Source organism: Methylocystis sp. SB2, assembly GCF_049817085.1.
Classification (GTDB): Bacteria; Pseudomonadota; Alphaproteobacteria; order Rhizobiales; family Beijerinckiaceae; genus Methylocystis; species Methylocystis rosea.
In genome coordinates this window covers 3,493,474-3,543,058 of sequence record NZ_CP187401.1, presented here as the reverse complement: position 1 = coordinate 3,543,058, position 49,585 = coordinate 3,493,474, and the positions used below count along the sequence as shown (strand labels likewise).

Below are 49,585 nucleotides of genomic sequence, written 5' to 3'. Positions count from 1 at the left end.
CGCCATGTAAATCCAGACGGCGATGAAGAGCAGCAGCGGCAGCCCATTGACGAGCAGAGTCGTGAGCCAACCCGGACTGTCGTTCGCGGGCTTGGCGCTGATCTGCACCTTCTTGGACTCAAGCTTCTGCACGAGGCTCGGATCGCTCGGCGCGTAGGTCGTGAAGGAGCGGTTGTCGTTAAAGTGGCCGGAAATCTCATTGCCGGACATCGTCACGTCATGGACGCGGCCTTCGTCGATCTGCACCAGCAGCTCGCTGAAGGTGATCTCGCGAGCCGGCGTGCGGGTCTGCTGATGCTGGAACAGCCCGAAAAGCAACGCGCCGACTGCGACGAACAGGACCCAAGGCAAATATTTCTTCCAATTCGCCTTCATTTTCACCTCCATGACGAGAGCCGCGGCGGACCGGGGCGTCGTCGTCAATATGTATGCATCCCCCACCGGAAGCCGAAGATGCCTCGACTAGCGCAGGATGAGATTAGAAGTAATCTAGGTCAGGATGGCGCAATAGCCAAACAGGCGTCATAATTCGCCAAAAGTTGAGCGGATGAAAAAGATTGTCATCGCCGGCCTAAATGAATGCCTGGGCTCGGCTTTCTCGGGACTGACGGATATTTTGACGCTCGCGCGGCGCGCCGTCGTTCGCGCCGCCGCGCCCACTGAAAACGCTGAAGATCCTTTCTATGTCGTTGCGGCAAGCGCGGACGGCGAGGCGATCCGCGATCGCGCGGGAGCGAGCTTCCCCGTCGCCGCGTCCTTCGAGGCCATCACCAGCTGCGACGCGATCATCGTGCCGAGTTTCTGGCCCGGCGAGGACGGAAAGCCGCCGGACATGTCGCGCTTTGGCGCGACGGCCGCCTGGCTACGGCGCCACCATGTGCGCGGGGCGCTCATCGCAGGCTGTGGAACGGGCGTTTTTCTTCTCGGTGAGGCGGGTCTCCTTGATGGCCGCCGCTGCACGACGAGCTGGCGGCATCATGAGGAGCTGAAGCAACGGTATGCCCGAATCGACGCCGCCTGGGGCGCTCGGCTGATCGAGGACCGTCGAGTGGTCACGGCCGCCGGCCCCTTGTCGTGGATCGACGTCGCTCTGCATGTCATTCGTGAGCTTTGCGGGGTCGATGCGGCGCGAATCGCGGCGGAGTTCACCCTCGGCGAGGCCGCGCCCTTCAAAGGCGCGCAGCTCGACCCGACCGTCTACAACACAACCGGGCTGAACGAAGGCGCCGGCGCCTTTTTGTCAGATGCCGAGCGAATCGTTCGGCAGTCCAACTCGTCAATGAGCGCTCAAGAGCTCGCACGGGCGCTATCGACGTCCGAGCGAACGCTGCATCGCAGGCTCAAACTGGCCTCCGGAGAGTCGCCGAAGACCTTCATCGATCGGATACGCGTCGAGACTGCGCGCATGTTGCTGGAAACCAGCGCCAAGCCCGTCAAGGAGTTGGCCTCCAGCGCCGGCTTCGCCGACGAGGCGAGTTTTCGGCGCGCGTTCCGGCGTTTCGCCGGCATGGCGCCGAGCGCCTATCGGGTGTGGGCGCGCGCCAGAAGCCAGAACAAAGGCCAGCTTTTCGCCCTGCGCAAGGAAGCGGAAATCATTCCGAAAATGCTGACGACCATATTCGACGCCTGCGTCAACGGGGTCACGCTCGCGGACCCCGACCTCGAAGATTCGCCGATCATTTACGCCAATCGACCGTTCATGCGGATCACCGGCTATGAACTCGACGAGATTATCGGACGCAACTGCCGCTTTCTTCAGGGCGACGACCGCGATCAAGAAGGAAGACTGCGGCTGCGCGAAGCGATCCGCAATCGAGAACAGGTCGAAGTCACGCTGCGCAATTATCGCAAGGATGGCGCGCTCTTTCACAACAAGCTCAACATCACGCCGCTCTTCGACGCCGACGGCCGCCTGCTGTATTTCCTCGGCGTGCAATATGACGTCAGCGATCAGGTGCAGGCCGAATTGGAAATCGGCGACCTCAAAGCGAAGCTTATGTCTTTGACGGATTAATCGTCATTGCGGCGCACAGACGCTAAAGCCGAGCCGACTAACCATTGTTTAGAGGCGGATTACTGGCCGCAAGCCGAAACAGCGCAGCGCTCTTCTAAGTGGCGTGGCAGGTGCATCGCAAAACCTTTTCCTACTTGGCATATTTCTAAGTCGGTGCGCTAATTTGTCGCGCCTGCCTCAGATGCGGCTCTTCGTTTCCTCAATGGGCAGCGAGCCACAGGACAAAGCCATGAATGCGATCTCAGCGATTCTCTCGATTTTTGCCGCGGCCGCCGCCATTACGCTTGCGATCACCGCGTTCGTGAACGCCTGACCCTCGCGGCCACAAAAGCGTCGCTCGCCGCCCTGCGGCGAGACGCCGACGTCCTGATCTTTTAAATTGCCCCTCGGAGGCTCGCCCGGAGAGAGGCCGTTTCGTTCATGACCGGCAGTCCATCTGGCGCAGACGTTCCAGATCGGCAAGATTGATCGGCGGCGCCGAGGCGTCGCCCGCAAGACTTCTGAATGGCGCGTCCATCGCCGCGCCGACTTCATAGAGCACAGCAAACATGTCGGCGCCGTCGATGGGCATCTGCGGGGCTAATGTCTCGCCGGCGCAGCCGCGATGCGACAGCAGTCGATGCATCGACCTGTCGAAAACGCCGATCACATGCGTCAGCGCCGCGGTTTGGGCGATCGCATTCAACGCGACGCCGAGCTGACCGATCGTGCGATCGATGGCGGCCTCCGTCGCGGGAGAATTTCCGGCGGCGCGGAGCGTCAAACGACTCGCTTCCCAAATCAGCGGGCTTTCGACGCGCAGACCATCCAGCGCCGCTCCCGCGAAGCCGTCGTTCAACATCGTGACGCCGGTCGTCGGCAGAACCCTCAGCGCTCCCGCGACGCCTTCCATTTCGTCGAGCGCAAGAACGTAGAGCGGATCAAGCGAATCAAAATAATCGACGACCGCCATGCGATGGACCGCAGCGGACGGCCGCCCGGCATGCGCGCGAGCAGCGCCGAGGCGCAGGTCATACATCTCATCCATCAGACGGGGAAAAAGCGCGCGCGATTCGCCAGGCAGCAGCGCGATCATCGCTCCCGCCGATTGATCGAAGAAAAGTCAGCGGGAGTGGACTCGATCGCGGAACCAAGCCGTTCAACGCCGACCCGAATCAGCCCTATGCGGCACGCCTCCTCGACGGCGTCGTCGACCGAATCGGCGTGAAGCCGCGCGCGCGCCGTTTCGAGCCAGAAGCGCGCAGCAGTTGGACCCGCGCCAAGCGCGACCCCGATCTCATGATCTCTGATCCCTTTCGCCTTGAGGCGCAGGCAAACCAGCTCCCGATCCGACAACCGCATGTCGACGTGGCGTTCTATGGCAAGTGAGTCTCGCACGCCGGCGTGAAAAATCGCGCTTATCGCCATGAGCCGGCGAATCAGGTCATGGCGCGGCGCCAGCAGGGATGAAGCGTCTTCAGGGCAGCAGACGCTAAACAGCGCATATTCGCCGCTTCGGCCGCGCAGGGGAATGGAGACGCCCTCGGCGCCGAAGTCGAGCTCCATCGCTTCGCCCAGGAGTTTACGAACTATCGGATCGTCTCGATCCAGCAGGCGCCAATCGAGCGGCATTATCCCGCCGAACCCAACCCGCAGGACGGGCTCGAGATCGATACGGCGCGCCTGGGCATAGGATTTTCGCCACGAGGCGGCATGAACGGCGGACAGCAGCGGTCGGTCGGCCAGCCCTGTCGGGATGTTGAAGGCGAGGTAAGCGACGTTCGCGAGGCCTGTCGCCCGCAGGAATTCACTGAGGAAGCTGTTGGGAATGGGAAATCTCTCGGCGCGCGTGAGCCGATCGATGAGATCGAAAACATCCTCGCAATACACGCGACGCCTGTGCCCGGAAGCAATTATCAATTCGATACAGCGTCGCCTCAGGTTAGGCAATGCGCCGCCGCCATCAGATTTGCGAAATGGGCGTGAGCCCCCTGTAAACGAAAAATGGGGCGTAGGCTCTTCTAAAATAGAGAGCCCGGCCAATCGGCCGGGCTCTCTCATATGGATCGTCAGGCTGGATCAGTATTTCGCAACAATCGGGGCAGCACCCCAGTTGAAGTGATAGTTGACGCCGGCGCGAACGATGTTGCCGTTAAAGCGGGCCCTGGTTTGCCCAGCGAAGAAGGCCTGGAACCCCGTAACGTTGTCAACCGCCGGTATGAAGAAGGCGGCGTTCACAGTGCCCAGATCGTAATAAAGATATTCGACCTTGGCGGACCAGTTCGGCATGAACATCCACTCAAGTCCGGCGCCCGCCGTCCAGCCGACGCGCGTATCGGAGAAGGCCGAGGCGCCGAAGATGGGGGGCAAGTGATTGCAACAAAGCACCGTATTCGCATTGAAAACGGAAGTGCTCGTCTGCACGCCACCATAGGCGAGACCACCGGTGCCGTAAACGAGCAGGGTCGGGGTGAACAGCCAGCCGAGGCGACCGCGCACGGTGCCTATATAATCGAGCCGCTTCGTGGAGGAAATACCTCCGACATACGCTTCTCCGGCATTCTGGGGGACGGTGACCGGCGCGAGTGTGCCAAGGGTCTTCGAGCTTCCGGAACCGGCCACACCCTGGATGTCCGCCTCGACGCCCGCGACAAGGCGACCGCCCCAAAACTGCCAGTTATAGCCAATCTGGCCGCCGCCGATGAAGCCGCCGCCGTTAATCGGCACGGTTCCGGAGGTCGTCAAAGCCATCGCCCCAAGGTAGGAGGCCTGCTGAGCGGCACCGCCGCCGTGGGGGAAATCTCCAATGGTGGCAATCGGCGCGACGCCAGTGGTCACGGAATTGCTATTCGCCCACGTTCCGCCAGCATTCAGACCGACGTAAAAGCCAGTCCACAGCGGCGGCGGCGGCAGCGGGGGCGGCGGAGGAGCCTTGTAGCTGGGAAGATCGGCCGCCAAAGCCGAGCCCGTCAGCGCGACCACAAGAGCGGCGACGGAAAGAGCTTTTTTCATCTGTGTCCTCTTTAGCTTGAGGCGGAAACCTTCGCCCGATTGCCTAGTTGAAAACCTTCAGCGATCGCTCGCCATGCAGTGCACTCAATCAGTCGAGGCCGCGCACAGTCAATCCAAAAGCCCCGTATCTGGCGGGCGTTCGGTCGGAATTCCGGCTGGTGTGGCGCCGGCGCCACAATGGCGCAGCGCTCAGAGTTTGGATCGACTGGCTCGATCTCGCCCACCGCGAAGGGCTGATCGGAGCAGCGCCTTCGGCAGGCATGAATCGTCTGGCCGGAGGTTCATGTCGCGACTCGAGTTATGGAGCGCAAAAGGAGGTGGGCACGCGCTGATAGCGTGAGGCTTCGCTCTGCTATGATCGTGATTGGAGGCGATGGCTCACGGCCATCCTGGCTCGAAGAGGCCGCTAGCGATCGGCCAACGGCGCGATCTCGGCGCGGCGCCAATCCTCTTCTGAGCCCTCCGCCGCCTGGTCCTCCAGCGCCCGCGCGGCGACCAGGTCGAGTGATCCCACGGGACAAATTCCAATCCACTCAAGCCGCTGTGCCGGCGCAAGCGACCCCAGCACGCGCGAACAGCTCTTACCGAAGTGAAGCAGAGGCAGAAGCAGGAGTTCGAGTTCCGCCGCATCCCGGTACGGCGCTGTCCGGGCGCGTGCGACAAGCGGCGTTTGGGCGTCGATGACCCGGCGAATCGCCTCAGCCATGGCCTCCTGTCGCGGCGCGCGCCACCAATCGAGGAAGAGGCGTCCTTTCTGCTCGCGCTGCCAGAGGGCGTTAACCCGAGCGCCGCAGAGACGGAGCGGAAGTCGGCGTTTCGGGTCCACTTCGATGATGAAGATGTCGGGCAGTATGTGGCGAATCGCGACGGGATCGATCTCCGCTCGATCCGGTGCCGCCCGTTCTCCCTTCAATCGCCCCCAATAGTCGTGAAGCTCCCTAGAAACCGATAATCTCATTCAACCCGCCCGACTCGTGAGCCCCCCGCCCAGGATTGGGACACACTCCCGCCTAGTGTTCCAATTTTTCCCGACTTAAGCAGCGATTGTGCCGTCGTAGCGGCAAACCCCAGGATGGAGAGCTGACCAACGGCCAGAACCCCGCACCCTGAGCGAAACCACCAAACTGAGCCTGTCGGAAGCCGTCTCCACCGACCGCTGGCGCTCGCGCAAACGGTTGTGGGTCGTCGCCCGGCGCTTCAAATCGGGACGCTCGCCGAGGCCGGTCGCGCTAGATAGCTTAATGCTGCGCGGGCTCTTGCCCAGCAAAACGGACAGGAGCGAACGTGCACGCGAGGCGAGAACAAATTTTCAATCTCCCGATAGTGACAAAGGCGCTGATCGTCGTGCTGGCGGCGACGCAGCTCGTCATTGCCTACGGTCCTTTGGAATTCTCGAACTGGCTGCTCACGACGTTCGCTTTCATCCCGGAGCGCGTGACGCTTGAAGGCGGCGCCGAATACGGCACCATGCTGACCTATTTTTTCTTGCACGGCGATTGGACGCATCTCATCGTGAATGCGTTAGCGCTTGCAGCATTCGGCACGCCGGTCGAACGTCGATTCGGTTCGGCGCGCTACCTCCTCTTTCTCGCCGCGAGCGCCTTCGCAGGCGCGTTGTTGTTTCTTGCGCTGCACCCTTACGAAATCGCGCCCGTCGTGGGCGCATCAGGCGCAATCTCAGGAACAATGGGGGCAATTGTGCGTTTCGCATTTACGCCAGGAGCGCGGCTGGCGGACAAGCGGCCCAGTCCCCGGACGCCATACGACGAGGAATCGCATTCCACTTCGCTGTCGCAACTGCATTTGAACCGACAGGCGATGTTTTTCCTTCTCGCATGGCTAGCGGTGAACGTGCTTCTTGGCGTCTTTCCGCAGGCGGTCGGCGTATCGAACGCGATCGCTTGGGAAGCGCACGTCGGAGGGTTTTTGTTCGGCCTGCTCTTTTTCAGCTTCTTTGATCGCGCAGGTCGGCATGCCCTGAGTTCGCAGTAACGCCTTCGGTTGGCGCGGGAGGCCGGTCGAGAGCGAAAAGGAGGGCCAGATGACGATCTCGAACATACTCGCAGAGAAAGGACGAGAGGTGGTGACTGCGAGCGCCGACACGACGCTGCAGGAGGCGGCCCAGCTTATGATGCGCTATCGAATCGGCGCGCTTGTGATTCTGGACGACAGCGGCCGACTGGCCGGACTGATCGCCGAACGCGACATTGTTTCGGCGGTGGCGCTGGACGGGCCAGAGGCGCTGACGCAGCGCATATCTGCGTATATGCAGCCCAGCCCCCAGCCGGCGAGAGAAGATGACGCCGTCGAGAACACGATGCGGGTGATGACCATTGAACGGCGCCGGCATATCCCCGTGATCCGGGAAACGCGCCTCGTGGGCCTCGTGTCGATCGGCGACGTGGTCAAATACCGCATTCGCGTCATCGAGGAAGAGCACCGATCGATGCGCGAATACATCGCGCAAGCCTAAGGACTGGGCGGGGCCGACAGCGGGATGTGGGCGAAGATATTCGGCAGCGCGCGCTTCGTCGCCTCGCGCCCCACATGGATGAGTTGCTCCGCCTTGTGAAAGTCGAACATGCCGACCTCCTCCAGTCGCGCCGTAATCGTGGCGTCTGGCGGGTCGCCGGCCAACCGCGAACGCAGGATGCGATCCTGGATGATGTTGAAGGCGTCGATCATCGCGGTGGCGACGTTCGGCGCATCGCCCGGCTGACGATCGAAATAGCGGGGCAGGAATCGATCGACGAAGGAGGCGTCGGCTTTCTGTCCGAACGGACCGGCCTCTGCGGCGCGATGCAGCGCGCCGGGATCGTCGCGGATGACGCGCGCGCGATACATCGTGTCGGCGGTGACGTTTACGGCGATCACATATTCCGCGCCGAGCGCGCGGCACACGGTGACCGGCACGGGATTGACCAGCGCGCCATCAAAAAGCCAGCGATCGCCAATGCGCACCGGCTCAAAAACGCCCGGCAACGCATAAGACGCGCGGATGGCGAGCGACACGGAGCCATGCTGCAGCCACACCTCATGGCCCGTCCCAACCTGAGTCGCGACCGCGGCGAAGGGTATGGCCAGGTCCTCGATCTCCAGGCCTTCGAGTTCCTTTTCCAAGGCGGACCGCAACCGTTCGCCGGTGATGAGGCTCGCGCCGGAAAATGAGAGATCCATCAGCGTGAAGACGCGCCGCTTGGTCAGGGTGCGGGCAAAGGCCTCGATCTGATCAAGCTTGCCGGCGGCGTAGCATCCGGCGACGACGGCGCCGATCGACGTGCCTGCGATGACATCGGGCTTGATGTCATTGGCGGCGAGTTCGCGCAGCACGCCGATGTGCGACCAGCCGCGCGCCGCGCCCGCGCCGAGCGCCAGCCCGATCGTCGGCTGACCGCGCCTTTGCCGTTTGGCCTCGGTATCGGCCTTGCGTACGAGGGTCGTCGGAGGAGCTTGTGGTTCGTCCGTCATCGCGCCAGCCGCCTCGGCATCGACAAGTTGAGGGTTGCGTGAGCGTAGCGATAACATACGGGCCTTCCCGCGCCGCTGTCTCCGTCATGGTAAGCGGCACAAGATATATTTGGAGACCAGCCTGCGCTTCGAAAGGTGGGCTTCAGGTTAACTTTCCGCCAAAAAAACGAGCGCCTACGCGCCATCGGCGGAGAAAACCAGTGCGCCCTCATCGCCGAGCGCCCGATAAAAGCAGGACTTTCTCCCCGTATGGCACGCCTTGCCGTCGCCGCCGACTTCGACCTCGAGCAGCACGGCGTCCTGATCGCAGTCGACGCGCAGCGACAGCACCTTTTGCGTCTGCCCCGACGTCTCGCCTTTGCGCCAGAGCGAGCGCCGCGACCGCGACCAATAATGGGCGAGACCCGTCTCGATCGTCTTCTCGAGCGCGAGTTCGTTCATATAGGCGACCATCAGCACTTCATGCGTCGCCGCCTCCGTGGTGACGCAGACGATGAGGCCGTTCGCGTCGAATTTCGGCGCGAAAACGCTCCCCTCCTCCACCTCTTTGGAAGCCTGCGACATCACCGCGCTCCGCGCAGCAGCGTGTAGAAATGCGCCTGCTCAGCCGGATCCTCGCGGAACACGCCAGAAAACTGCATGGTGACCGTGGACGATCCCTGCTTCATCACGCCGCGCATCGACATGCACATGTGTTCCGCCTCTACCATCACGGCGACACCGCGCGGCGCGAGCGCTTCGTCGATCGCCGCCGCGATCTGCGCCGTCATCGCCTCCTGGGTCTGGAGGCGGCGGGCAAAAATCTCGACAAGCCGGGCAAGCTTCGATAGGCCCACCACCCCGCCCGCCGGATAATAGGCGATGTGCGTCTTGCCTACGAAGGGCACGACGTGGTGCTCGCAATGCGAGGTGAAGGGAATGTCGCGAACGAGCACGAGATCGTCGTAGCCTTCGACCTCCTCGAAGACTTTCGACAGGACCTCGTCGGCGCTCTCTCGATAGCCGCTGAAGAACTCTTCATAGGCTTTGACGACGCGACGCGGGGTGTCTTGCAGCCCCTCGCGGTCCGGATTGTCTCCCGCCCAGCGCAACAGGGTGCGTACGGCGGCTTCTGCTTCATCACGGGAGGGGCGTTCGACGGTTTTAACCGTCTCGAGCGAAGAAAAGGGACAGGTCTTAACCACGTCATCCATGTGGCGCCTCCATATGCTTCAGCGCGCGCCTCTGAAAGGCGCAACGGCAGCGAATGCCTCGCGCGAGCGAGGCGGTCCCTCAAATCGTCGCCCTCTCCAGATGGTTCGAGATCACGCGAGAATTCGAGACTGACGAGGGCGGTTGAAGGCCCCGGCGCGACCCGCCGCTTTCGCGAGGGCGCGCAAAATCCTATATAGAGATTTACCGAGGCGATGGTAAGGCCTTGGCTTGAAACGCGCGGCGGCGATGCTCGACAACATTTACAATCAACGCATTCTGGAACTTGCCGGAAACATTCCGCGCATCGGCCGGCTGCCGCGCCCGGACGCGACCGCCTCGGCCTATTCCAAACTCTGCGGCTCGACGATCACCGTCGATCTGAGGCTGGAAAACGGGAAAGTGGCCGACTATGCGCATGAGCTGAAGGCCTGCGCGCTGGGCCAGGCGTCGGCCTCGATCATGGCGCGCAACGTGGTCGGCTCCACGCCGAAGGAGCTGCGCGAGGCGCGCGAGGCGCTGCGCAGAATGCTCAAGGAGAACGGTCCGCCGCCGACCGGCAAATGGGCCGACCTCGCGGTGCTGGAGCCGGTGCGCGACTACAAGGCCCGCCACGGCTCGACCATGCTGGCGTTTGACGCCGTAGCCGACGCCGTCGCAAAGGCGGAGGCTTGATCGCGAGCCGACGAAGGCGGACAAGCGCTTATTCTGACGCCAACCGCTCAATTGCTGTCTTTCGCCAAGACAAGGGTCGTCTCAGTTGATCTCACAAGATGCGGAACGGACGACCGACGGCCTGGGCGCCCTCGGCTGGTGGCGCGCGACGCCCCTCTATCTGCGAATCTTGGGGGCCGTGGCGCTGGGGCTTGTCGTCGGCGTCACGCTTGGCGATCAGGCGGCACTGCTAGAAATTCCCGCCAAACTCGTCCTGCGGCTCCTGGGGGCGCTTGCCCCTCCGCTGATCCTGCTGGCGATCATGCAGGCGCTGATGCGCGCGCATCTTGGCGGACGCCAGGCGCTCCGGCTGGTGACGCTGCTGTTGACCAACACGCTGGTGGCGATCGGCATCGGCCTCCTCGTCGCTAATGTCCTTCAGCCCGGTTCATGGTGGAGCCCCGCGCCGGCGCATGCGCCCGCCAAGGCCGCAGCCGGCGCCGATCCCCTCGCGCAATTCCTGGACAGCGTGCCCAAGAGCATCGGCGGACCGTTTTCAGACAATGGCACGGTGATGGGCGTCATCTTCATTGCGGTGGCGCTCGGCGTCGCGCTGAGAAGCCTGCGGCATCATGAGGTGCGCACCGTCGAAGACCTCGTTCACGTGGCGCTGACCAGCCTCATTACGATTCTGCACTGGATCATCGACCTGGTGCCGCTGGCCGTGTTCGGCATCGTCGCCAGCATCATCGGCGTAAAGGGATTTGGCGACTTCCTCGCTTTGGGAGGCTTCGTCGTCGCCGTGCTCGCGGCGCTGACGTTGCAAGCCGGCTACTACCTCGTTCGCGTGCGACTGGGTTCATGGGTGCGCCCATTCGAACTGCTGCGGGGCGTGCGCGATGCGCTGGTGATGGCGTTTTCGACCGGCAGCTCCACGGCCACGATGCCGGTGACCTATGCGCGCCTGCGCGAAAACGTCGGGCTGCGCGAGGAGTCGGCCAGCATGGGCGCGCTCGTGGGCGCAAACTTCAATAATGACGGCACGGCGCTCTATGAAGCCATGTCGGCGTTGTTCGTCGCGCAATTGCTCGGCATGCATTTGACGCTCAGCCAGCAGTTCATCGTCGTGTTGACGTCGGTCGTCGCATCCGTCGGCGCAGCCGGCATTCCAGAGGCGGGACTGGTCACGATGACCATGGTCTTCAAGGCCGTCGCGCTGCCCACCGACTACATCGCCATGCTGTTTACCGTCGACTGGCTGTTGGACCGCTGCCGGACAGCCATCAACGTCATGGGCGACGTCACGGTCAGCTGTCTGCTGGATGGCAAAACGCGCGAGCAGCCGGAGACGCGACCGCCCTGAGGCGTCCGAGCCGCCGCAAGAAACGCTGCAAGAGTCTCGCCCCAGCGCCGCTTTCCGCCTACGCTCGCCGCATGACCCCTGCCCCGATTCGCATCCTCGGCATCGATCCCGGCCTGCGCAACACCGGCTGGGGCGTCATCGAGGCGCAGGGCTCGCGGCTCTCCTTCATCGCCTGCGGGCGCGTGCGCTCCGACGCAAGCCTCAACATGGGCGAGCGGCTTTCGCAGCTGCATTTGGGCCTGATGGGCGTCATCGCCGATCATGCGCCACATGAAGCGGCGATCGAGGAGACTTTCGTCAATCGCGATCCGCAGTCGGCCTTGAAGCTCGGACAGGCGCGCGGCGTGGCGCTGACCGCACCCGCGCTCGCCGGCCTCGTCATCGCCGAATACGCCGCCAATCTCGTCAAGAAGACCGTCGTCGGCGCCGGCCACGCCGACAAGACGCAGGTGCAGATGATGGTGCGGGTGTTGCTGCCGGCGAGCGGAGCGACGAGCGCCGACGCCGCCGACGCTTTGGCGGTGGCGATCTGCCACGCCCAGCATCGCGGCGCGAGACTGCGGATTTCGGCATGATCGGCAAGCTCAAAGGCCTCATCGACAGCTATGGCGAGGATTTCGTCATCCTCGACGTCAATGGCGTCGGCTATGTGGTGCATTGTTCGACGCGCACGCTGCAGAAGCTGCCGCGCGTCGGCGAAGCCGCCGCGCTCGCCATCGAAACGCAGGTGCGTGAAGATTCAATCCGCCTCTTCGGCTTCGCGACCGAGTCTGAGCGCGACTGGTTCCGGTTGCTGCAGACCGTGCAGGGCGTCGGCGCCAAAGTGGCGCTGGCGATCCTGTCGATTCTGCCCGCGAACGATCTCGCCTCCGCCATCGCCATGCAGGACAAGGCGAGCGTCTCCCGCGCGCCGGGCGTCGGCCCGAAGCTCGCCGCGCGCATCGTCGCGGAGCTGAAGGACAAGGCGCCCGCCTTCGGCGCAATTGACCCTGCCCTGGCGCGGCTCTCGGGCGAGGAGCCGGAAGGCGCGCCGTCGGCCGCGCGCGATGCAATTTCCGCTCTCGTCAATCTCGGTTATGGGCGCCCGCAGGCGGCTGCCGCGGTGGCCGAAAGCCTCAAGCAGCTTGGCGAAGCCGCCGAGGCGAGCGCGCTGATTCGCCAGGGCCTGCGGGAACTCGCGCGCTGAGCGCGCGATCAGGCGGCGATCACGTCGCGGTAGATTTCAGCGAGCGGAACGCCGACCCCGACCGCCGGCAATTCCAAAGTCGCGACGAGCCCATCAAAGATCCGCACGCCCCCCCACTCATCTGCGACACGGTCGAAAGTCTCGATATGGGCGCGATCGCGCTCAACCAGCACATAATGCTTCAGGCTCGGCAGCAGTTGATAGACCGCCCATTTCTCGAATCGATCTCGAGCCTTGCTCCCTTCCGACATCACTTCGATGAGCACCGTCGGATCGGACAGATACGCGGCTCCTGGCTCAAGCGCGCTACAATGGACGATCACGTCCGGCAGCGTTGAAGACTCTGTCGGGCGGCTACGCAGCCGAAACGACTCGACCAAGGTCCGGCAGGGCGAACCCGACGCACGCAAGCGCTCGCGGATGCCATTCGCCAAATTCTGGATGATGTAGTTGTGCTCCCAGCGCGCGCCGACCATCATGCGCACGACGCGGCCGCCGATCAGCTCCCACTTCTCATCGGCGGGCTTGTCGGGCAAAAGTTCCTCGAAATCGTCGAGGGACATATACTCATATTGCGAGGACGGGCGATTCACGGCGCGGCTCCGTTTGCCGCATCTTAGCACAGCGCCTGCGCCAGCGCATGGGAGCCGCCCGTTTGACCACCCCCGCGCGCCTTGTCAGCCCCGAGCAGCGCGACGACGACGCCGACGCGTCGCTGCGACCGCTGTCGCTTTCGGACTTTACGGGTCAGGAGGCGGCGCGCGCCAATCTCAAGGTCTTCATCGAGGCCGCCAAGACGCGCGGCGACGCGCTCGATCATGTGCTGCTCGTCGGCCCGCCTGGACTGGGCAAGACCACGCTGGCGCAGATCGTCGCGCGCGAGCTTGGCGTCAATTTTCGCTCCACCTCCGGCCCCGTCATCGCCAAGGCCGGCGACCTCGCGGCGCTGCTCACCAACCTCGAGCCGCGCGATGTGCTGTTCATCGACGAAATTCACCGGCTCAATCCGGCGGTGGAGGAAATCCTTTATCCGGCCATGGAGGATTTCCAGCTCGACCTGATCATCGGCGAGGGCCCGGCGGCGCGTTCGGTGAAGATCGACCTTGCGAAGTTCACCCTCGTCGGCGCCACGACGCGCGCCGGCCTCCTGACGACGCCGCTGCGTGACCGCTTCGGCATTCCTGTTCGATTAAATTTCTATACGGCGGAAGAATTGGAGCTGATCGTCAAGCGCGGCGCGCGCGTGCTGGGGATCGGCGTCGACGCCTCGGGCGCGAAGGAAATCGCCCGCCGCTCGCGCGGCACGCCGCGCATCGCCGGCCGCCTTCTGCGACGCGTGCGCGACTTCGCCGTGGTGGATGGCGTGGGATCAATCACCCGCAAACTCGCCGATCATGCTCTGTCGCTCCTCGAGGTCGATTCAATCGGCCTTGACGTGATGGATCGTCGCTATCTCAATCTGGTGGCCGTCAATTTCGGCGGCGGCCCGGTCGGCATCGAGACGATCGCGGCGGCGCTGTCGGAGCCGCGCGACGCGATCGAGGACATTATCGAGCCGTTTCTATTGCAGCAGGGCTTCTTGCAGCGCACGCCGCGCGGGCGCTTGCTGACGCCGCACGCTTTCCGTCACCTTGGCCTCGCCGAGCCGGCGCGCCCTGCTGCGCAGTTCGGATTGTTCGGGGAAGGCGAAGACTAACCGGCGATCACGCGGTGAGCACGAAATAAATCATTGCGCCAAATAAGAGAACGGCGGCGATCTCGCCGGCATGCTCCAGCGCCTTGAGCGCGCGGCTTACGAGCTTCGAGTTCATAGTGCACCCTCCAGAGGAACGTACATGGCGTCTCAAGCTGCGCTTTCCAGCTCCTTACGAGGAGTCAACTCGATCGAGCCGATATCCAAATTAGCCTACGAGCGGACCGCCGGCCTTGATCCAAGCGTCGAGGCCGCCCTGAATGTGGCGAGCGGACGTTAGTCCCGCTTCCTGGGCGGCCTCGACCGCCATCGCCGAACGCTCGCCGAAGGCACAATAAAAAACGATGCGCTTGCCGGTGGCGACCGCCAATTCATGCAGCAGGCCGCCGTCCCGGATATGCTCGTCGAGTTCGTCATAGGGCATATGGAGCGAACCGGGGATAACGCCATGAACTTCGCGCTCGCGCGACTCGCGCAGATCGACGAGAGCTGTTGACGGCTGACCGAGAACGTCGAGCGCGTCTTGCGGCGTCAACGACCAGCCCCGCCGCGCGATGTCCTCCTGATGCAATCCGATGTGAACGTTCGCCGGCACCGCGACATCCATCATTTTCGGATTGGGCAAATGCAGACTGTCCATCAGCGCGACATATTCATCGATGGATTTGACCTGCAAGCGCGGATTGAACGCCCGCTCCTCGCCAATCGTGCTGACTGTATCGCCCTTGTAGTCATGCGCCGGATAGACAAACGTCGAGTCGGGAAGGTTCAACAGCTTGCCGAAAAGCGACTCGTACTGCGCCCGCGCGTCGCCGTTCTGAAAGTCAGTGCGGCCCGTGCCGCGAATCAACAGCGTGTCGCCGGTGAACACTCGGTCGGCCATCATAAAGCTGTATGAATCGTCCGTGTGTCCGGGCGTGTAGAGAACATCGAGCTCGACGCCCGGAATTCGGATGCGCTCGCCTTCGCGAACGCGCATCGACACCACGTCGGCGTTGCTGCGCTCGCCCATCACCGTGATGCAGTGCGTGCGGTCGCGCAGCGCGCCCGATCCGGTGATGTGATCGGCGTGGGTGTGCGTGTCCAAAGACTTGACCAGCCGTACGTCGAGCTCGCGCATCAGCTGGAGATAGCGATCAACCTTGTCGAGCACCGGATCAATGATCAGCGCCTCCCCGCCGCGATGGCCGGCGAGGAGATAGCTGTAGGTGCTGGAGACGCTATCGAACAGTTGCCTGAAGATCATCGCGCGCTTTCCTGCGCCTGCCCCGCGTCATTTCGGTTGCGGGACAATGCGAAGATAGGGCCGCGGCGCATTCCAGCCCTCAGGATAGATCTTCTTGGCCTCCTCGTCGGAGACTGAACCGGCGATGATGACGTCATCGCCGGGCCGCCAGTTGACGGGCGTCGCGACCTTGTGTGTCGAGGTCAATTGCAGCGAGTCGATGATTCGGAGCACTTCATCGAAGTTGCGGCCAGTCGTCATCGGATAGACCATGATGAGCTTGATCTTCTTGTCGGGACCGATGACGAAAATATTGCGCACTGTCTGGTTGTCGGCCGGCGTCCTGACGCTGGCGTCGCCGCCCGCGCTTGCGGGCAACATTCCATAGAGCTTGGAGATGCGCAGGTCCGGGTCGCCGATCATCGGATAAGTCGGCTTCGCGCCCTGAGTTTCCTCGATGTCCAGGGCCCATTTGGCGTGATTGTCGACCGGATCGACGCTCAACCCGATGATCTTGACGTTACGTCGCTTAAATTCGGGCTCGAGTTTGGCCATGTAGCCAAGTTCGGTCGTGCAGACCGGCGTGAAGTCCTTGGGATGCGAGAATAGAATGCACCAGGAGTCGCCAATCCAATCATGAAACTTGATATGTCCTTGCGTCGTGTCGGCTTCGAAATCCGGCGCGGTGTCGCCAATCTGGAAAGACATGTGGAAGCTCCTCGGTTATGGTTGCGACGCGCCTTGGAGCGCGAGCGACGCTCTTCGCCGCCTGAGAGCGTATGCCTATAAATGCGATTGTTTCGCTCAGTATCAAGAACAGCCGCGTTCAAGCCAATCCCATGAAACTCCAACCTATCCGCCAGCCGAACGCAGAATGACGACGATCGCGCCACAGTCCCTGTCCATTCGCGTCTATTACGAAGACACGGACTTTTCCGGACTCGTCTATCACGCCTCCTATTTGCGATTCATGGAGCGGGCGCGCACCGAAATGTTGCGTTCCCTCGGGCTCGATCAAAAGGCGCTGCTCGAAGGCGCAGCCGGCGCGCCGATTTTTTTCGTTGTCCGGTCGATGGACGTCGACTTTCAAAAGCCCGCGACGATGGACGACCTGCTGACCGTCGAAACCGACACTCTTGAGCTCGGCGGCGCCTCGCTCACGCTTGAGCAGCGGGTTTTGCGGCAGGCGGAACTGCTTGTCCGCGCCAAAGTCCGGATTGTGTGCGTCGAAGCCGGCCGCGCCCGCCGACTGCCGCCCGAGGTGCGCGCGAAATTTGAATGTCTTCTGCCAAATTCAGAGTAGAATGCCGTCGCCATCTGGACGCCGCCTTTTGCGGCCTAAAATGGCGGCGAGATGGGAATCAACGAACCCGCTGCGCGCCTGCGGCCCCGGACCGAGCCTTCGGACCCGGCGGAGACCGGCGTTCTGATCGTCGACCTCGCCGCCCTCGCCGATAATTGGCGCACAATGGCGCGGCTGGCCGGCGGCGCGGAATGCGGGGCGGTGGTGAAGGCCGACGCCTATGGATTGGGGCTCGCGCCCGCGATGCGCGCGCTGCTGTCGGCCGGCTGCCGAACCTTTTTCGTCGCCAATGTCGTCGAAGGCGAAGCGGCCCGGGCCGTCGCCAACGACGCGACGATCTATGTGCTGGACGGGCTCGTGCCCGGCGCCGCGCCGCGCCTCGTCGCCGCCGATCTTATCCCGGCCTTGGGTTCGCTCGGCGAAATCGACGAGTGGGCGGCGACGGGACGCAAGCCCAAAGCCGCCATCCATTTTGACACGGGGATGAATCGCTTCGGAATTCCGATCAGCGAGGCGGCGCAGGCGGCCGAGCGCGCGCGCCACATCGCGCCTACGCTGGTGATGAGCCATTTTGTCAGTTCTCAAATGCGCGAGGCCGCCTGCAACGCCCGGCAAATCGAGGCGTTTCTGGACGCCCGGGCGCGCTTCGCCGACATTCCCGCCTCGATGGCGAATTCCTCGGCCGTGTTCCTGCCGCAGCGCCCGCATTTCGATCTCGTTCGTCCCGGTTACGCGCTCTTTGGCGGCAACCCCACGCCTTACGCCGAATGCCCGGTGCGGCCGGTCGCGCGACTCAGCGCGCGCATTCTCTCAACGCGCGAGATCGAGCCCGGCGCCTGCGTCGGCTATGACGCGCTATGGTCGGCGCCAAAGCGCACGCGCATCGCCACGATCGGCGTCGGCTATGCGGACGGCGTGCCGGTCGGGGCTGCCTCTTGCACGGAAAAGCCCACGGGCGAAGCGCTCGTCGGCGGAGTCCGCTGCCCCTTTATCGGCCGCGTATCGATGGATTATGTCGTGCTGGACGTTTCCGAGGCGCCGCGCGAGGCCGCGCAGCGCGGCGAATGGGTGGAGCTGCTGGGCGACGGCATTTGCCTCGAGGACGCCGCGGCGCGCGCCGGCACGATCGGCTACGAGATTCTCACGCGGCTCGGCGCGCGATTCTCGCGGCGCTATCTGGGGGCTTAGCTCGGCGTCACGCCATCGCGAACCACGGCGCGAGCACCGGATATCCCTCGCCTGCGAGGAGCGACACCGTCTCATGCAGCGGCAGGCCGACGACGGCCGTATAGGATCCGACGATCTTCACCAGAAACACGCCGGCGCGTCCCTGAATGGCGTAGCCGCCCGCCTTGCCGCGCCACTCGCCGGTTGAGAGATAGGCTTCGATCTCGGTCGAGCCGAGGCGCTTGAACCGCAGCCGCGCCTCGACGAGACGCCTGCGCTCCAAGCCGCGCGGCGTGATCAGGCTCACCGCCGAAAAGACCCGGTGCTGGCGCCCCGAGAGCAGCTGCAGGCACTCCTCGGCCTCCTCCCGCGTCTCCGCCTTGGGCAGAATTCGCCGGCCGACGGCGACGACCGTGTCGGCGGCGATGAGAAAAGACTCCCTCAGCTCGGGCTGCGTCGCGCGCAGCTTTACCGCGGCGGCCGCCTTCTCGCTGGCGATTCGTGTGGCGTAGGCGCGCGGCGATTCCCCGCGGTGCGGCGTCTCATCGATGTCGGCCGGCAGCAGGGCGTCAGCGTCGAGCCCCGCCTGCTGCAACAGCGCCAGGCGCCTCGGCGAAGCTGATGCGAGAACGAGCTTGGGACGGGCGATTGGGGGATTGGCTGTCAAGAATGTCGCTCCGCCAAAAGAAAATTACCGGAAACGATATGTTATACGCCCTTTGGTCAAATCATAAGGGGTCATCTCGACAAGCACCTTGTCGCCAGTCAATACGCGGATGCGGTTCTTGCGCATTTTGCCGGCGGTATGGGCGATGATTTCGTGGTCGTTTTCGAGCTTGACGCGAAACATCGCGCTCGGCAGCAGTTCGGTGACGACGCCGGGAAATTCGAGCAGTTCTTCCTTGGCCATGTGGTTCCTTGTAAGGCGCTTCCCGCGGCGAGTGTGGCCGCGCGGCTTAGATAGCGCGTGAAATGCGAAAAACCCGCTGCCCCGGCCGGGGAGCGGACTCGGCGCGGACCCTAATCGAGAACGAAGGATTTGTGAACCAGGGAGTTAAGGGGCCCTCAACGCCCCTTCTCAGGTTTGACGGCCGCGAAGGGATCAAGAATTATTGCCCCGAGTCCCTCAACGTCTCGAACATTGCGCGTCACAAGCGTCAGATCATTCGCTTTGGCCGTGGCCGCAAGCAAGGAGTCCACAACAGGGGCGGTCCGAAGAGCGCTCATTCGCCCCCACTCCCCCGCAACGTCAGAGTCGACCGGCAGAATACGTCCGACGAAAGCGCGTTCGACATCAACCAACCAACGGTCAAGAGCGTCGGCGCCCCTCACGTCCCTTCGCCGCAGCCTTTCCGCCCCCCGGCGGATTTCGCCAAGCGTCAGCACGCTCAGATATAGCTGCTCGTCCTTTACCGAGGCGAACCAAGACGCGACACGCGCATCGCATCGCGCACCTTTGCGAAACTCGGAAATCACATTGGTGTCGATCAGAAAATTCAAAAGGCGACGTCCCGGCCGAGATCGCGCGGGCGTTCTAGGTCAACGCCTTCAAGCGGCGCTGCGGCGAGAAGCGCCTTGAGCGAGCCCGGAGCTGGGGAGGGCACGACATCGCGGAGAACAGCGCGTACTTCCGCTTCACGGAGAGGATCGGCGAGCGCGGCGGCGACGCCGCGAACAAGCGCGACATCCTCCTTGCGCGCCTGAACCTCGACACGCACGAGGCCCTTTCGCTTCATCCGCTGTCGATAGATTTGGACACTGGACTTTAGCGGCTTTGGCATCCTGGACATTCTTCCGGAAGAGTTACCGGAAATTTTGCGCGCAAGCAAGTATCTGGACCGGTTTCATGGCTTCCTTCTCCGATTACGGGAGAAGGTGAAACGGCGTCACTTCGGCTTGCCCTTTACCGTGCGCGTGCCGGGCTTGCCGCCCGAAGAGCGTGGCGAAACGCGCGGCGGCGGCGTGAGCCGACCCAGAGGCCGCGCTTCCCCGCCGCCGAAATTATGCGGCCCCATGTCGGCGTCGGTCGGCTTATGCGCGCGGGTCGCGAGCTTTTCCTCTTCGTCGCGGCGTATCGCGCCGCGCCCTCCCCGACCAAAGGAGGCGCGGAATTGCGGGCTCGCCTCGGCGAGCAATTCGGCGCGTTGCAGCCGCTGGATTTCATCGCGCATGCGCGCCGCCTCCTCGAAGGCGAGATCGGCCGCCGCCGCCTTCATGCGCTTTTCGAGATCGGCGATCGTGGCCGCGAGATTATGCCCCGGCGCGATGTCATAACCCGTGTCGATGGTCACATGATCCTGCTCGGCGACCGAGCCGAGAATGTCGGCGATGCCGCGCTTGATCGACGCTGGCGTGATGTTGTTCTCGCGGTTATAGGCCTCCTGCTTCGCCCGTCGGCGGTCGGTCTCGTCCATCGCGCGCTTCATCGAGCCGGTGATCTGATCGGCATAGAGAATGACGCGGCCGTCGACATTGCGCGCGGCGCGGCCGATCGTCTGCACGAGCGAGGTCTCGGAGCGCAGAAACCCTTCCTTGTCGGCGTCGAGAATGGCGACGAGGCCGCATTCGGGAATGTCGAGACCCTCGCGCAACAGATTGATGCCGACAAGCACGTCGAAGGCGCCGAGCCGCAGATCGCGAATGATCTCGATGCGCTCGATCGTGTCGATGTCGGAATGCATGTAGCGCACGCGCACGCCGTTCTCATGCAGATATTCAGTCAGATCTTCCGCCATGCGCTTGGTGAGCACGGTCACAAGCGAGCGATAGCCGATCTGCGCGGTCGCCCGCGCTTCATCGAGAAGATCGTCGACCTGGGCGCGCGCCGGGCGCACCTCGACAATCGGGTCGATCAATCCCGTCGGGCGAATCACCTGTTCGACGAAGACGCCGCCTGTCTGATTGAGCTCCCAGTTTCCCGGCGTCGCCGAGACCGAAACGGTCTGCGGCCGCATCGCGTCCCATTCCTCGAAACGCAGCGGACGATTGTCCATGCAGGACGGCAGACGGAATCCATATTCCGCGAGCGTCGCCTTACGGCGGAAGTCGCCCTTATACATCGCGCCGATCTGCGGAATGCTGACATGGCTCTCGTCGGCGAAGACCAGCGCATTGTCCGGGAGATATTCGAATAGCGTCGGCGGCGGCTCTCCGGGCCTGCGGCCGGTGAGATAGCGCGAATAATTCTCGACGCCGGCGCAGGAGCCCGTCGCCTCCATCATCTCGAGATCGAAGCGCGTGCGTTGCTCGAGCCGCTGCGCCTCCAGGAGACGCCCCGAACGGTGCAATTCATCGAGCCGCGCGCGCAATTCCTCCTTGATCGCCTTGATCGACTGCAGCAGCGTCGGCCGCGGCGTCACATAATGCGAATTGGCGTAGACTTTGACGAATTCGAGATCGACCGTCTTCTTGCCGGTCAGCGGATCGAATTCGGAGATCGACTCCACCTCATCGCCAAAGAAGCTGATGCGCCAGGCGCGGTCCTCATAATGGGCCGGGAAGATGTCGACGGTGTCGCCGCGCACGCGAAACGTTCCGCGGGTGAAATCAGCGCCGATGCGGCGGTAGTGCAGCGCGACGAGATCGGTGACGAGTTGCCGCTGCTCCAGCTTCTCGCCGAGAGTCACCGAGAAGGTCATCGCCGTGTAGGTTTCGACCGATCCGATGCCGTAGATGCAGGAGACCGACGCCACGATGATGACGTCGTCGCGCTCGAGCAGCGCGCGCGTCGCGGCGTGGCGCATACGGTCGATCTGCTCGTTCACCGAGGATTCTTTTTCGATATAGGTGTCCGAGCGCGGCACATAGGCCTCGGGCTGATAGTAGTCGTAATAAGAGACGAAATATTCGACGGCGTTATTGGGAAAGAAGCTCTTGAACTCGCCGTAAAGCTGCGCCGCGAGCGTCTTGTTGGGCGCGAGAATGAGCGCCGGGCGCTGCACGCGTTCGATCACGCTCGCCATGGTGAAGGTCTTGCCCGATCCGGTGACGCCGAGCAGCACCTGATCGCGTTCCAGCGCCGCGATGCCCTTGACCAGCTCCTCGATCGCCGCCGGCTGATCGCCCTTCGGCGTGTATTCGGAGACGAGGTCGAACCTTACGCCGCCTTCGGACTTGGCCGGCCGCTCGGGCCGATGCGGCGTCCAGGGCTTTTGGTCGCGAATGTTCGGATCGCCAAGGCGCAGCAGTTGCGCAAGACTGTCGGCGGTGGCTTCCACGCCGCCCCCGGCCTGAAACCCCTCGCCGAGCCCGTATTTCTCGATGTCCTCCTCGTCGAGACCGTGGATGGAAGAGGCGTCATAGGGCGCCTGCGGCGCCTCGCCGAACCCGGGCGCGAGCGCGGGATTAAGGAGTTGCACGAGATGCGGCGCGAGCGGCGCGACCTCCGGCTTCGCCGCCTTGGCGCGCGTCGGCCGCGCAGGATCTCTGGGCTTTCCGGGAGGTTTCGCCATGGCCGCAATATGGGGGAGACGGCGGCGGGATGGAAGCGCCCAAAGGAGCGGTTACGCCACTCCCCCGATCAATGACGACGATCTCCGCAAGCGAAAGCTCGGTTTGGCGCGAGCGCGATCCTCGCCAAGGAGGGCCACTCCTTAGGAGGAGACGCCGCGTATATGAGCACACTCACACTGCCGTTTCCTGTTGGCCAGCGCCGTGGCCGCGCTATCTGCCTCCATAGGGGGCCGCCATGCGTAGAAATCGATCGAGAATGAACAATCTTTTTTCCGACACGCTCAAGATGGGCTTCGTCGCCAATCAGGTCATCGGCTTGCGGCTGATGAAGATCGCGACGGGCGGCGCGCATGGCAAACGCGAAAGCGATTTGATGGTGAGCGAAAAGCTCGAAGCCGCGGCCGAGGCCAGCCTCGCAGCCGCGATGAGCATGGCGACAGGACAACCGCATCGCGCCGCCGAACGCGCGCTCGCCGTCTACACGAAGCGGGTCAATGGCAATCTAACGCGACTGTCGAAGCGCTGACGGAGACGGCTTGCCCTCGCCGAACCGCGTCCGGGGCGTCGCGCGCTTGCGCCGCCACATCGCCAGCGCGGAGCCAGCCCCCACAAGCGAGAGCACGCCGAACGCGGCGGACCATTCAGTCCCCTCGCCCACCGAGAAATCATACTGCCCAATATATTCCTTGGCGCCATCGTCGCTGGTCGCCCTGACGAGAGCGACATAGCTTCCGTCGCTGACGAAATTATGCGTGAAGCTTGTCGTGCCCTTGTCCGCCAAATATTTCTGCGGCGGCAAAACGGCGACGGTGTTGGCGTCGAGATCGTCGCGCCAATCGGCCTGACCGACATTGCGCAGCACGCGGATTTCGATGTTCATGTCGCGCAGCTCGACCTGCCGCGCATCGAGAATGATTATCGTCGGACCGAGCGTCGGCACATGCCGGCAGAAAATCTCGTCGGTCTGATTTTCTTGAAAAGCGCTGAACATCATTTGCGTCGGTCCGACGCTCATCACGCAATGGCGCGGATGTTCCGCCCTGATCTGCGCCTGAGCGATGTTGACGCATACGCAGGCGAGAAGCGCGGCGAGCAGAAGTCTTCCCGACATCGGACCCTCCGGTCATGGCGCGCGAGACGTTCGGCTCGACGCCGTCGACTTGCCGCCAAAAAAGCATCCAAGGCCGCCGCCCCCGATGAATGCGCCAAGCTTTGAAGCTGCCGCCAATCTGGGCTTCGACAAAGAAGCGATCTTGCCAAAGAGCGGCCAGAATTCGCCATCCGAGGCTCGCGTCGCCTATTCCGCCTCCTCCAATTCCTCCCGCTCCGCCTCCAGCAATTTGGCGCGCGCCTCGGCGGCTTCGCGCTGACGGTTCCACATGCCGGCATAATGGCCGCCGAGCGCCAGCAGCGCCTTATGCGTGCCGCGTTCGACGATTCGGCCATGATCGAGAAACAGGATTTCGTCGGCGTCGACGATGGTCGACAGACGATGGGCGATGACGAGCGTCGTGCGGCCGCGCGCGACCCGCCTCAATGCCTCCTGAATTTCATGTTCCGTCAAGCTGTCGAGCGCCGACGTCGCTTCATCTAGGATGAGGATCGGCGGACCTTTGAGAATCGTGCGCGCAATCGCGACGCGCTGCTTTTCGCCGCCGGAAAGCTTCAGGCCGCGCTCGCCGACCTGCGCGCCATAGGCCTCCGGCACGCTCTCGATGAAGCGGTCGATCTGGGCGAGCCGGGCCGCCTCGCGAACCTCTTCGTCGCTTGCGTCCCATCTTCCATAGCGGATGTTGTAGCCGATCGAATCGTTAAACAGCACGGTGTCCTGGGGCACCATGCCGATCGCCGCCCGCAGGCTTTCCTGCGTGACGTCTAGAATATTCTGCCCGTCGATCGTGATGCGGCCGCCTTGCGGCTCGTAGAAACGATACATCAGGCGCGAGATCGTCGATTTTCCCGCGCCGGACGGCCCGACGATCGCGATGGTTTGTCCGGGCTCGGCTTCAAAGCTCACGCCCTTGAGGATCGGCCGGTTCGGCTCGTAGTGGAACACGACATTATCGAAAACGATCCGCCCTTCGCGCACGAGGAGCGGCGTCGCGCCCGGCTTGTCCAAGATCTCGGGGCTCTGCGCCAGGATCGAAAACATCGTTTCGATGTCGATGATCGCCTGCCGCACCTCGCGATAGAAGGTGCCCATGAAATTCAAGGGCTGCGCCAGCTGCCCCATCATCAGGTTGATCAGGACGAAATCGCCCACCGTGTTGCGGCCGGCCTCGATGCCATAGACGCACATCACCATCATGGTGGTGAGGCCGATGATGAAGATCACCGTCTGGCCGGCGTTGAGCACCGCAAGCGAGACATAGGACTGCGTGCTCGCCTGCTCGTAATGGATCATCGATTTGTCGTAACGCTCAGCCTCGCGCCGTTCCGCGCCGAAATATTTGACCGTTTCATAGTTCAGCAGGCTGTCGATCGCCTTCTGATTGGCGTCGGTGTCGCTGTCGTTCATCCTGCGCCGAATGGCGATCCGCCAGTTTGTCGCGAGCGTCGTATAGAGAAAATATCCCGCAAGAGTCGCGACCAGGACAAGCCCATAGCGCCAGCCGAACTGGTAGAGAAAAATGCCCAGGACCAGCGCCATCTCCAGCACTGTCGGGGCGCCCGTCGACATGATGAGGCGCGACAGCGTTTCGATGCCGTTGCGCCCGCGCTCCAGAACGCGCGTCAGTCCGCCGGTCTTTCTGCCGATATGAAATCGCAGCGACAGCTCATGCATATGCACGAAGAGATCTGTCGCCAGGCGACGCACGGCGTGCATCGCCACCGCCGCGAAGATGCCGTCGCGCAACTGCATCAGCACAACCGAAGCGATGCGGATCGCGCCCATCATCAAAGTAAAAAAGACCGCCGCGGCTGCGAGCTTCCCCGCCACGCCTGGGCCACCCTCCGCAAGCGCGTCCGTCGCCCATTTGAAAGCGTATGGCGTCGCCGCGTTAAACAGTTTGCTGACGACGAGCAGCGCAAAAACCGCGGCGACCCGAAGCTCGAGATCGCGGCGACCGCGCGGCCAGATGTAGGGCCACAAATGCCGTATCGTCTTGAAAAGAGACGATTCCGACAACTGCTGTTCGTTAATGGGCTGAGGCGCGGCGTCTTCCGCATCGATTGCGCTTGATTCGCCTTGATCAGGATTCAGCATAGGTCTCCGATTGAATGGGCCGCCGTCGCGACGTTTTGCGTCATATATGAGTTTTAGAAGGAATGCGCACCCCAAGCCGCAGCGCGGCGATAGCGCTGCAAGAGAATGCACATGCGAGAAATTAAGAACGTTTGCGTCTATTGCGGCTCCTCGATCGGCGCCGATCCGCGTTACACAGCGGCGGCGCGCGCGCTGGGCGCGGCCCTTGCCCGCGCTGGCGTCGGCCTCGTTTATGGCGGCGGGGCCATCGGCTTAATGGGCGTTTTGGCGAAGGCCACGGTCGCCGCCGGCGGCGTTGTCACCGGGATTATTCCCGAGTTCCTGGACCGAAGGGAGATTCCCTTCACGGGCGCGACGGAACTCGTCGTCGTCGACGACATGCACACGCGCAAGCGCCTGATGTTCGAACGATCCGACGCCTTCATCGCGCTGCCTGGCGGGGTCGGTACTTTGGAGGAGCTGACCGAGCAGCTGACCTGGATTCAGCTCGGCCGCCACACCAAGCCTCTGGTCATCGCCGACATCGGCGGCTTCTGGCGTCCGCTGCTGTCGCTTTTCGCTCATATGCGGAACGAGGAGTTCTTCGGCGAAGTCGATAACGTGCGCTATCTCGTGGCCGAACGCGTCGAAGACATTCTGCCGATGATTTTCGCGGCGGTCCGCCATTCTCCAGACATCAGCGAGACGGCGATCACTGAGCGGCTTTAGCGGTTCGACGGTCATTGCGCTCGACTGACACCAGCAGCTTGTAGTTGATCGCGTCGACGAGCGCCTCGAAGGACGCGTCGATGACATTGGCCGAAACGCCGACCGTGGACCACCGCTCACCCTCGCCGTCGGCGCATTCTACGAGAACGCGCGTCACTGCGTCGGTGCCGCCCTGGAACACGCGAACACGATAATCGACGAGCCGAACGTCATCGATGAAGCGTTGATAGGCGCCAAGATCCTTGCGTAGCGCGAGATCGAGGGCGTTGACGGGGCCGTTGCCTTCCGCGGCGGAAATCCGGCTCTCGCCATCCACATTGATCTTGACGATCGCCTCGGCGCCCTGGTCCTCAAAGCCGCCATTCCTGGCGAAGCGCCGATCCACCGCGACGCTGTAGCGTTCAATGTCGAAGAAATGCGGCGCCTCGCCGAGCACGCGCTTCGCCAGAAGAAAGAACGAGGCGTCGGCGCCCTCATAGGCGTAGCCTTGCGCTTCCTTCTCCTTCACCTCATCGAGAAGTCGCGCCAGACGTGGATCGTCCTTGTCGAGGACGACGCCCAATCGGCCAAGCTCGGCCGCGATATTCGAGCGCCCCGCCTGATCGGACACGAGGACGCGCCGCACATTGCCGACCGATTCTGGCGTGACATGTTCGTACGTGCGCGGATCGGTCAGCACGGCCGAGGCGTGGATGCCGGCCTTGGTCGCAAAGGCGCTGGCGCCGACATAGGGCGCATGGCGGTTGGGCGCGCGGTTGAGAAGCTCGTCGAGCGCATGGCTCACGCGCGTCAGATGCGTCAGCTTCTCCTGCGTCACGCCGATCTCGAAGCGCTCGGAAAATTCGCCTTTCAGCAACAACGTCGGGATGATCGTGGTGAGATTGGCGTTGCCGCAGCGTTCGCCAAGACCGTTGAGCGTGCCCTGGATCTGCCGCGCGCCGGCGCGCACGGCGGCAAGCGAATTCGCCACCGCCTGCCCCGTATCGTCGTGGCAATGCACGCCGACGCGGTCTCCTGGAATCTGCTTGACGACCTCCGCGACGATGCGCTCGACCTCGTGCGGCAGCGTGCCGCCATTGGTGTCGCAGAGGACCACCCAGCGCGCGTCCGCGTCATAGGCGGCCTTGGCGCAGGCCAGCGCATAGTCCGGATTCGCCTTGAAACCATCAAAGAAATGCTCGCAGTCGACCGTGACTTCCTTTCCGCGCGCGACGGCGGCGTTTACGGATTGCGTCACGCTTGCGAGATTGTCTTCTTCCGTGGAGCGCAAGGCGACGCGAACCTGAAAGTCCCAGCTCTTGGCGACGAAGGTGACGACGTCGGCGCTGCTGTCGAGCAGCGCCGCGACGCCCGGATCATTCTCGACCGAGCGGCCCTGACGCCGCGTCATGCCAAAGGCGGCGAAGCGCGCGCGCAGTTTCGGACGCTGCGCAAAAAATTCCGTGTCGAGGGGATTGGCGCCGGGATAGCCGCCTTCGATGTAGTCGATTCCGATCTCGTCCAGCATGGCGGCGATCTGACGCTTGTCGTCGAGCGAAAAATCGACGCCCGTCGTCTGCGCGCCGTCGCGCAGCGTCGTGTCGTATAGCGTCAGCCGTTCCTTGGCCGAATCCTTGGCCCGTTCCTTGGCCATCAATGCGCTCTCCCGGCGGCCTGGACCGCCAACTCCTTGGTCATCGTGGTATTGCCGAGCCATTGGCCGGCGACCGTTTTCATATTGCGCGTCGTCGCCACATAGCCGCGCGCCGCGAAAAAGTCCTGCGCCGCGTCGGAGGCCTCGACCGTCAGAAGTGTCGTCCCGCGCGCGGCCGCGAGTTTTTCAATCGCCTCCGCCAGCGCCGACCCGACGCCCTTGCGCGCCATGTCGGGCCGCACATAGAGCATGTCGAATATCTTGTTGTCGCGCAGCGCAGCGAAGCCGGCGATGTTCCCGTCGACGAGCGCGACGATGGTCAGCGCATCCGCGAGGCGCGACGCGAAGGCCGCCTCGTCATCAGCCGCGGACGCCCAAGCCTCGCGCTGCGCATCGTCATAGTCATCGGCCGCAAGCGCCTCGACGCTGGCGCGAAAGAGCGCCGCGAGCGTCGCGGCGTCTGTGGCAAGAAACGGCCGCAGACCGGGCGTTTGCGCGCTGCGCGCCATCACATGATCTCGAAGGCGCGCAGCAGATGCCACGCGATGAAGGCGGCGAGCGCCAGCACGATCAGCTTGAAGGCGAGATAGAGCGCCCAGTGGCGCTTGAAGGGAAGCGTCTTTTTCCAGTCATCATTGGACATAGGATATCCCCTTCTGTTCACCACCCGGTTCGCTTTGCGAACCACCACTCTCCCCCGTCGAGGGAGGGACCGACCTTGCATCAGCTAAACGCACAACTTCATGCAAAATGCCTCGCATGAGCGCTTGATCGCTACGCCGAGGCGCGCCGTTCTGATCCCTCCCCCTCGCGGGGAGGGTGGCGCGCGAAGCGCGCCGGGTGGGGGAGACGCCAGCGCTTCTCATGACGCCTCCCGCATATGTTCCTTCGCTCGGGCGATGATGGTCTCCACGACGCCGATCAGGTTGGCGTCGATCTCGTGATTCCAGAAGCGCAGCACATGAAAGCCGTTCGCTCGAAAAATCGCGTCGCGCTTGGCGTCGCGGCGAAGACCCTTATCCTCTCCATGCTGCGCGCCGTCAGCTTCCACTATCAACCGATACTTGTAACAAACAAAATCGAGCACATAGCCTTCAAGCGGAACTTGGCGGCGGAAATGAAGTCCCTGCGGACGCAGCAGGCGCAATTGCGACCACAGCTTCACCTCTTGCGGCGTCATGTTTTTGCGCAATTCGCGCGCGCGAGGGCTGGCCATGTCCGTCACCCCACCCGGTTCGCTTCGCGAACCACCCTCCCCGTCAAGGGGAGGGATGGGCCTGCATCAGGAAAACGCGAGATTTCAAAGGCCACGCCAGGCATGAATGATTCATCGCTACGCCGGGTCGCGCCGTTCCCATCCCTCCCCCTTGCGGGGAGGGTGGCGCGCGCAGCGCGCCGGGTGGGGGAAAGCGCGCTCACCGCTTCACCTCCCAGGTCGTCGTGCCGTCCTTATTGTCCTTGAGGGCGATGCCCATAGCGGCGAGTTCGTCGCGGATGCGGTCGGACTCGGCCCAGTTTTTTGACGCGCGAGCAGCGTTGCGGGAGGCAATTAAGAAATCGACCTTTTCAGCTTCATCTTCATCGACCTCAACTGTATTCCAAGCCGAATTAAATATGCCGTCTAAACCCAGCGCTTCGAGACAGAAACGCAGTTTTCCTGCCGAAACCATTATCTCTTCGGGCGGAGCTAACCGGCCCTCCCCCAGGAGAGAGAATCCAGCAATTACACCCGTATGCGTGAGGCCATGCATTTGAGCGATAGCGTCCGGCGTGTTTAAATCATCAGCTAATGCATTGAGGAAGAGCAGATGCACAATGGGCTCTGACGAACGAGAGGCGAAATCCCGCCACCGTTCCAGCGTCTTTTCCGCCTCCTCGAGCGCCTTCACGGTCCAATCGATCGGCTGGCGGTAATGCGTGCGTAGCATCGCCAGCCGCAGCACTTCGCCGGGCCACTTCCGCCCGCCAAACTTCTCCGTGTGCAGCAGCTCGTGGATCGTCACGAAATTCCCCAGGCTCTTGGACATTTTCTCGCCCTCGACCTGCAGGAAGCCATTATGCATCCAGTAATTCGCCATCACGTCGCGCCCAAAAGCGCAGCAGCTTTGCGCGATCTCGTTTTCGTGATGCGGAAAGACGAGATCAATGCCGCCGCCGTGAATGTCGAAGGTTTCGCCAAGATGCGCGGCTGACATTGCTGAACATTCGATATGCCAGCCGGGGCGTCCCCTGCCCCAGGGACTTTGCCAACCCGGCTCATCGTCCTTCGACGGTTTCCACAGCACGAAATCCATGTCGCCGCGCTTATAGGGCGCGACATCGACGCGCGCGCCAGCAATCATTTCGTCGAGCGGACGCCTCGACAGTCGTCCGTAGGTGGGCATGGACGTCACATCAAAAAGCACATGACGATCTTCAACATATGCATGACCCGAATCGAGCAAGCGCTGAATCAATCGAACCATGTCGATCTGCTTGTCGTCGTTCTGGATGTAATCTGTTGCGCGCGGCTCGATGGTCGGATTCAAACATCCAAGAGCGCGAACGTCCTCGTGGAATATGTCGATGGTCTTATCGGTCAGTTCGCGAATGGAAATCCCGCGCTCGAACGCCCGTGCGTTGATCTTGTCGTCGACGTCGGTGATGTTGCGCACGTATGTGACATGCTCGGCGCCGTAGAGATGGCGCAACAAGCGAAACAACACGTCGAAAACGATGAGCGGCCTGGCGTTGCCGATATGCGCGTAGTCGTAGACCGTCGGTCCGCAGACATACATGCGCACATGCGCGGGATCGATCGGACGGAATTCCTCCTTCGTCCGGCTCAGCGTATTGTAGATTTTCAGCGCAGGCGTCGACATGAATTTCCCCGCAAGGCCGCCGGCCGGGGCGTCGCTTCATGTCGTTTGGAGAGACGTGACGGCTCCGGCCAGCGTGATCGCTAGCTGATGATGGTCTTCCGACAAATGGTGAGCCGAAGCGTCATGGCGGCGACCATGCGCTAAAGCGCGCCGCCGCGTCAAGCGCGAGCCTCTGCCGAGCGGCGGGCGATTTAACTCGGGTTTTACCGCTATGCGCTAGGTCTGCGGCAGGCTGTCGGGGTCGCGTGGGGCTAGTTCGTCATGTGGAAATATGAGGCGCCGTTCGGGCGGCGCGCGTTTGCGTCGCTACTTGCAGGAATGTGGATCGGCGTCGGCGACGCCTGCGCCGCGCGGGCCGAAGCGAGCGCGAGCGCCGCCTATGTTATCGCCGATCAGGAGGGATACGGCCTGACGGAATGCCTCACGCGTAAGGCGGATTGCGGCAAGATCGTCGCCGACTCCTGGTGTGCGGCGCATGGCCATGGCGCGGCCAGAGCTTTTGGCCGCGCCGACGATGTGACCGCCTCGATCGACGTAAGCGCGGCGCGCGCCTCGATCGAGCCGGACGCCGCGGTGGTCGCCTGCGTCGATTAGCGTCAGTTAAGAAAATCTCCGCACTTCGGAATTTCGTTCTGGCCGGCCCAGGGCTGAATGGCGAGGGTCGAGGTCGAGCTTTCGGGCGAGCCTTCGACGAGCTTGTCGGAATAGACCATGTAGATCAGCACATTGCGCTTCGCATCGCAGCCGCGAACGATATGCATGCGCTTGAACAGCAGCGACCGCCGCTCGCTGAACGCCGTATCGCCCTGGCTGAACTTCTCCTTGAATTTGATCGGGGCATATTGCCGGCAGGCGAGCGAAACCTCCGACGACTGCTCCGCCACGCCGAACATGCCGGCGACGCCGCCTTTTTCATGCGCCGTATAGTAGCAGACGACGCCGTCGATCACCGGGTCGTCGATTCCGTAGGTCGCGAGCTTGTCGTTCGGGGTGAGGAGCTTGAAATCGACCGATTTGCGGAAAATGAGATCCGGCCCACTCTGCGCAAAGGCGGGCGCGGCGCCGAAACAAAGAAAGGCTGTCGAAATCAGAGCCAGCAATTTGGAACGCTTCATATCGGCAACCTCCTGGATCACGCTGCCTTTGGGCGGAATCGCCCAGAGGCGGATAACATGATCAATCTCGAAAGCTTAGAGCGCGCTCTGTGAGAAAAACCGAATCCGCTTTTCCGCGAGCGGCGCTCTAGCGACGCCGTTGCCGATATGGGCGAAGCCGCACGGCAAGGGAAGGGCTTCGGCCCTGGGCGAGACAAAAAATTCGACGCGCGCAATCGGGCTGGCGGCGTCGTCCGGCGCCTTGTTGCCGACATGATGGGCGCGATTAATCGAGCGACGTTTGATCCGCGGCCCGGATTGGTGAAAATGGCGCGATTCGTCGCAAGCGACGCGCGCCGGAACATCAGTCGCCAAGCGATCGCCCAAGCGTTTCTTGGCTTCTTACCAGAGTGTGAAGAGAGCCAAAAACTTCAATGAGGCCGCGACCATAAAGCCCTTTTTGACGAAATGCGCCTTCAGGCGGACGAAACTGGCGGTCGCCGCCGGCGTCGCGTTCGGCCTCCTCGCCGTTTCGCCGGCAGCAGGGGAAAGTCCCTACTGTACGGAGTTGCGCGCGCAGATCGCCCGCGCCAGCGCCGGCGGCAGCGCGGGGAGGTATCAGGCCGCGGCCGCCAAGCAGCGCGGAGAATACGCCCGCGTCGCGGCGCGCGCTCGCGCGCTCGGCTGCGACCGTGGACAATTCCTGTTCTTCGGCGATCCGCCGCCGCCTCAGTGCGGACCAATCAACGCCCAGCTCAACCAACTCTCTGGCGCCGTCGCCGCCTATGATCGGGCGAGCGCCGACGAGGGCGGCCAGCGTCAGGCGCTTGCCGCCCGCTACGAGGCTGAATGCCGCAATCCGCAGGCGGCGCAAGCGCGCGTTGCACGACCGCGCAATTTCTTTGAAGAGCTGTTTGGCGTCGCGCCCGATGAAAGCCCGGGCGCGCGCGGCATGCCCGTCGTTCCGGATGCGGAACTGGAGGAGGAGCCTTCAGACGGGAAGCCGCGCGGGGGTCCAATGGCGATCTGCGTGCGCACCTGCGACGGCGGGTTTTTCCCCATCACCTATTCGGCGCGCAGCTCCAATCTCGACGATCTCGCGACGATGTGCCGAGCGCTGTGTCCCAACGCCGAGGTGAAACTCTATACGGCGTCGCAATCGAAGGTGCTCAGTTCGGCCCTTTCGATCGACGGCGAGGCTTATTCCGACCATCCCAACGCGCATAAATTCGAGACGACCTATGATCCGTCCTGCGGCTGCAAGCCGCCGGGGCAGTCGTGGGCCGAGGCGCTCGTCGAAGCCGAGCGACTCATCGCCGAGCGCCATGCGAAGGATCAGGTCGTCACCGCGGAGCAGGCCGAGCAATTGTCGCGCGCGCTGCCGCCCGGCGTTGCGCGCGGTCGGAAAGCGAAAGGCGCCGCAGCGACGCCAGAGCCGACGAAGACGCCAGAACCCGCGGCGCAGGCGCAGCCCAGCGCCGATGACGGCGCGGCCGCTGCGCCGGAAACCTATCGCGAAGTCATCGGACCTGACGGGATCAAGCGCCGCATGCGGGTCGTCGCGCCGGCGTTGTGAACCTCATCCCCTCGCTTTAGTTCTCCGAGTTCTCCGCCGCTCAGGGCATATGCGCCTTGACCGTCTCGATCAGCTGTTTGATCGAGAACGGCTTCGCCAGAAAACCAAAATCGCCCTCGGGAAGGTTTTTGGCGAAGGCCTCTTCGGCATAGCCGGAAACGAAGATCACCTTCGCCGCGACGCCGCGCTTGCGCAGTTCGGCGAACATCGCGGGGCCGTCCATCTCCGGCATCACCACGTCGGAGACGATGAGATCGATCTTGCCGTCGACGCGCTCGACGACCTCGAGCGCCTCCATGCCCGTCGCGGCTTCGAGCACCGTGAAGCCGCGCGAACTTAAGGCGCGTGCGCCGATCGAGCGCACCGAATCCTCGTCTTCGACGAGGAGAACCACGCCCTGTCCTGTATAGTCCGCAGCGACCTTGGGCGTATCGGCCTTCTGCGACGTCTCCTTCTCCTCCGGCACGTAGCGCGGCAGGAAAATGCGGAAAACCGTGCCCCGCCCGATCTCGCTGTCGACGGAGATGAAGCCGCCCGACTGCTTGACGATGCCGAACACCGTCGAAAGCCCAAGGCCCGTGCCTTTGCCGACCTCCTTCGTCGTGAAGAAGGGTTCGAAGATCTTTTCTTTCACATCGGCGGGAATGCCGCTGCCCGAGTCCTCGACCTCGACCAGCACATAATCCGCCGCGGGCAGCGCCGCCTCATTGAAGGCGGCGCATTCCGAAGCGGCGACATTGCGCGTGCGGATCTGCACCCGTCCGCCTGACTCCAGCATGGCGTCGCGCGCGTTGACGACGAGATTGATGATCACCTGTTCGAACTGGGTGATGTCGGCCTTTACGAACCAGAGATCGCGGCCAAGACGCAGTTCGAGCTCGTTCTTTTCGCCGACGACGCGGCGCAGCAGATTCTGCACTTCGGAGAGCGCGTCGCCGAGCTGCAGGACTTGCGGACGCAGCGTCTGCCGCCGAGAGAAGGCGAGCAGCTGCCGCGTCAGCCCTGCCGCGCGATTGGCGGTTTCCTTGATCTGGCGAATGTCGCGGAAGGCGGGGTCGGTCGGCCGGTGGCTGGAGAGCAGCAGATCCGAATAGCCGATGATCGCCGTCAGCATATTGTTGAAGTCATGCGCGATGCCGCCGGCGAGCTGTCCGACCGCATTCATCTTCTGTGACTGCGCGAACTCCTCCTGCAGCTTGCGCTGCTCGGTCGTGTCGAGCGCATAGACCATCGCGCCCTTCTTGCCGGCGTCCTCGGCGGAAGAGACGAAGAACCGCGCCGAACGCGTCGCCGCGCCGGCGGCGTCTTCCTCGAACACGACATTGATCGGGCGCACTTCGCCTTTGCCTTCGATCGCGTCTTCGATCGCGGCGCGCAGGGCGGCGCCGTCGCGTTCGCCGAGCCCCGTCAGCACCGACCATGGCGCCGCGGCTTGTCCCTGGCCCGACTTCAGCGCCTGCGGCAGCAATTTCGCGAAGGCCGCGTTCGACGTTAGCACGCGGCCCTCGCCGTCCAGCGTCGCCATCGCCATCGGCGTCGAGTTGAAGAAGCGCGCGAAACGCACCTCGGCCGCGCGCAAATTCTCTTCCGGCTGTTCGCCAGAGGCGCGGTTGAGCACCAGGGTGCGCGAGGGGCCGGATTCGCCGTCCTGGCCGAAAGCGACCTGGTGCAGCAGCCTGACAGGCAGCGACTTGCCGTTGCGGCATCGCAGGTCGAGATCGATCTGCTCGGTGCGCACGTCGCCCGGCGCGCCCGACATCGCGGCGAGAAGCGCCGCGCCGCTATGGGCGACGATGGAGGACAGCGTCGCGCCGCCAGATCCGACCTGCGTGAGATCGTAGCCCAGCCATCCGGCGAGCGTTTTGTTCATATAAGAGACGGCGCCGTCCGGACTCGCGGAAAAAAAACCGGCCGGCGCGTGATCAAGAAAATCGATCGCGTGCTGGAGCTCCTGGAAGACGTTCTCCTGCCGCTGTCGATCGGCCGTCACGTCGGCCACCGCCCATAGACATAAGCGCCCGCCCGACGTCGTCGGCAGCGGCCGAACGCGGATTCGGTACCAGCCGACTGCGCCCTGCCCCGACAGCGGCGGCGAAAGCCGCAGATCTTCGCTATGCGAAACGCCGCCGCGCGCCGCCTGGACCAGTCTATAGATCGCCTCCGAGACCTCGGGCGGCCCTGAGAACAGCCGCTCGACCAGCTGAACGCCGGAAGCGTCCTTCGCGTCGCACATCGCCGTATAGGCTTCGTTGGCGTAGACGATGCGCGCATCGCCTCTGGTGACGAGCAGCCCTTCGCCGGATGTGTCGGCGATGAGTTTCGTGACGTCGTTGCCCGCGACTCGGCCGGAGAAGTGAATCAATCCGACCGCATAGGCGAAGAGAAAAAAGATTCCGGCGACGCCGAAAACAGCGAGCGCCAAAATGGTGACTCGCGGCGCGAGGTCCGAAGGCGTCAGGTAATAGGCGGCGACGCCTGCGACCAACGCGATGACCAGGGCGAGCGTCAATCCCACGTTCGCGGGCCGCTCGCTGCGTCCCAAGGCGGCCGCTTCGGTCCTGTCGCTCATTTCTTAACCACCCGCGTCATATATCGCCGATCGCGACGGCCATGCTGACGCCGGCGCGCCGATTATTACTCTGCCGACGCTTACAGAATCATCTAAAACAATGGCTGTGAACGCCAATAATAGCAACGCCGGACGTCGGAAGGGCACTGATTCATCAAACATTAACCATTCATTAACCTTTTTTCGGCGCTTGCCATGAAAGCTGTTAATTTGGCAAGGTTCACGCGCGTTCGAACGAGAGACTAGCCGTTCATGCCCGATAAATTCACTCAACTGCTGCCGGCGCTCGCGGCGCTCGTTGCGTTCCTCGTCGCTGCGGTGCTGCTGCTCTATATTTTCCGTCTGTTGTTCGGACGCCGCCTCCGTTCGCCCGGAGGCCGCAATCGCGCGCGCCGGCTGGACGTCGTCGATGTCTATGACCTCGACCGCGAGCGCCAGCTCGTCATTGTGCGGCGCGACAATATCGAACATCTGCTCCTGATCGGCGGCCCCAACGACATCCTCGTCGAAGCGACGATCAACCGGCTCGAAGGCGCGGTCAGCCGCGGACCCGAGCAGCGCCCCGGAGCGCCGGCCGCGGCCAACTGGCCTGCCGAGCCTTCGGCTCCGCCTCGAGAGCTAGAAGCGCCGCTGCCGAAACCCGCAGCGGCGGGCGCCGTCAATCTGCCGCCCGACCTCTTCGCGCCGGCGCCCACGCGGCCTGCTGCGCCGCCGCCTCCTCCGCCGGCCGGACCAAGAGTTTCAAGTCCGGCCGCCCAGCCGCAGCGCCCGGCTCCGCCCCGCTCGCCGACGCCGCCTTTCCTTGCGCGCGCTCAGCAGCGGCTGGCGCCCAAGCCCGCGCCGGCGCCTGAAGCAGCGGCCCCAGCGCCGCCGCCTCCGCCGCCCGCAGCTCCTCCGAGGCCGGCAGAACCCCCGCCGGCGCCAAGGCCTGCAGCGCCACCGCCGCCTCCCGCTCCGCCGCCGGCCGCCGCGAGACCTGCAGCGCCTCCGCCTGCGCCCCCGCCGCCGCCCAAGCCTGCGGCGCCGCCGCCTCCCCCGCCGCCGGCGGCTCCGGCCGACGTGGATCCGCTGGACTCGCTTGAGGCGGAGATGGCGCGGCTGCTCGGCCGCTCGGATCAGAAGGAATGAAAAAGGGCGTCGCCAGCGGCGACGCCCTTCACTTTTCCCCCGAAGGTTTCGGACTTAATCGTCTCGATAGACTTTTTCGCGCCGTTCGTGACGCTCCTGCGCCTCGATCGACAGTGTCGCGATCGGACGGGCGTCGAGGCGCTTGAGGGAGATCGGCTCCCCCGTTTCCTCGCAATAGCCGTAACTGCCGTCGTCGAGGCGCGTCAGCGCCGCGTCGATTTTAGCGATGAGCTTGCGTTGCCGGTCGCGCGCGCGCAGTTCGATGGCGCGATCGGTTTCGGACGACGCGCGATCTGCAAGATCAGGATGGTTTTCGTTTTCACTCTGCAAAGTGGCGAGCGTTTCGCGACTCTCTTGCAGAATGTCCTCCTTCCAAGCCAGCAGTTTGCGCCGGAAATATTCGCGCTGCCGATCGCACATGAAGGGTTCGTCTTCGGAAGGCTTATACGTTTCTTCCAGATCCACCGCCATCTCGCGAATCCTTAATTGGCCTATAGGCGACGCCTATATAGCCGCGACGGGCGCCACATACAATCATTCCCCGCGCCGCCGCTCACTCCATGGCTCTGCGCAGATTTTCGTCGATCTTGTCCAGGAACCCTGTCGTCGACAGCCATTTCTGATTGCAGCCGACAAGCAAGGCCAGATCCTTGGTCATGAAGCCCGACTCGACGGTCGCGACGCACACTTCTTCGAGGGTGCGGGCAAAACGGACCAGATCCTCGTTCCCATCGAGCTTGCCGCGATGCGCGAGCGCGCGCGTCCAGGCAAAAATCGAAGCGATCGAATTCGTCGAGGTCTCGTGGCCCTTCTGATGCTCGCGATAATGGCGCGTCACCGTGCCGTGAGCGGCTTCGGCCTCGACGGTCTTGCCGTCGGGCGTCATGAGCACGCTCGTCATCAGGCCGAGCGAACCGAAGCCCTGCGCCACCGTGTCGGATTGAACGTCGCCGTCGTAATTCTTGCACGCCCAGATGTAGCCCCCCGACCATTTGAGCGCCGAGGCGACCATATCGTCGATCAGACGATGCTCGTAGGTGAGGCCAAGCGCCTGGAATTTCGATTTGAACTCGGCGTCGTAAATCTCCTGGAACAGATCTTTGAATCGGCCGTCATAGGCCTTCAGAATCGTGTTCTTGGTCGAGAGATAGACCGGATATCTGCGCGTGAGCCCGTAGTTGAACGTGGCGCGCGCGAACTCGCTGATCGACTCGTCAAGATTGTACATCGCCAGCGCGACGCCGGAGCCAGGAAAGTTGAAGACTTCCTTCTCGATGACGTCGCCGTCGACGCCTTCGAATTTGATCGTCAGACGGCCTTTGCCCGGCACTTTGAAGTCAGTGGCCTTATATTGATCGCCGAATGCATGGCGCCCGACGATGATCGGCTGCGTCCATCCCGGCACCAATCGCGGCACGTTCCTGCAGATGATCGGCTCGCGGAAGATGACGCCGCCCAAAATGTTGCGGATCGTGCCGTTCGGCGATTTCCACATCTCCTTGAGCTGGAATTCCTTCACGCGCGCCTCATCGGGCGTGATCGTCGCGCATTTCACCCCGACGCCATGCTCCTTGATGGCGTAGGCCGCGTCGACCGTCACCTGATCGTTCGTGGCGTCGCGATTTTGAATCGAGAGATCGTAATAAAGGAGATCGACGTCGAGATAGGGCCGAATGAGCTTTTCTTTGATGGCGGCCCAGATGATGCGGGTCATTTCGTCGCCGTCGAGTTCGACGACAGGATTCGCAACCTTGATCTTCCGCATGCATCCGCTCCTCTGTGCCGCGCGCCTTATAGCGTCGGCTAAAGGTTTTGGGTAGCAATCCAGGGGCCTGCGGCGAAGCGGCGAAGCCGCCCTTCCCCCCGCGCGCTTTCCGACCTAATTTGCCGGCCGCTTTGGGGCGAGGAGGCGAATTGGTCGGGGCGGGAACGGATCGCAGCAAGACGGACCTTTCCGGGGGACCGGCGATTGTGCTCGTACGTCCGCAGCTCGCCGTCAACATCGGCATGTGCGCCCGCGCCATGGCCAACTTCGGCCTCTCCGATTTGCGCCTCGTCTCGCCGCGTGAAGGCTGGCCGCGCACCGGCGCCTATCGCAAGGGCGCCTATGCGGCCGCCGCCGGCGCCGTGCATCTCCTCGAAAGCGCGAAGCTTTACGAGAGCGTTCGCGACGCGATCGAGGATCTCTCCTTCGTCTACGCCGCCACGGCGCGCGGACGCGGCCAGATGAAGCCGGTGCTGACGCCGGCCCAGGCCATGCCAAGCACGGCGGCGCACGTGACGGCGGGCGAGAAACATGGCGTGCTATTCGGGCCGGAGCGCACCGGCCTCGACAATGACGATGTCGCGCTCGCCGACGCCATCCTCACCTTTCCGGTCAATCCCGCCTACGCCTCGCTCAATCTCGCGCAGGCGGTGCTGCTCACCGGCTATGAATGGTTTCGCGCCGCGCATGGCGACGCCATTCCCTTTGAGATCGAAGAGCGCTCGCCCCCGGCGGCGCGCGAGATGACCCTCGCCTTCTTCGATTTTCTCGAAGGCGAACTCGACAAGCGCGGTTTCTTTCGTCCGCTGACGAAAAAACCCGTCATGTCGCGCAATCTGCGCAACATGTTCCACCGCATGGGCCTTACCCAGCAGGACGTGCGCACGCTGTGGGGCATGGTCGTGCGGCTGGTGGAAGGCCCGCGCCGAGAGTCCAAGAAGCCGTGGCGGCGCAAGGAGGCGGAAGGCGCGGACTCCTGAGCCGCGCCACCTGTGACGAGGCGACCGTCCTAGTGGAGCGACCGCTTGGCTTCCCGCCGCGTGGGCGGCGGCGCGAGCGGGCTCGCCTGATGGTGGACGAGCCGCCAGCGATCCCCGTTCCAGCGAAACCAATTGGTCGCGAGCAGCAGGCCGCCGCCGACCTCCTCGATGCAAAAGACCCGCCCGTCATCGCCCTCGATGAGCGTCTTCGGATCTCGCGTCGTGACCGCTTCCTGCGCCGGGTTACGAAAAATATCGCGGTAGGAGGCGAGCACCGGCATGCGCCCGACGAGCGCCGGCCATCCTGGGTGAACGCAGGAACAGCCCTCCTCCGCCCAAAGATCATTCAAAGCGCCAAGGTCACGTGCGGCGAACGCCCGGTAATAAGCAGCGTTGGCGTCGAGCAGCGAGATTTCATCCATCGGGGGACACTGCGAGATTCGATTGGGCATGGCAAATGCAAGACGGGGCCCAGAGCAGGACGGCGCGAGAGAAATTGTTCGATGGATGCGCTGACCTGGTTCGGGCTTTTCGCGGTGAGCGCAATGCTCCTGACTTATTCAATGGAGGAACGCAGCCAGTGGTTCGTGCTGGGATTCGCCGCCGCCTGCGCTTTGGGGTCCGTCTACGGGTTCCTTCAAGGCGCTTGGCCCTTCGGCCTGGTCGAAGCGGTGTGGGCGGGGGTCGCGCTCAAGCGCTGGCGCTCGCGGCGAAGAGCCTCGCAAGACTGCGGCGAAGCGCTTAAGTAATCATGTCGAGATGTCACAGAGCGCCCAATCTGTGATATTCGCGCACTTCCGGCCGGCCTTGAACCGGACGCAGGAGTCTCCCGATGTTCATCCAGACTGAAGCTACCCCCAATCCCGCAACGCTCAAGTTTCTGCCCGGCCAGGATGTTCTGGGCCAAGGCGCCATGGAATTTCGCTCGCGTGACGACGCCATCCACGCGCCGCTCGCCGAGGCGCTGCTCTCCATCGACGGCGTCGAGGCGGTGATGTATGGCGCGGATTTCGTCTCGGTGACGAAGAACGGCGCCGAATGGCCGCACCTAAAGCCCGCGATTCTTGGCACGATCATGGAGCATTTCGCCTCCGGCGCGCCGCTCCTGACGGAAGGCGCGGCGCCAGCGCAGCCCGACGGGGAGTTCTATGACTCCGGCGACGCCGAGACGGTCGCCACGATCAAGGAGTTGATCGAGACGCGCGTGCGGCCGGCGGTCGCCGGCGACGGCGGCGACATCGTCTTCCGGGGCTTCAAAGACGGCGTCGTCTATCTCGCCATGAAGGGCGCTTGCTCTGGATGCCCGTCATCCACCGCGACGTTGCGGCATGGCATCGAGAACCTGCTCAAGCATTTCCTGCCGCAGGTGAAGGCGGTCGAGCCGGCGTAGGGGCGGCGTATCCGGAGTCGACGTTGATCGCGCTCCGAAAACCGTCATAATCGACGAATCATGCGAATCCTTGCGATTGACACCGCTCTGCCAGCCGTCTCGGCTTGCGTGCTGGACCATGACGCGGCGGCGCCGATCGCCGCCGAGTCGATTGAGATGGAGCGGGGGCACGCCGAGGCGCTGCTGCCGCTGATCAAACGCGTCATGAGCAAAGTCGAAGGCGGTTTCGCCTCGCTCGACCGGGTGGCGGTGACGGTCGGACCAGGCTCTTTCACCGGCATTCGCATCGGCCTCGCCGCCGGTCAGGCGATCGCGCTCGCCTGTAAGACAGAGATTGTCGGCGTTTCGACGCTCGCCGCGCTTGCGGCGCCGCTGATCATTGATCCCTTCGACGGCGTGGTCGCGGCCGCGATCGACGCCCGCCATGACAAGGTCTACATCGCCGCCTTCGGCCCGGACGGGCGCCCGCTCCTCTCGCCGCGCCGCATCAACCCGCATGAAGCGCTTCGCGCGCTCGGGACCGGCCCGCTGCTTCTGACCGGTTCTGGCGCGCCGCTGCTTGCGAAAGAGGCGCGCGCCCGCGGCGTACCGGTCAGGATCGCGAGCGAGCGGCCTGCCCCCGATATCGCCCTCGTGGCGCGTCTGGGCCTTGCCGCGCAGCCTGATACTGCGCCGGCCCGGCCGCTTTATCTTAAAGAGCCCGACGTCACGATGCCGGCTGCGCGGCCCAACGCCCCAAAGGGCGCCGTGGACTTGGGCGATGCGGCAGCGCGCGCCGCCGCTGCGGCGCAGGCGTGAGCTTTGCGCCATGACGCTGCTTTCGTCCTTCTTCGCCAAGCCGACATTCGTCATCGAACCCATCGGGGCGGAGCGCGCCGATGACTGCGAACGTCTGCATGGGGCGTCCTTCGCTTTTGGCTGGTCGAAAATCGACTTTGAAAATTATTTGACGGACGCCCACATCATCGCCGATGGGGCGGTCCCCGAGGGCCGGAAAGGCGAGCTTGGGGGGTTCATCCTTTCGCGGCTGACGCCGCCCGACGCCGAAGTCCTCACTTTCGCCGTCGATCCCAGCAGACGCGGCGCGGGTCTGGGCCGGCGCATTCTGGAAAAACATCTCGAACATCTGGAGCGCGGCGGCGCCCGGCTCGTCTTTCTGGAGGTGGCCGATGACAATGAGGCCGCGCTGAAGCTCTACGCACGCGAGGGCTTCAAAGAAATCGGCAGGCGGGAGAATTACTATCAGCGCGCCAACGGCGAACGGCGCGCGGCGATCGCTCTGCGACTGGAGATCTGAGCGAGCGCGGCTTGCGGACGGCTATAATGAGTCGCCCGGGCGCGCTGCTCACGGCGGATGCGCTGCTCCTGCGCTACGGCGGGCCAGTTCAGAAAATATGAGTGCAGGTCGCCTCTTGCGGCGGTAGAGCATTCCAGAGCACATCGACTCATGTGATCGATAAGGAATCGCTCAAAATCAAAATGTTGGAGCAGGTTCTCATCGAAAAAGTCTGTCAACTTTTTCGGAACCTGCTCTAAGGCGCAAAAAAAGTCGTATAGTGCGTCCACTCGGATGGCGCGCCGAGTCGCCGGGGCGAGCGATGGAGCAGAAAAATAGTCACAGACGTCAAAGAACTGATTGAGGCGCGATCCAAACCTCAGCGGTCCGAAGCGGCACGACTCTCCAAAGTTCTGGTCAAGTCATACGGCTGCCAGATGAACGTCTATGACGCGACGCGCATGGCTGACCTGCTCAGCCGCGAGGGCTACGCCGAGACCCAGAGCGAAGAAGACGCCGATCTCGTCATTCTCAACACATGCCATATTCGGGAAAAGGCCGCGGAAAAAATCTATTCCGAACTCGGCAAGCTTGCGATCGCCAAACGCGCGCTGAACGCGCAAGGCCGCGACATGAAAATCGTCGTCGCCGGCTGCGTCGCCCAGGCTGAAGGCGAAGAGGTGCTCAAGCGCCAGCGCGCCGTCGATATCGTCGTCGGTCCGCAGAGCTATCACCGACTGCCGGAGCTGCTGCGCCAGGCTAAAGACGGCGCAAGGGTCTCGGACACGGATTTCGCCGTGGAGGACAAATTTCGCGTCCTGCCCGCTCCCAGTGGGGCACAGATTCGCGCGCGCGGCGTTTCGGCTTTCGTCACCGTTCAGGAAGGGTGCGACAAGTTCTGCTCGTTTTGCGTCGTGCCCTATACACGCGGCGCCGAAGCATCGCGTCCTGTCGCCGAGATCATCGCCGAGACCATGCGCCTCGTCGACGGCGGCGTGCGCGAGATCACGCTGATCGGCCAAAACGTCAACGCTTATCTTGGTGCTGATGGCGACGGCCGGCAGGCAAGCCTTGCGCAGCTTCTCGATCGGCTGGCGCAGATCGAAGGCTTGGCGCGCCTGCGCTACACCACAAGTCATCCGGTCGACATGGCGCAAGAGCTTATTGACGCGCATGGCTCAAATCCAAAGCTCATGCCCTATGTGCATCTGCCGGTTCAATCGGGTTCGGACCGCATTCTGAAATCCATGAACCGCAAGCACGGCGCAGACGCATATCTTTCGATCGTCGAGCAGCTTCGAAAGGCCCGGCCAGACGTCGCGATGTCGTCGGATTTCATCGTCGGCTTTCCCGGCGAAAGCGACGCCGATTTCGAGGCGACGATGGCGCTCGCCCGCGCTGTGGGCTTCGCTTCAAGCTTTTCTTTCAAATATTCGCCTCGGCCCGGTACGCCCGCCGCCGACCGCGACGATCAAATTGACGAGACCGTCAAGAGCGAACGCCTCGCGGCGCTACAGGTTTTGCTAGAAGAGCAGCGGCAAGGCTTCAACGCGGCGACGGTCGGCCGAGAACTCGACGTGCTCTTTGAAAAAGCCGGTCGGCACGAGGGGCAAATTGGGGGCAAGACTCCCTATATGCAGGCTGTGCATGTTGAAGGCCCGATGGCGTGCATTGGCCGCGAAGTCAGAGTGAAGATCATCGCGGCGGGCTCGAATTCCTTGAGCGGACGGCTCATGAGCGAGGAGGCGAAGGCTTGACGACCATCGACGACCCGTTGCTCGCCGCACGGGGACCGGAGCCTGTTGACCCTGAAGCGGAAATCACGCTCGCCTTTGAAAACAACCGTCACGCCTCGCTCGTTTTCGGCCTCTACGACCAGAATCTCGCCAAGATCGAACGACGCTTGCGGGTCGCCTCCTTCGCCAATGGCAATCACGTCACGCTCAAAGGCAAGTCCGAGGCCTGCGAACATGCGCGACGCGTGCTGGAGGCGCTTTATGAGCGCGTCGCGATGGGTCAGACGATCACGCTGGGCGACGTCGACGGGGCCATAGAAGAATCAGCGCGCCAACGCAGCCTGTTTCCGGATTCGGAGCCGTCACGCGGCGCTTTCGAGCAGATCCTGACCCGCAAGCGCGGGTCGGTGCGCGCGCGCAACGCCGCGCAGGACCAGTATTTGCGGGCGCTCAAGCGCTACGAGCTGGTTTTTGCCGAAGGTCCTGCGGGCACGGGTAAGACCTGGCTCGCGGTCGGCCACGCCGTGCAGCTAATGGAGCAAGGAGCGGTCGAACGGCTGATTCTGTCCCGTCCCGCCGTCGAGGCCGGCGAGCGTCTCGGCTTTTTGCCCGGCGACATGCGCGACAAGGTGGACCCCTATCTCCGCCCGATCTATGACGCGCTGCATGATTTCATGGACGCGAGGATGGTCGAGCGCGGCATGCAGACCGGACTCATCGAAGTCGCGCCGCTCGCGTTCATGCGCGGCCGCACGCTGACGCGAAGCTGCATCCTGCTCGATGAGGCGCAGAACGCCAGCTCGATGCAGATGAAGATGTTTCTCACCCGGCTCGGCGAAGGCTCGCGGATGATCGTCACCGGCGATCCATCGCAGACCGATCTGCCTCCCGGGCAGAAATCCGGCCTCTCGGAAGCCGTAAGCCTGCTCGCCAATCTCGACGTCGTCGGCCGCGTGAAATTTTCGGAAGGCGACGTGGTGCGTCACGATCTTGTTCGGCAAATCGTTGGAGCCTATGAGCGCGCCGCGCGCGCCAACAAGCAGACGCGCGGGGACCCCTGACTTTGGAAATCGACGTGAATGTCGCGGCGCCCGCCTGGCGGCGGATCGCCGACTTGGAAGATTTGGCAAGAGAGTGCGTGCATCAGAGTCTCGCAACGAGCGAGGCCACGCTCGCGCCGGAATGTGAAATCAGTGTCACATTTTGCGACGACGCGGCGATCCAGGAACTCAACGCCGAGTGGCGCGGCAAGGATCAGCCCACGAATGTGCTGTCTTTTCCGACGCCTGGCCTGCTCGAGCGCAAGCCTCTGCTTGGCGACGTCATCGTCGCCTTCGAAACCGTCGCCAGAGAGGCGGAGGAGCAGGGCAAGCTTTTGCGCGCCCACACGGCGCATATGATCGCGCATGGATTTCTGCATCTAATCGGATATGATCACGAGACCGCCGCCGAGGCCGAGCGGATGGAAGCGCTGGAGCGTAAGATCGCGACGGCGCTTGGATTTCCCGACCCCTATGCGGATGATGCAGACGGGCCGGCCGGCGGAGCGAATTGAACAAAGCGCATGTCGACGCAATACGATAACGCCGACGATCCAATTCCATTCAGACGAACTGGCGATGGACCACGCCTGAGCCTCGTCGACAGGCTGCGCGGGCTGCTCGGTCTTTCGCCGGCCTCGGTGCGCGAGGACATTGAGGAGAGGCTTGACGAATCTGCGGGCGACGTGACCCCGCATGAGCGGGCGCTCTTGAAGAACGTCCTCGGCCTGCACGACATGCGCGTCGACGACGCGATGATCCCCCGCGCCGACATCGTCGCCATCTCGCTGGATGCGCCGCTGCGCGAAGCCTTGGAGCTGTTTCGCACCGCCGCCCATTCGCGCCTGCCGGTTTACGCCGATACGCTCGACGATCCGCGCGGGATGATCCATATCCGCGATTTCGTCAATCATATCGCGTGCTGCGCCGATCGGCCCCAAGGCGCCGACGTTACGACCGTCGAACCAAAAAAGATCGACTTCGACACGCCGCTGTCGCAGGCGAATTTGCTCAAGCCGGTGCTCTTCGTGCCGCGCTCCATGCCGGCGCTGGATCTTTTGATCCGGATGCAGGCGACGCGCACGCATCTGGCGCTCGTCATCGACGAATATGGCGGCACGGACGGCCTCGTCACCATCGAGGACATCATGGAGATGATCGTCGGCGACATCGAGGACGAACATGACGTCGTCGACGAGTCGGGCTTCGTCGAGCTTGAGAACGGCGATTTCATCATCGACGGGCGCGCCGATCTTGATGAAGTGACGGCGCGGCTCGGCGTCGACTTCAGACTTGAAGATACGCCCGCCGAGGTGACGACGCTCGGCGGTCTGGTCGCGTGGCTCGCCGGCCGCGTCCCGATGCGCGGCGAAATCATCGCGACGCCGGTAGACTCTCACGAGTTTGAGATCGTCGACGCCGATCCGCGCCGCGTCGGCAAGCTGCGCGTGCGGTCGCGCCGGCCAGCGTGAGACATCCTTCGCTCGCGCATAAATTTGTCTGCTAAATCCGCTGTAAAGTCGGCCTGCCGATTCGCGGCGGTTCGAGGATCGATGGCGCAGATAGCCGAAATCGCCAGCGCGCGCGCGTCGGCGCCGACTCTTTTGCAGCGCATTGTCCTCGCCCGCGGCTGGACGCGCCGCGCGATCGCGTTCTGCGCCGGCGCGGCCGGCGCTCTCGCCCTCGCGCCTTTTGATTTCATCCCGGCCATGTTTGCGCCGCTGACCGTCGCCGTCTGGCTCATCGACGGCGTGGCGGACGGCGAGGATGCGCCGCGCTTCGCCCTTGCGCCGATCGTCTCGGCGGCCGGCGCCGGCTGGTGGCTGGGCTTCGGCTATTTCGTCGCAGGCCTCTGGTGGATGGGCGCCGCGATGCTCGTCGAAGCCGACCAATTCGCCTGGGCGCTGCCGCTCGCCGTATTCGGGTTGCCGGCGGTTCTCGCGCTCTTTCCCGCCGCGGGTTCCGCGCTCGCGCGCCTCTTGTGGTCGCCCGGCGGCGCCCGCGTCTTCGCGCTGGCCGCGGGACTGGGCGCCGCGGAGTGGCTGCGCGGGCATCTGTTCACGGGCTTTCCCTGGAACGATTTCGGCATGGCGCTCACAAGCGCCGGGCCAATGGCGCAGACGGCCTCTCTCGTGGGCCTGCACGGGCTCGACATCATCGCGATCGTGATTTTCGCCGCACCTGCGACGCTGATCGATCGCGCGCCGCGCGGCGCCCGCCGCATCGGCGGGACAATGTTCGCTGCAGCGGCGCTCGCCATGCTGATGTTCGCCTATGGCGTGTTTCGGCTGGGCGCCAATAAGACGGAATATGTCGACGGCGTGGCGTTGCGCCTGATGCAGCCCAATCTCCCTCAGGATGCGAAATTTCGCCCCGAGAACGGCGCGAAAATCTTGCGTCGCTATCTCGACCTCTCGGAACGCGCGACGAACGAGCGGCCCTCCGGGCTCGCCGAAATCACCCATCTCGTCTGGCCGGAATCGGCGTTTCCTTATGTCATTTCACGCCACCCGGAGGCGCTCGCGGCGATCGCCCGCGCGCTCAAGGGCGGCGTTCTTTTGACCGGCGCGGCGCGGGCCGAAAGCGATGGCGACGGACGGACGGGCAAGATCTTCAATTCGATCGAGGCGCTAAAGGGAGAGTCGATCGTCGCCTTTTACGACAAGGTTCATCTCGTCCCCTTCGGAGAATATCTGCCGCTGGAGGATCTGCTGCGGCCGCTTGGAATCAATCACCTCGTTCCCGGCATATGGGACCGCGGCGCGGGTCCGCGCCTTCTTGCGGCGCCCGGTCTGCCGCCAATTGCGCCGCTCATCTGCTACGAAGCGATTTTTTCCGGCGAGACGATCCAGCGCGACGCCGCCGATCGCCCCCGGCTGTTTCTCAACGTCACCAATGACGGATGGTTCGGCCGCACGACCGGCCCCTATCAGCATCTGGCCCAGGCGCGCCTGCGCGCGATCGAAGAAGGGCTGCCAATGATCCGCGTCGCCAATACCGGCGTTTCGGCGATCATCGACGCCTATGGACGCATCCTTCAGTCGCTGCCGCTCGGCGAAGAAGGCCTCATCGACGGGCGTCTGCCGAGGGAGGCGGCGCCCACCGTCTTCGCCGCATACGGCGCGCTGGCGTTCCCAGCGCTCCTCGCCCTCGCGACGGCCATGGCCTTGTTCGGCGTCGCCAGGCGCCGGCCATAAAGTCGCTCCCGCTTCGTCGGGCGCTCGATGATCCGCCCGCGACGAAAGGACGCCGCTTGCATGCTGGCCGAGCGCTTTCTCGTTCCCTGAATCTTGCATTTTTTGCGGTTCCACGGGCCGCGCAGCTATCGGGCAGGCCGGGAAATGTAGACGGTCCTGGCCGGGAAGATCGCCGCCCCTCCGCGCTTAACTGAAATCTTCTTGAAATTCATGCACCTAACTGCGATGTAGCTTGCGCGCCCGACGACAATTCGGCTACAACTGTGCAGGAGGCGGTAACGTTGAAGAAGGCGCCAGACCCGATCGATCGTCACGTCGGCAGCCGCGTTCGCATGCAGCGAATTCTCATGAAAATGAGTCAGGAGAAGCTTGGAGACGCGCTCGGACTCACTTTTCAGCAAGTTCAAAAATACGAGAAGGGCGCCAATCGCATCGGCGCGAGCCGCCTGCAGCAGATTTCGAAGACTCTGAACGTGCCGCCGTCTTTTTTCTTCGAGGGCGCGCCGACCAGCGGCGCGCCAGCGCCGTCCGACGGATTCGCGGAGGAGTCCTCGTCGCAATATGTCGTCGATTTTTTATCGACGACGGAAGGCCTGCATCTCAATCGCGCCTTCGCACGCATCCGCGATCCCAAGGTGCGCAAGCGCGTGCTGGATCTGGTGACGACGCTCGCAGAGCAGCCCGAGCCGCCAGGGGAATAAGAGAATGTCGTTCTCC

Annotated in this window: 55 protein-coding genes and 1 pseudogene; 28 read left to right on the top strand and 28 right to left on the bottom strand. The window is 63.4% G+C overall.

Translation table 11 applies throughout. From position 1 onward, the window contains the following. Window positions 1–147: 147 nt before the first annotated feature. Window positions 148–375, bottom strand: a pseudogene (locus ACPS74_RS17255) (ATP-dependent metallopeptidase FtsH/Yme1/Tma family protein); the annotation flags it as partial. Between the two features lie 172 nt (window positions 376–547). Here ACPS74_RS17255 and ACPS74_RS17250 point away from each other — a divergent pair. Together ACPS74_RS17250 and ACPS74_RS17245 are read left to right on the top strand one after the other, a co-directional pair. Continuing rightward, window positions 548–2,014: a GlxA family transcriptional regulator gene (locus ACPS74_RS17250; RefSeq protein ID WP_029648464.1), complete on the top strand. Its 1,467-nt coding sequence runs from the start codon at window positions 548–550 to the stop codon at window positions 2,012–2,014. Window positions 2,015–2,195: 181 nt separating this feature from the next. Beyond that, entirely contained in the window at window positions 2,196–2,327 is a 132-nt protein-coding gene (locus tag ACPS74_RS17245) for a hypothetical protein (RefSeq protein ID WP_281431712.1), read from the top strand. Between the two features lie 105 nt (window positions 2,328–2,432). On the opposite strand, the gene ACPS74_RS17240 is transcribed toward ACPS74_RS17245, so the two are convergent. From ACPS74_RS17240 to ACPS74_RS17225, 4 genes are all read right to left on the bottom strand, one after another. Beyond that, the gene (locus ACPS74_RS17240) at window positions 2,433–3,089 is read right to left on the bottom strand and encodes an acyl-homoserine-lactone synthase (RefSeq protein ID WP_029648465.1); all 657 of its coding nucleotides are present in this window, start codon (window positions 3,087–3,089) and stop codon (window positions 2,433–2,435) included. After that, window positions 3,086–3,883 carry an autoinducer binding domain-containing protein gene (locus tag ACPS74_RS17235; RefSeq protein WP_239754608.1) on the bottom strand — a complete coding sequence of 266 codons (798 nt, stop codon included), beginning with the start codon at window positions 3,881–3,883 and terminating at the stop codon, window positions 3,086–3,088. Before ACPS74_RS17235 ends, ACPS74_RS17240 begins: the two co-directional genes overlap by 4 nt. Window positions 3,884–4,072: 189 nt before the next feature. Further along, on the bottom strand, window positions 4,073–5,005 hold the full coding sequence (locus tag ACPS74_RS17230) for an outer membrane protein (protein WP_029648467.1): 933 nt from the start codon (window positions 5,003–5,005) through the stop codon (window positions 4,073–4,075). A 406-nt stretch (window positions 5,006–5,411) separates the two neighbouring features. After that, a complete protein-coding gene (locus ACPS74_RS17225; RefSeq protein WP_029648468.1) occupies window positions 5,412–5,963 on the bottom strand; it encodes a PAS domain-containing protein in 552 nt (183 codons plus the stop codon). Window positions 5,964–6,289: 326 nt separating this feature from the next. Here ACPS74_RS17225 and ACPS74_RS17220 point away from each other — a divergent pair, with 326 nt between their 5' ends. Both ACPS74_RS17220 and ACPS74_RS17215 read left to right on the top strand, forming a co-directional pair. Continuing rightward, complete coding sequence (locus tag ACPS74_RS17220) at window positions 6,290–6,997, top strand: rhomboid family intramembrane serine protease (protein ID WP_029648469.1); 708 nt, start codon at window positions 6,290–6,292, stop codon at window positions 6,995–6,997. Window positions 6,998–7,046: 49 nt separating this feature from the next. Then, window positions 7,047–7,478: a CBS domain-containing protein gene (locus ACPS74_RS17215; protein ID WP_029648470.1), complete on the top strand. Its 432-nt coding sequence runs from the start codon at window positions 7,047–7,049 to the stop codon at window positions 7,476–7,478. On the opposite strand, the gene ACPS74_RS17210 is transcribed toward ACPS74_RS17215, so the two are convergent. From ACPS74_RS17210 to folE, 3 genes are all read right to left on the bottom strand, one after another. Continuing rightward, window positions 7,475–8,473: a patatin-like phospholipase family protein gene (locus ACPS74_RS17210; RefSeq protein WP_029648471.1), complete on the bottom strand. Its 999-nt coding sequence runs from the start codon at window positions 8,471–8,473 to the stop codon at window positions 7,475–7,477. The genes ACPS74_RS17215 and ACPS74_RS17210 overlap by 4 nt on opposite strands. A 174-nt stretch (window positions 8,474–8,647) precedes the next feature. Continuing rightward, window positions 8,648–9,037, bottom strand: a complete 390-nt coding sequence (gene hisI, locus ACPS74_RS17205) for a phosphoribosyl-AMP cyclohydrolase (protein ID WP_029648472.1) — start codon at window positions 9,035–9,037, stop codon at window positions 8,648–8,650. Beyond that, window positions 9,037–9,666: a GTP cyclohydrolase I FolE gene (gene folE / locus ACPS74_RS17200; protein ID WP_018407865.1), complete on the bottom strand. Its 630-nt coding sequence runs from the start codon at window positions 9,664–9,666 to the stop codon at window positions 9,037–9,039. The genes hisI and folE overlap by 1 nt, the downstream gene beginning before the upstream one ends. Window positions 9,667–9,913: 247 nt before the next feature. On the opposite strand from folE, the gene ACPS74_RS17195 reads away from it, so the two are divergent. The 4 genes from ACPS74_RS17195 to ruvA all read left to right on the top strand — a co-directional run bounded on the left by ACPS74_RS17195 (window position 9,914) and on the right by ruvA (window position 12,867). Continuing rightward, window positions 9,914–10,339 carry an iron-sulfur cluster assembly scaffold protein gene (locus tag ACPS74_RS17195; RefSeq protein ID WP_029648473.1) on the top strand — a complete coding sequence of 142 codons (426 nt, stop codon included), beginning with the start codon at window positions 9,914–9,916 and terminating at the stop codon, window positions 10,337–10,339. A gap of 85 nt (window positions 10,340–10,424) precedes the next feature. Next, on the top strand, window positions 10,425–11,681 hold the full coding sequence (locus ACPS74_RS17190; RefSeq protein WP_029648474.1) for a dicarboxylate/amino acid:cation symporter: 1,257 nt from the start codon (window positions 10,425–10,427) through the stop codon (window positions 11,679–11,681). A gap of 71 nt (window positions 11,682–11,752) precedes the next feature. Then, complete coding sequence (ruvC, locus tag ACPS74_RS17185; protein ID WP_029648475.1) at window positions 11,753–12,256, top strand: crossover junction endodeoxyribonuclease RuvC; 504 nt, start codon at window positions 11,753–11,755, stop codon at window positions 12,254–12,256. Continuing rightward, window positions 12,253–12,867, top strand: a complete 615-nt coding sequence (gene ruvA / locus ACPS74_RS17180) for a Holliday junction branch migration protein RuvA (protein WP_029648476.1) — start codon at window positions 12,253–12,255, stop codon at window positions 12,865–12,867. The genes ruvC and ruvA overlap by 4 nt, the downstream gene beginning before the upstream one ends. Window positions 12,868–12,875: 8 nt before the next feature. Here ruvA and ACPS74_RS17175 read toward each other — a convergent pair whose 3' ends face one another. Next, entirely contained in the window at window positions 12,876–13,460 is a 585-nt protein-coding gene (locus ACPS74_RS17175) for a Uma2 family endonuclease (protein WP_029648477.1), read from the bottom strand. 47 nt (window positions 13,461–13,507) lie between these two features. On the opposite strand from ACPS74_RS17175, the gene ruvB reads away from it, so the two are divergent. Continuing rightward, window positions 13,508–14,563 carry a Holliday junction branch migration DNA helicase RuvB gene (gene ruvB, locus ACPS74_RS17170; RefSeq protein WP_029648478.1) on the top strand — a complete coding sequence of 352 codons (1,056 nt, stop codon included), beginning with the start codon at window positions 13,508–13,510 and terminating at the stop codon, window positions 14,561–14,563. A 205-nt stretch (window positions 14,564–14,768) separates the two neighbouring features. Here ruvB and ACPS74_RS17165 read toward each other — a convergent pair whose 3' ends face one another. Continuing rightward, entirely contained in the window at window positions 14,769–15,806 is a 1,038-nt protein-coding gene (locus ACPS74_RS17165; protein ID WP_029648479.1) for an MBL fold metallo-hydrolase, read from the bottom strand. 27 nt (window positions 15,807–15,833) lie between these two features. After that, a complete protein-coding gene (locus ACPS74_RS17160; protein ID WP_029648480.1) occupies window positions 15,834–16,493 on the bottom strand; it encodes a peroxiredoxin in 660 nt (219 codons plus the stop codon). 166 nt (window positions 16,494–16,659) lie between these two features. On the opposite strand from ACPS74_RS17160, the gene ybgC reads away from it, so the two are divergent. Both ybgC and alr read left to right on the top strand, forming a co-directional pair. Continuing rightward, window positions 16,660–17,088 (top strand): tol-pal system-associated acyl-CoA thioesterase, encoded by a 429-nt coding sequence (gene ybgC, locus ACPS74_RS17155; protein WP_029648481.1) that lies wholly within the window; start codon window positions 16,660–16,662, stop codon window positions 17,086–17,088. Between the two features lie 51 nt (window positions 17,089–17,139). Further along, window positions 17,140–18,276, top strand: a complete 1,137-nt coding sequence (alr, locus tag ACPS74_RS17150; protein WP_029648482.1) for an alanine racemase — start codon at window positions 17,140–17,142, stop codon at window positions 18,274–18,276. A 7-nt stretch (window positions 18,277–18,283) separates the two neighbouring features. Here alr and ACPS74_RS17145 read toward each other — a convergent pair whose 3' ends face one another. The 5 genes from ACPS74_RS17145 to uvrB form a co-directional block, all read right to left on the bottom strand. Continuing rightward, window positions 18,284–18,922, bottom strand: a complete 639-nt coding sequence (locus tag ACPS74_RS17145; protein ID WP_029648483.1) for a Maf family nucleotide pyrophosphatase — start codon at window positions 18,920–18,922, stop codon at window positions 18,284–18,286. A 24-nt stretch (window positions 18,923–18,946) separates the two neighbouring features. Continuing rightward, complete coding sequence (gene infA, locus ACPS74_RS17140) at window positions 18,947–19,165, bottom strand: translation initiation factor IF-1 (RefSeq protein WP_014890360.1); 219 nt, start codon at window positions 19,163–19,165, stop codon at window positions 18,947–18,949. A gap of 155 nt (window positions 19,166–19,320) precedes the next feature. Continuing rightward, window positions 19,321–19,731 carry a type II toxin-antitoxin system VapC family toxin gene (locus ACPS74_RS17135; protein WP_083481298.1) on the bottom strand — a complete coding sequence of 137 codons (411 nt, stop codon included), beginning with the start codon at window positions 19,729–19,731 and terminating at the stop codon, window positions 19,321–19,323. Between the two features lie 20 nt (window positions 19,732–19,751). After that, the gene (locus tag ACPS74_RS17130) at window positions 19,752–19,991 is read right to left on the bottom strand and encodes a hypothetical protein (protein ID WP_051381675.1); all 240 of its coding nucleotides are present in this window, start codon (window positions 19,989–19,991) and stop codon (window positions 19,752–19,754) included. A 150-nt stretch (window positions 19,992–20,141) separates the two neighbouring features. Next, window positions 20,142–22,706 (bottom strand): excinuclease ABC subunit UvrB, encoded by a 2,565-nt coding sequence (gene uvrB / locus ACPS74_RS17125; protein WP_029648486.1) that lies wholly within the window; start codon window positions 22,704–22,706, stop codon window positions 20,142–20,144. Window positions 22,707–22,963: 257 nt separating this feature from the next. Here uvrB and ACPS74_RS17120 point away from each other — a divergent pair, with 257 nt between their 5' ends. Beyond that, window positions 22,964–23,233 (top strand): hypothetical protein, encoded by a 270-nt coding sequence (locus ACPS74_RS17120; protein ID WP_029648487.1) that lies wholly within the window; start codon window positions 22,964–22,966, stop codon window positions 23,231–23,233. Here the strand turns inward: ACPS74_RS17120 and ACPS74_RS17115 are convergent. Both ACPS74_RS17115 and ACPS74_RS17110 read right to left on the bottom strand, forming a co-directional pair. Next, complete coding sequence (locus ACPS74_RS17115) at window positions 23,210–23,818, bottom strand: hypothetical protein (RefSeq protein WP_029648488.1); 609 nt, start codon at window positions 23,816–23,818, stop codon at window positions 23,210–23,212. The two genes, ACPS74_RS17120 and ACPS74_RS17115, sit on opposite strands and share 24 nt — an antisense overlap. Window positions 23,819–24,004: 186 nt before the next feature. Then, window positions 24,005–25,915 carry an ABCB family ABC transporter ATP-binding protein/permease gene (locus ACPS74_RS17110; RefSeq protein WP_029648489.1) on the bottom strand — a complete coding sequence of 637 codons (1,911 nt, stop codon included), beginning with the start codon at window positions 25,913–25,915 and terminating at the stop codon, window positions 24,005–24,007. A gap of 111 nt (window positions 25,916–26,026) precedes the next feature. Between ACPS74_RS17110 and ACPS74_RS17105 the strand changes: the two genes are divergently transcribed. After that, window positions 26,027–26,623, top strand: coding sequence for a TIGR00730 family Rossman fold protein (locus ACPS74_RS17105; RefSeq protein ID WP_051381676.1), 597 nt, complete (start codon window positions 26,027–26,029; stop codon window positions 26,621–26,623). On the opposite strand, the gene cimA is transcribed toward ACPS74_RS17105, so the two are convergent. From cimA to cysS, 5 genes are all read right to left on the bottom strand, one after another. Next, entirely contained in the window at window positions 26,607–28,256 is a 1,650-nt protein-coding gene (cimA, locus tag ACPS74_RS17100; protein WP_029648491.1) for a citramalate synthase, read from the bottom strand. The two genes, ACPS74_RS17105 and cimA, sit on opposite strands and share 17 nt — an antisense overlap. After that, a complete protein-coding gene (locus ACPS74_RS17095) occupies window positions 28,256–28,765 on the bottom strand; it encodes a GNAT family N-acetyltransferase (protein ID WP_029648492.1) in 510 nt (169 codons plus the stop codon). Before ACPS74_RS17095 ends, cimA begins: the two co-directional genes overlap by 1 nt. Next, on the bottom strand, window positions 28,765–28,899 hold the full coding sequence (locus tag ACPS74_RS17090; RefSeq protein ID WP_018407839.1) for a hypothetical protein: 135 nt from the start codon (window positions 28,897–28,899) through the stop codon (window positions 28,765–28,767). The genes ACPS74_RS17095 and ACPS74_RS17090 overlap by 1 nt, the downstream gene beginning before the upstream one ends. Before the next feature lie 219 nt (window positions 28,900–29,118). Then, window positions 29,119–29,472: an endonuclease domain-containing protein gene (locus tag ACPS74_RS17085; protein ID WP_029648494.1), complete on the bottom strand. Its 354-nt coding sequence runs from the start codon at window positions 29,470–29,472 to the stop codon at window positions 29,119–29,121. A gap of 199 nt (window positions 29,473–29,671) precedes the next feature. Then, window positions 29,672–31,117 carry a cysteine--tRNA ligase gene (cysS, locus tag ACPS74_RS17080; RefSeq protein WP_029648495.1) on the bottom strand — a complete coding sequence of 482 codons (1,446 nt, stop codon included), beginning with the start codon at window positions 31,115–31,117 and terminating at the stop codon, window positions 29,672–29,674. A 261-nt stretch (window positions 31,118–31,378) separates the two neighbouring features. Here cysS and ACPS74_RS17075 point away from each other — a divergent pair, with 261 nt between their 5' ends. Next, window positions 31,379–31,711 (top strand): hypothetical protein, encoded by a 333-nt coding sequence (locus ACPS74_RS17075; RefSeq protein WP_029648496.1) that lies wholly within the window; start codon window positions 31,379–31,381, stop codon window positions 31,709–31,711. Between the two features lie 2 nt (window positions 31,712–31,713). Here ACPS74_RS17075 and ACPS74_RS17070 read toward each other — a convergent pair whose 3' ends face one another. Further along, window positions 31,714–32,232, bottom strand: coding sequence for a CreA family protein (locus ACPS74_RS17070; RefSeq protein WP_029648497.1), 519 nt, complete (start codon window positions 32,230–32,232; stop codon window positions 31,714–31,716). Between the two features lie 147 nt (window positions 32,233–32,379). Between ACPS74_RS17070 and ACPS74_RS17065 the strand changes: the two genes are divergently transcribed. After that, entirely contained in the window at window positions 32,380–32,649 is a 270-nt protein-coding gene (locus ACPS74_RS17065) for a hypothetical protein (protein WP_157055194.1), read from the top strand. A gap of 22 nt (window positions 32,650–32,671) precedes the next feature. Further along, window positions 32,672–33,787: a DUF2865 domain-containing protein gene (locus ACPS74_RS17060; RefSeq protein ID WP_239754634.1), complete on the top strand. Its 1,116-nt coding sequence runs from the start codon at window positions 32,672–32,674 to the stop codon at window positions 33,785–33,787. A gap of 40 nt (window positions 33,788–33,827) precedes the next feature. Here the strand turns inward: ACPS74_RS17060 and cckA are convergent, their stop codons facing one another. After that, the gene (cckA, locus tag ACPS74_RS17055; RefSeq protein ID WP_029648500.1) at window positions 33,828–36,356 is read right to left on the bottom strand and encodes a cell cycle histidine kinase CckA; all 2,529 of its coding nucleotides are present in this window, start codon (window positions 36,354–36,356) and stop codon (window positions 33,828–33,830) included. 252 nt (window positions 36,357–36,608) lie between these two features. Between cckA and ACPS74_RS17050 the strand changes: the two genes are divergently transcribed. After that, complete coding sequence (locus ACPS74_RS17050) at window positions 36,609–37,484, top strand: hypothetical protein (RefSeq protein ID WP_239754636.1); 876 nt, start codon at window positions 36,609–36,611, stop codon at window positions 37,482–37,484. Between the two features lie 54 nt (window positions 37,485–37,538). Here ACPS74_RS17050 and dksA read toward each other — a convergent pair whose 3' ends face one another. Together dksA and ACPS74_RS17040 are read right to left on the bottom strand one after the other, a co-directional pair. Continuing rightward, window positions 37,539–37,955, bottom strand: a complete 417-nt coding sequence (gene dksA / locus ACPS74_RS17045; RefSeq protein ID WP_029651985.1) for an RNA polymerase-binding protein DksA — start codon at window positions 37,953–37,955, stop codon at window positions 37,539–37,541. Between the two features lie 82 nt (window positions 37,956–38,037). Further along, window positions 38,038–39,249, bottom strand: coding sequence for an NADP-dependent isocitrate dehydrogenase (locus ACPS74_RS17040; protein WP_029651984.1), 1,212 nt, complete (start codon window positions 39,247–39,249; stop codon window positions 38,038–38,040). A gap of 149 nt (window positions 39,250–39,398) precedes the next feature. Between ACPS74_RS17040 and ACPS74_RS17035 the strand changes: the two genes are divergently transcribed. After that, complete coding sequence (locus ACPS74_RS17035) at window positions 39,399–40,229, top strand: RNA methyltransferase (protein ID WP_029651983.1); 831 nt, start codon at window positions 39,399–39,401, stop codon at window positions 40,227–40,229. Between the two features lie 29 nt (window positions 40,230–40,258). Here ACPS74_RS17035 and ACPS74_RS17030 read toward each other — a convergent pair whose 3' ends face one another. Next, the gene (locus ACPS74_RS17030; RefSeq protein ID WP_029651982.1) at window positions 40,259–40,651 is read right to left on the bottom strand and encodes a nuclear transport factor 2 family protein; all 393 of its coding nucleotides are present in this window, start codon (window positions 40,649–40,651) and stop codon (window positions 40,259–40,261) included. An 81-nt stretch (window positions 40,652–40,732) separates the two neighbouring features. Between ACPS74_RS17030 and ACPS74_RS17025 the strand changes: the two genes are divergently transcribed. The 10 genes from ACPS74_RS17025 to ACPS74_RS16980 all read left to right on the top strand — a co-directional run bounded on the left by ACPS74_RS17025 (window position 40,733) and on the right by ACPS74_RS16980 (window position 49,569). Further along, the gene (locus tag ACPS74_RS17025) at window positions 40,733–40,978 is read left to right on the top strand and encodes a hypothetical protein (protein WP_029651981.1); all 246 of its coding nucleotides are present in this window, start codon (window positions 40,733–40,735) and stop codon (window positions 40,976–40,978) included. Window positions 40,979–41,061: 83 nt separating this feature from the next. After that, the gene (locus ACPS74_RS17020; protein ID WP_029651980.1) at window positions 41,062–41,619 is read left to right on the top strand and encodes a NifU family protein; all 558 of its coding nucleotides are present in this window, start codon (window positions 41,062–41,064) and stop codon (window positions 41,617–41,619) included. A 60-nt stretch (window positions 41,620–41,679) separates the two neighbouring features. Continuing rightward, window positions 41,680–42,417 carry a tRNA (adenosine(37)-N6)-threonylcarbamoyltransferase complex dimerization subunit type 1 TsaB gene (tsaB, locus tag ACPS74_RS17015; RefSeq protein WP_029651979.1) on the top strand — a complete coding sequence of 246 codons (738 nt, stop codon included), beginning with the start codon at window positions 41,680–41,682 and terminating at the stop codon, window positions 42,415–42,417. A gap of 10 nt (window positions 42,418–42,427) precedes the next feature. Then, complete coding sequence (locus ACPS74_RS17010) at window positions 42,428–42,916, top strand: GNAT family N-acetyltransferase (RefSeq protein WP_026222884.1); 489 nt, start codon at window positions 42,428–42,430, stop codon at window positions 42,914–42,916. Between the two features lie 416 nt (window positions 42,917–43,332). Further along, a complete protein-coding gene (gene miaB / locus ACPS74_RS17005) occupies window positions 43,333–44,652 on the top strand; it encodes a tRNA (N6-isopentenyl adenosine(37)-C2)-methylthiotransferase MiaB (protein ID WP_029649504.1) in 1,320 nt (439 codons plus the stop codon). After that, complete coding sequence (locus ACPS74_RS17000; protein WP_029649505.1) at window positions 44,649–45,692, top strand: PhoH family protein; 1,044 nt, start codon at window positions 44,649–44,651, stop codon at window positions 45,690–45,692. Before miaB ends, ACPS74_RS17000 begins: the two co-directional genes overlap by 4 nt. A 2-nt stretch (window positions 45,693–45,694) precedes the next feature. Further along, window positions 45,695–46,186: an rRNA maturation RNase YbeY gene (gene ybeY, locus ACPS74_RS16995; RefSeq protein WP_029649506.1), complete on the top strand. Its 492-nt coding sequence runs from the start codon at window positions 45,695–45,697 to the stop codon at window positions 46,184–46,186. A 9-nt stretch (window positions 46,187–46,195) separates the two neighbouring features. Then, window positions 46,196–47,143 (top strand): hemolysin family protein, encoded by a 948-nt coding sequence (locus tag ACPS74_RS16990; protein ID WP_029649507.1) that lies wholly within the window; start codon window positions 46,196–46,198, stop codon window positions 47,141–47,143. Window positions 47,144–47,224: 81 nt separating this feature from the next. Continuing rightward, on the top strand, window positions 47,225–48,868 hold the full coding sequence (gene lnt, locus ACPS74_RS16985) for an apolipoprotein N-acyltransferase (protein WP_029649508.1): 1,644 nt from the start codon (window positions 47,225–47,227) through the stop codon (window positions 48,866–48,868). 281 nt (window positions 48,869–49,149) lie between these two features. Continuing rightward, window positions 49,150–49,569, top strand: a complete 420-nt coding sequence (locus ACPS74_RS16980) for a helix-turn-helix domain-containing protein (protein WP_036241644.1) — start codon at window positions 49,150–49,152, stop codon at window positions 49,567–49,569. Window positions 49,570–49,585 lie beyond the last annotated feature (16 nt).

Bases quoted from the DNA above. Each gene is read 5' to 3' on its own strand.
- ACPS74_RS17250 (WP_029648464.1), top strand. From the start codon at position 548: ATGAAAAAGATTGTCATCGCCGGCCTAAATGAATGCCTGGGCTCGGCT.
- ACPS74_RS17245 (WP_281431712.1), top strand. From the start codon at position 2,196: ATGCGGCTCTTCGTTTCCTCAATGGGCAGCGAGCCACAGGACAAAGCC.
- ACPS74_RS17240 (WP_029648465.1), bottom strand. From the start codon at position 3,089: ATGATCGCGCTGCTGCCTGGCGAATCGCGCGCGCTTTTTCCCCGTCTG.
- ACPS74_RS17230 (WP_029648467.1), bottom strand. From the start codon at position 5,005: ATGAAAAAAGCTCTTTCCGTCGCCGCTCTTGTGGTCGCGCTGACGGGC.
- ACPS74_RS17225 (WP_029648468.1), bottom strand. From the start codon at position 5,963: ATGAGATTATCGGTTTCTAGGGAGCTTCACGACTATTGGGGGCGATTG.
- ACPS74_RS17215 (WP_029648470.1), top strand. From the start codon at position 7,047: ATGACGATCTCGAACATACTCGCAGAGAAAGGACGAGAGGTGGTGACT.
- ACPS74_RS17210 (WP_029648471.1), bottom strand. From the start codon at position 8,473: ATGACGGACGAACCACAAGCTCCTCCGACGACCCTCGTACGCAAGGCC.
- hisI (WP_029648472.1), bottom strand. From the start codon at position 9,037: ATGTCGCAGGCTTCCAAAGAGGTGGAGGAGGGGAGCGTTTTCGCGCCG.
- folE (WP_018407865.1), bottom strand. From the start codon at position 9,666: ATGGATGACGTGGTTAAGACCTGTCCCTTTTCTTCGCTCGAGACGGTT.
- ACPS74_RS17195 (WP_029648473.1), top strand. From the start codon at position 9,914: ATGCTCGACAACATTTACAATCAACGCATTCTGGAACTTGCCGGAAAC.
- ruvC (WP_029648475.1), top strand. From the start codon at position 11,753: ATGACCCCTGCCCCGATTCGCATCCTCGGCATCGATCCCGGCCTGCGC.
- ruvA (WP_029648476.1), top strand. From the start codon at position 12,253: ATGATCGGCAAGCTCAAAGGCCTCATCGACAGCTATGGCGAGGATTTC.
- ruvB (WP_029648478.1), top strand. From the start codon at position 13,508: ATGGGAGCCGCCCGTTTGACCACCCCCGCGCGCCTTGTCAGCCCCGAG.
- ACPS74_RS17165 (WP_029648479.1), bottom strand. From the start codon at position 15,806: ATGATCTTCAGGCAACTGTTCGATAGCGTCTCCAGCACCTACAGCTAT.
- ACPS74_RS17160 (WP_029648480.1), bottom strand. From the start codon at position 16,493: ATGTCTTTCCAGATTGGCGACACCGCGCCGGATTTCGAAGCCGACACG.
- ybgC (WP_029648481.1), top strand. From the start codon at position 16,660: ATGACGACGATCGCGCCACAGTCCCTGTCCATTCGCGTCTATTACGAA.
- alr (WP_029648482.1), top strand. From the start codon at position 17,140: ATGGGAATCAACGAACCCGCTGCGCGCCTGCGGCCCCGGACCGAGCCT.
- infA (WP_014890360.1), bottom strand. From the start codon at position 19,165: ATGGCCAAGGAAGAACTGCTCGAATTTCCCGGCGTCGTCACCGAACTG.
- ACPS74_RS17130 (WP_051381675.1), bottom strand. From the start codon at position 19,991: ATGAAGCGAAAGGGCCTCGTGCGTGTCGAGGTTCAGGCGCGCAAGGAG.
- uvrB (WP_029648486.1), bottom strand. From the start codon at position 22,706: ATGGCGAAACCTCCCGGAAAGCCCAGAGATCCTGCGCGGCCGACGCGC.
- ACPS74_RS17120 (WP_029648487.1), top strand. From the start codon at position 22,964: ATGAACAATCTTTTTTCCGACACGCTCAAGATGGGCTTCGTCGCCAAT.
- ACPS74_RS17115 (WP_029648488.1), bottom strand. From the start codon at position 23,818: ATGTCGGGAAGACTTCTGCTCGCCGCGCTTCTCGCCTGCGTATGCGTC.
- ACPS74_RS17110 (WP_029648489.1), bottom strand. From the start codon at position 25,915: ATGCTGAATCCTGATCAAGGCGAATCAAGCGCAATCGATGCGGAAGAC.
- ACPS74_RS17105 (WP_051381676.1), top strand. From the start codon at position 26,027: ATGCGAGAAATTAAGAACGTTTGCGTCTATTGCGGCTCCTCGATCGGC.
- cimA (WP_029648491.1), bottom strand. From the start codon at position 28,256: ATGGCCAAGGAACGGGCCAAGGATTCGGCCAAGGAACGGCTGACGCTA.
- ACPS74_RS17095 (WP_029648492.1), bottom strand. From the start codon at position 28,765: ATGGCGCGCAGCGCGCAAACGCCCGGTCTGCGGCCGTTTCTTGCCACA.
- ACPS74_RS17090 (WP_018407839.1), bottom strand. From the start codon at position 28,899: ATGTCCAATGATGACTGGAAAAAGACGCTTCCCTTCAAGCGCCACTGG.
- ACPS74_RS17085 (WP_029648494.1), bottom strand. From the start codon at position 29,472: ATGGCCAGCCCTCGCGCGCGCGAATTGCGCAAAAACATGACGCCGCAA.
- cysS (WP_029648495.1), bottom strand. From the start codon at position 31,117: ATGTCGACGCCTGCGCTGAAAATCTACAATACGCTGAGCCGGACGAAG.
- ACPS74_RS17075 (WP_029648496.1), top strand. From the start codon at position 31,379: ATGTGGAAATATGAGGCGCCGTTCGGGCGGCGCGCGTTTGCGTCGCTA.
- ACPS74_RS17070 (WP_029648497.1), bottom strand. From the start codon at position 32,232: ATGAAGCGTTCCAAATTGCTGGCTCTGATTTCGACAGCCTTTCTTTGT.
- ACPS74_RS17065 (WP_157055194.1), top strand. From the start codon at position 32,380: ATGGGCGAAGCCGCACGGCAAGGGAAGGGCTTCGGCCCTGGGCGAGAC.
- cckA (WP_029648500.1), bottom strand. From the start codon at position 36,356: ATGAGCGACAGGACCGAAGCGGCCGCCTTGGGACGCAGCGAGCGGCCC.
- ACPS74_RS17050 (WP_239754636.1), top strand. From the start codon at position 36,609: ATGCCCGATAAATTCACTCAACTGCTGCCGGCGCTCGCGGCGCTCGTT.
- dksA (WP_029651985.1), bottom strand. From the start codon at position 37,955: ATGGCGGTGGATCTGGAAGAAACGTATAAGCCTTCCGAAGACGAACCC.
- ACPS74_RS17040 (WP_029651984.1), bottom strand. From the start codon at position 39,249: ATGCGGAAGATCAAGGTTGCGAATCCTGTCGTCGAACTCGACGGCGAC.
- ACPS74_RS17030 (WP_029651982.1), bottom strand. From the start codon at position 40,651: ATGGATGAAATCTCGCTGCTCGACGCCAACGCTGCTTATTACCGGGCG.
- ACPS74_RS17025 (WP_029651981.1), top strand. From the start codon at position 40,733: ATGGATGCGCTGACCTGGTTCGGGCTTTTCGCGGTGAGCGCAATGCTC.
- ACPS74_RS17020 (WP_029651980.1), top strand. From the start codon at position 41,062: ATGTTCATCCAGACTGAAGCTACCCCCAATCCCGCAACGCTCAAGTTT.
- tsaB (WP_029651979.1), top strand. From the start codon at position 41,680: ATGCGAATCCTTGCGATTGACACCGCTCTGCCAGCCGTCTCGGCTTGC.
- ACPS74_RS17010 (WP_026222884.1), top strand. From the start codon at position 42,428: ATGACGCTGCTTTCGTCCTTCTTCGCCAAGCCGACATTCGTCATCGAA.
- miaB (WP_029649504.1), top strand. From the start codon at position 43,333: ATGAACGTCTATGACGCGACGCGCATGGCTGACCTGCTCAGCCGCGAG.
- ACPS74_RS16990 (WP_029649507.1), top strand. From the start codon at position 46,196: ATGTCGACGCAATACGATAACGCCGACGATCCAATTCCATTCAGACGA.
- lnt (WP_029649508.1), top strand. From the start codon at position 47,225: ATGGCGCAGATAGCCGAAATCGCCAGCGCGCGCGCGTCGGCGCCGACT.